The organism is Streptomyces sp. NPDC101393 (assembly GCF_044767385.1).
In the GTDB taxonomy this organism is placed as follows: domain Bacteria; phylum Actinomycetota; class Actinomycetes; order Streptomycetales; family Streptomycetaceae; genus Streptomyces.
This window is the reverse complement of the sequence record NZ_JBIWNU010000006.1, coordinates 288358-346028: the sequence shown is the minus strand read 5'-3', so window position 1 is coordinate 346028 and position 57671 is coordinate 288358. Positions and strand designations below refer to the sequence as shown.

The window sequence follows — 57671 nt, the reverse complement described above, 5'->3', positions numbered from 1 at the left end:
ACGACACACGGCACACCGGTGAAGTCCTGCATGATCACGCGGGCCGGGGTGAACTGGATCTCCTGGCTGGGCTGCGCCTGGGAGTCCCAGCCGCCGAGCGCCCGGATGTGGTCGGCGGTGATGTTCGCGCCGTCCTCCGTGCGGAGCAGGTTCTCCAGCAGCACCTTCAGGCTGTACGGCAGACGGGCGGAGCCCTCGACCTTGTCCAGCTTGAAGATCTCGTACGACTCGTCGCCCACCTGCAGCGTGCTGCGGGCGTCGAAGCTGTTCGCCGACACGACAGTCTCCTTCATGCATGAATTTCGCGCGTACCACCGCGCTGTGGCCCATATACGACTGCCGTCGCATGGCGCCGCCACAGGCCCTTGCCCATCCGCTAAGGTGTACCTAAGTTAGGTATCCCTTACTAGCGCGGCAGCGGTACGCCTCTCGGCAGATATCTCGATGTCGAGATAACTCTAGTACATCGCCGCTCCGGGGTCATGCCCTGGCCGGACGGAACGCCTGGACGTGCTCCTCGCCACTCCCCCGCTCCGCGAGCGGCCCCGCGGCGCAGGACGGGCGGTGCGCGCCGTACGGCTCACCTCCGCAGGACCCGCGGAGCGTGCCACGCGCGGCGGCGACCGCTGTGGCCGGCCCCCGGTCGCCCTGCCGCACGGCGGCCCCAGGGCCGCACGGACCACAGGCCGCCGCCCGGACCTCACGGCTGCCTCCGACGACGAGCCGTACCCGGCGGGCGGGCTCGCGAAGCGGCCCGCCCGCCGGTGACCGGGTGCGAGGCCCCCGCATACGGACGCGGGAGACGACCTACCGCCCGGCCAGCCCCGCCCGGACCACCGTCACGATCTCGTCGTCGGACATGCCCAGCGTGCGGGCCTCGGCGATCAGCCGCTCCGCGGCCAGGCCGAGGCGGGCGCGGCCGGGGGACGCGGCGCCGGTGACCACCGCACCGCGGCCACGGCGGAGTTCGATCAACCCCTCCTCCTTGAGGCGCTGATAGCCGCGGAGCACCGTATGGACGTTCACGCCGAGGGACGCGGCGACCTCGCGCGCGGCGGGCAGCCGTTCCCCGGCATGGACCGAGCCGTCGGCGATGGCACCGCGGACCGAGCCCGCGATCTGGTCGCCGAGCGGGACGGCGGAGCCGGGGTCGACACGGAAGAGCACCTCAGCCTCCTTGCCGGGAACGTGCGCGGTCCAGGTAGGCATTGAACAGCGCGGCCGCGGTCGCCGCGTCGTCGACCGTCACCACGAACTCCCTGCCGCCGGTCAGCCGCAGGACGAGCCCTTCGCCGGAGCGGAGCACCAGGCCGCTGCGGTCGGGGCGCACGCGGTAGCCCCAGCCGCCGAACTCGGCGGCTGTCACGACGTTCCTGCTGGTGGCCTCGACCACCTTGTCGAGCCGGACACGCCGGAACGGGACGGCCGGCAGGGTCGGCGCGAGGGTCAGGCCGCGCCGGTCGACCGTCACCCGAACAGAGGAAAGGGCGGCAACCAGCAGCCCCGTGCACAGCAGGACCCCGCCGGTCGGCCAGGAATCGAGGAATCCGGCGACGAGCCCGCCCACGGTCAGCAGCGCACCCAGCAGCGCCGGCAGCGGCGAACGGACGGCCCGGGACCAGCCGGCGCTCTCACTCCCCGTGAGGGTGAGCCGGGGCGCCGCGCCGGGCGCGACCGGCTCCGGGCGCGCGTCCGGGCCGGCGAGCAGCCAGCCCAGCGCACCGGCGAGGACGGCCGCGCCGAGCGCCACGGCCAGGTGCCAGAAGGGCAGCCGGGTGGCGGCGGCGTCCGCGGCGCGGGCGTTGCCGAGCAAGGTCGTACAGGCGGGCCAGGCGAGCATGGCCGCGAGTCCCCAGCCCGCGGTGATCACCCAGCGTGTCGGTGCCGCGGTGCGTCGCAGCACGGCCCACCCCACGCAGCCGGCGCCGAGGACGACGAGCCCCAGGAGGCACCCCGTCAGGAATCCCTGGACGGTGGAGTAGCCGTCCGCCCGGCCGTCGACGCCGAAGTGGGTGGCGAGCGGATCGGGCAGCCGGCCGGCGACGGACCGGTGGACGGCGGCGACGGAGAGGATCGCCGCGGCGAACGGGAACACGGCAATCCAGGGGCGCAGCGGGCTGGTTGACGACGGCGCGGAGCGCGGAGCGGTTTCCATGGCAACCTCCAGTTGTTCGTATAGTAGTAGAACAAGTGTCGATTGCGCGTTCATCTCATATCTGAGATACCTTCAACTCATGGCAGACGACTACCTCGTACGCATCGGCCGACTCATTCGTGACGCTCGACAGCACAGGGGCTGGACACAGACGCAGCTCGCCGAGGCGCTCGGCACCAGCCAGAGCGCGGTGAACCGCATCGAACGCGGGAACCAGAACATCAGCCTTGAGATGATCGCCCGCATCGGCGAGGCCCTCGACAGTGAAATCGTCTCGCTCGGCTACGCCGGCCCGATGCACCTGCGGGTGGTCGGGGGGCGCCGGCTGTCCGGCAGCATCGCGGTGAAGACGAGCAAGAACGCCTGCGTCGCGCTGCTTTGCGCCACCCTCCTGAACGCGGGCCGCACCACCCTGCGCCGGGTGGCCCGCATCGAAGAGGTCTACCGGATCCTCGAGGTCCTCAACAGCATCGGCGTCCGCACCCGGTGGATCAACGACGGCAACGACCTGGAGATCATCCCGGCCGCCACGCTGGACCTCACCGCGATGGACACCGACGCGGCCCGCCGCACCCGCAGCGTCATCATGTTCCTCGGCCCGCTGCTGCACCGGGTGGACCGGTTCAAGCTGCCGTACGCGGGCGGTTGCGACCTCGGCACCCGCACCGTGACACCGCACATGACGGCGCTGCGCCACTTCGGCCTGGAGGTCACCGCGACCGACGGCACCTACCTCGCCGAGGTCGACCGCAGCGTCGCCCCCACCCGCCCGATCGTGCTGACCGAGCGCGGCGACACCGTCACCGAGAACGCCCTGCTGGCCGCCGCGCGGTACGCCGGCGTCACCGTCATCCGCAACGCCTCCTCCAACTACATGGTCCAGGACCTGTGCTTCTTCCTGGAGGAACTGGGCGTCAAGGTGGAGGGCGTCGGCACGACGACGCTCACCGTGCACGGCGTCTCGCACATCGACCGCGATGTGGACTACGCGCCGTCCGAGGACCCGGTCGAGGCAATGAGCCTGCTGGCGGCGGCAGTTGTCACCGAGTCGGAGCTGACCATCCGCCGGGTCCCGGTGGAGTTCCTGGAGATCGAGCTGGCCGTTCTGGAGGAAATGGGACTCGACCACGAGCGCAGCTCGGAGTACGCCGCCGACAACGGCCGCACCCGCCTGATCGACCTGACGGTCCGCCCCTCCAAGCTCCAGGCGCCGCTGGACAAGATCCACCCGATGCCGTTCCCGGGCCTGAACATCGACAACGTCCCCTTCTTCGCGGCCATCGCGGCCAGCGCCCAGGGCCAGACCCTCATCCACGACTGGGTCTACGACAACCGCGCCATCTACCTCACCGACCTCAACCGCCTCGGTGCACAGGTCAAACTCCTCGACCCGCACCGCGTCCTGATCGACGGCACGACCCGCTGGCGCTCGGCGGAAATGATGTGCCCGCCGGCACTCCGCCCGGCCGTCGTCGTCCTCCTCGCCATGATGGCGGCCGAGGGCACGTCCGTCCTGCGCAACGTCTACGTCATCAACCGGGGTTACGAGGACCTCGCGGAGCGCCTCAACTCGATCGGCGCGCAGATCGAGACGTTCCGGGACATCTGAGGGGGACCCGCCACCGGATCCCGGCCGGGCGGCCCCGCTGATCGGTCAGTTGAGGCCGCCGGGGCGACCCCTCGCACAAGGTCTGCCGAGAATCCGGATCGCGTCGCTCCGCACCGGCGCCCGTCACCTGGTGCTCAGCGGGCCTCGGCCGGGGTCAGGACGACGAAGTCGGCGCCCGCGGGGTCGGTGCACACGGCCAGGCGGCCGACGCCCTCGGCGTCCTCCGGGCCCATGGTCAGACCCCCGCCGTTGCTCGTCACCAGGGCGACGGTGGCGTCGCAGTCAGCCGTGCCGAACACCGGGTGCCAATACGGCTTGGCGCCCGGAGGGCCGCCCGGTCCGAACATGTCCGGGACCCCCATGATGCCGCCGAACATCCGCTCCTCGCCGTAGCCCTGGGGTGTGACCAGGGTGTAGGTGCCGCCTCCACCGGGGAGCGCCATGTCCTGGGTCGTCCAGCCGAAGAGGGCGCCGTAGAAGCGCTGCGCGGCGGCGGAATCGCTGGTCATGAGCTCGATCCAGCCGAGCGCGCCCGGTCCGTCCGCCGTCTCGACGCCTGGGTACTCCCCGGGCTGCCAGACCGCGAACTCGGCACCCTGCGGGTCGGTGAGCTGGGCGAACCGGCCCTCGTTGGTGCCGGCTTGGGCGGGGGCGACGCGCACCGCGCCACCGGCCTCCTGGGCGGCCTTGGCCGCGGCAGCGGCGTCGGGGGTGTGGAAGTAGACCGTCCAGGCGGAGCGGGCGCCGTCCTCGCTGAGCGGGCCCACCGCGCCGACGGCCTTGCCCTGGAGGCGGAAGATCGTGTAGCCGCTCGCGTGCCGGCCCTCGTTCGCGGCGTCGCCGCCGAACGCTTCGGGCTGCCAGTCGAACACGGCTCGGTAGAAGGCGACCGCGGCATCGACATCGGGGGCACCCAGGTCGAGCCAGCACGGCGAGCCGGGGACGAAGTCAGTGGTGATCATGGCGATTCCCTTCGCGGATCCTCGTGATTTCAGCGTGACACCCACCACTGACAACCGCCCGTCCAGCCGCCGCCCCCTCCCCCACCGTCTCGATTCGGCGCCGGCCCGTGCACTTGCTAGCCTGACGCGCGCTCGTCAAGCACACTGTGAGCGCATCACCCATACCTCTGCGTATGGCCACACGCATTCACCGGCGGCAGTGGGCCGCCGGTCATCTCGGGGGAGACATCGACGTGAATCGTCGTCAAGTTCGTGCTGTTGCCGTTTTCGGTCTGGTCGTTGTCGCCCTGACGGGCGCGCGCCACTCGCACGGCGGGGGCTGCGGGCACAGCAGCAGCGATTCCAGCAGCAGTAGTAGCAGCAGCGGTGGTTACAGCAGCTCGGGCAGCACCACCAGCAGTGGCACCACCGGCAGCACACCGACCGACGGATCGACCACGCAGCCCGAGACCGACATCCGGATCACCGACTGCACGGTCGACAACACGGCCGGCAAGCTGACCGCGAAGCTGAGCGTCACCAACGGCAACTCGCAGCGCGCGGCCACCTACAACGGCAGCGTGATGTTCAACGACGGGTCCGGCGCCGCACTCGGCTCCGGGAGCTTCTCGACGCGTGACGTGCCCGCGGGCTCGACCGAGCCCGTGACGGTCACCGACACGTTCGTCAAGATCGGCGATCAGCAGACCGGCGGCGGCGAGTGCAAGCTGGGGTCCTCCTTCAAGATCAACCGCTGACGGCAGCCGCCGGGCCCGGTGTCCGGGCCACGGCGGCGGCCCGGCGCGTCAGGCCCGCACCCGGTACAGCTCCTTCGCGATGATCGATCGCTGTACCTCGGTGGCGCCCTCGTAGATCCGCGGGGCGCGCACCTCCCGGTAGAGGTGTTCCAGGAGGTGGCCGCGGCGCAGCGCGCGGGCGCCATGGATCTGGACGGCCGCGTCGACGACGTACTGGGCGGTCTCGGTCGCCAGCAGCTTGGCCATGGCCGAGCGGCGGGCGATGTCCGGGGCCGCGGCGTCGTACGCCGAAGCGGCCGCGTACACCAGCAGCCGCGCCGACTCGACGCGGGTGGCCATCTCCGCCAGCTGATGGCCCACGGACTGCAGGTCCTTGAGGGGACCGCCGAACGCCGTGCGCCCGCCCGCGTGCGCCACCGCGGCGTCCAGCGCCGCCTGGGCCATGCCGACGGCGAAGGCGCCCACGCTGGGCCGGAAGAGGTTCAGGGTGCGCATCGCGACGCCGAAGCCGCCGTCGACCTCGCCGAGCACATCGGCGCGGGTCACCGGCACGCCGTCGCACATCAGGGTGCCGATGGGGTGCGGGCTGAGCATGTCGAGCGGTTCGCCGGTCAGCCCCGGCCGGTCGGCGGGGACCAGGAAGGCCGTGACGCCCCGGGCGCCGGCCGCGCCCCCGGTGCGGGCGAAAACCGTCGCGAAGTCGGCCTCGGGGGCGTTGGAGATCCAGCACTTCTCACCGGTCAGCCGCCAGCCGTCGCCACCGTCGGGCTCGGCGGCCAGGGACAGCGCGGCGGCGTCCGAACCGGCGCCCGGCTCGCTCAGGGCGAAGGCCGCGACGGCGCGCCCGGCGGTCACCTCCGGCATCCAGCGGGCGCGCTGGGCCGGGGTGCCGGACTGCACGATCGGGTAGGCGCCCAGGCCCTGGAGCGCCAGCGCGGTCTCGGCCTCGGTGGATTCCTGCGCGAGGGACTCCCGCAGCAGGCACAGGTCCAGGGCGCGCAGTGGCCGGTCGGCGGGGAACAGGCGGCGTAGCAGGCCCAGTTCTCCCAGGGCGGCCACCAGCGGGCGGTTGATCCGGCCGGGCTCGCCCTTGTGGGCCAGCGGGACCAGCCGCTCGGCTGTCAGGGTGCGCAGTTCGGCGCACCAGTTCTGCTCGTCCGGGCCCAGCGCGAATGCGGTCACGTGGCGACTCCCCTGGTGCCGCCGCAGCGGCCCTCTATCGCGGTCTGTTGACTGCCGTCACGAACACGTTACGCTGACGACGGATCCGTACGGCAGTACCCGACCACTCCCCGGCCGGTCCCGTACCGGCCTGACCGGACCAGATACCGGCCCGCCCGGTTCCCGCACCGGCCTCCATGGTCCTCGTCGTCGCCTCGCCCGCTCCGCGGCCCGCAGGCACGGCGCCGGACCCAGCCTTCCAGGGGGCGCCTCCATGGAGCTACGGTCCTCGGCCCACACCGACACCTTCGCGCGCGACCGGCTGCCGCCGCCCGACCAGTGGCCCCACCTCACCGACCTGGGCTATCCCGACCGGCTGAACTGCGGCGCGGAGCTGCTGGACGCCACCGTCGAGCGGCTGGGCCCGGACCGCGTGGCGGTGCGCGACGCGAGCGGTGTGGTGTGGACGTACGGGCAACTGCGCGCGCAGGTCGACGCGATCGCGTACGCCCTCACCGACCGGCTGGGCGTGCAGCCGGGCAACCGCGTCCTGCTGCGCGGACCGACCACGCCCTGGCTGGCCGCCTGCTGGCTCGCGGTGATGAAGGCGGGCGCGGTGGCGGTGACCGTATTGGCGGCGCAGCGCCCGAAGGAGCTGGCGACGATCTGCCGGATCGCGCAGGTGCGGTACGCGCTGTGCGATGCCCGCTGCGTGGCGGACCTGACCGCGGCCGGGGTCGCGGGACTGCGGGTGACGGAGTACGGCGGGGAGGGGCCGGAGGATCTGACGCGGCTGGCGGTGCCCGGCACCGCGCGCTATCCGGCCGTCGCGACCGCCGCCGACGATGTCGCGCTGATCGCCTTCACGTCCGGCACCACCGGCCAACCCAAGGGCTGTATGCACTTCCACCGTGATGTGCTGGCGATCGCCGACACGTTCTCGGCGCGGGTGCTGCGGCCGTCCCCCGACGACGTGTTCGCGGGCAGCCCGCCACTCGGCTTCACCTTCGGGCTGGGCGGTCTGGTCATCTTCCCGCTGCGGGCCGGGGCTTCGGCGTACCTCGCCGACTGGGGCGGCCCGGATCAACTGCTCGGCGATATCGCGGCGCACGGCATCTCGGTGCTGTTCACCGCGCCGACCGCCTACCGCGCGATGCTTCCGAAGCTCGGTGGCCACGACGTGTCGTCGCTGCGCCGGTGCGTGTCGGCCGGCGAGAACCTGCCCGCGGCGACCTGGCAGGCGTGGCAGGACGCGACGGGGCTGCGGATCATCAACGGCATCGGCGCCACGGAGCTGCTGCACATCTTCATCTCCGCCGCCGACGACGCCATCCGGCCGGGCACCACCGGACTGCCGGTACCCGGGTACGAGGCCCGGGTGGTGTCCGCCGAGGACGGGACACCGCTGCCCGACGGTGAACCGGGGCTGCTCGCCGTCCGCGGGCCGACGGGCTGCCGGTATCTGGGGGACGCACGGCAGACGCAGTACGTACGGGACGGCTGGAATCTCACCGGCGACACCTATGTCCGGGATCCCGACGGCTACTTCCGCTATGTGGCCCGCGCCGACGACATGATCATCTCGGCGGGCTACAACATCGCGGGCCCCGAGGTGGAGGAAGCGCTGTTGCGGCACCCCGACGTGACCGAGGCGGCGGTGGTCGGCCGGGCCGACGAGGAACGCGGCCAGGTGGTCGTGGCGCATGTGGTGCTGCGGGCGGGGGTCCCCGGCGACAAGGGCACCGTCGACGCGCTGCGCGCGCACACCAAGACCCGGATCGCGCCGTACAAATGCCCGCGCGAGATCGTCTTCCATACGGCGCTGCCCCGCACCCCGACCGGCAAACTCCAGCGCTTCCGGCTGCGCGCGGCCGGCCCGGACGACGCCCGGCAACCGGCTCAGTGACCGGCGAGGGACCGCCGGGTGCGGGTACGCCCGCGCCCGGACCGCGCTCCGGTCGCTCCGCCGGAACCCGGCCGTCCCACCGCCAACACCCCCGCGCGGCCCCCGGACTGCCCTCTCCCCTCCTGCTGGAGGGCCGTCCGGGAGCCGCGCGGGCGGCAGCGGGCCGCGGGCTACGCGCGTAACCCCTGCGGGTCCCGCCCGGCGCGGCCGCCGGCGCTCAGCGCCGGCGGCGCTGCGGGGCCATGGCCGCCGCGGCACGCGGGCGGGCAGCGGCGATCACCGACACCACGTCCTTGAACGAACCGCACATCCGGGTACCCGCCACGGCAGCCAACTCACCGAACGTGCCGACGCCGTAGGTGACCGCTACCGGCTCCATGCGCGCGGTCACCGCCATCCGCATGTCCCCCACCGTGTCCCCGACATAGGCGGCCTCCCAGGCGGCGACGCCCAGCCGGCCGGCGGCCCGCAGCACCATCTCGGGGTGCGGCTTCCCACGCCGGACCATGTCCTGTCCGATGACCGGGCCGACGAGGTCGCGGATGCCCATGACGTCGAGCAGCGCCTCGGCACTGCGGGTGGTCTTGGACGTGGCGACAGCCAGCTCGACGCCATGGGCGCGCAGCGCGGACAGTCCCGCCGTGACGCCCGGGAAGAGCAACTGAGGCCCCTGACAGAGGACTTCGTAGGAGAACAGTTCGCGGTAGCGGGAGATGGCGGCCTGCACCCGGCCGTCGTCCTCGGGCTTGCCGAGCAGTCGGCCGAAGGCCGGGCCGGGCGGTTTGCCGATGGCGGCGGCCGCCTGTCGCGCGGTCACCGACGCTCCCTGCTCCGAGGCCACCTTGACGAGCAGTTTGCTGATCGCGGGCAAGGTGTTGGCGAGCGTGCCGTCGAGATCGAAGACGGCGGCCTTGATCGTCTCACCGCCGGCGCACCGGGCGCCTCTGACGGGACGTGCGCCGACTTCCGCGGTTACGCGCATGGCTGGAGACCTTTCGGGATTCCGGGGGATGCAGTGGGCTGAGGTGACGTGGCCCGCCCGGCTGGTCCGGGCGGCTGCGGTCGGCGGCGAGGTGCGGGCGGGCGGTCTCGTCATGGCGCAGCGCTGTCCAGGGGCGGTGCGCGACCGTCGGGGCGGTCACAACGGGAGCGGAGGGTCCCGTTTACCGCCTTCGGAGATTTAAAAACCGCCTGCGCTGTTTGTCAATGTGTCAGGGTCGCACCCTGATGGGTCGACACCGCTCCCCCTCCGGGCCAGACTGGAAAGGACGCTGTCCACATTGACCGTTGAATCGCGAACGGACGGGCAGTGGATCACTTCACGTCAGGACCGCGAAGTTCCGGCCATTCGCATGAAGCATATAGAACCGCATGGTTGGTTTTCTATGTAAACTGCACGGAGCTTGCAGCCGTACTAGAGACGGGACGGACACCGTGCCCACGCAGCATCGCGCCATCCAGAGCCGCCAGGCGCTCATCCGCTCGGCCGCAGAGACCTTCCTGGAGAAGGGAGTACCCGCCGCCGGCATGGTCGAAATCAGCCGACGGGCCCGGCTCAGTAAAGGAGCCCTCTACTTCCACTTCACTTCCAAGGACGACCTCACCCTCGCGGTGCGCGACACCGCGCTCAGCGGACTGCAGGAGATCGAGGGCGCCTTCACCCGCTCGCCCGAGCCGCTCGCCGTCGCCGTACGCGACTTCGCCGTCGAACTGTTCCGGCAGGTGGAGTCCGATGCCGTGCTGCGCGCCGGACTGCGGCTGCGCCCGGAGACCGCTCCGGGGCTCGACATCCTCGCCCTGGAGCGGCGCTGGTACGCGCTCTTCCTCGACAAGGCGATGACCTGTGGCAGCGGTGGGCCCGCGGGGCGGATCGGTCCGGCCGGCACGGCGGACCCGACCGGACCGCAGGCGACGGACGCCGAACCACGGCGCACCGCCCAGCTGTTGACGTCCGTCGTGGTCGGGCTGCTGCACCTCGGCGGCGAGGACCGGACGTGGTGGGAGCAGGAGGCCGTGGTCGGGGTGTGGTCCCTGCTGTCGGACGCGGCGACGGCCGGCGCACCGGCCCCCGACCGCCTCGCGGCGGGCTGAACCACCCCGCCGCGTCCCACCCCGCGCGGGCGTCACATCTCGACGACGACGGCCCCGATGTGACGTCCCTGCACCAGCTCGCACAGGGCCTGCGGCGCCCGCTCGATCCCCCGCAGCAGGGCGTGCGGGAAGGTGAGGGAGCCGTCCCGCAGCCCCTGACCGAACTCCTTCGTCCACTCCTCCGGAAGATCCGGGTGGGCATGCAGGCCGAAGCCGCGCAGCGCCACCCGGCGGGTGATGACCAGACCGGCGTCCAGCTCGACCGGGGCCGAGATCCCGCCGTCGCCGCCCAGTTGCGTGGAGAGCGCGCCGACCAGCGCGAATCGGGCGTCCGTACGGGCCAGCGTCAGCGCCGCGGTGAGCTGCTCGCCGCCCACGGTGTCGAGCAGGACGTCGATGCCGTCGGGCGCCGCCCGGCGCAGCTGCCGCTCGATCGTCCCGGCGCCGCGCACGATGGTGTCGTCGTACCCCAACTCCGCCCGCAGCCGCGCCGCTTTGCGTTCCGAGCCGGTGCTGCCGACGACCCGTCCGGCCCCCAGCCGCCGGGCGAGCTGGCCGGCCATGCTGCCGACGCCGCCCGCCGCGCCCGTGACGAACACCGTGTCCCCGGCCCGGATCCCGGCCGCCCGGCGCAGGGCGCCCCAGGCGGTGGCGCCCTGCGACAGGTGCGCGGCGAGGGGCAGTGCGTCCGGGGCGAGCCGGCGTATCCGGGACACGTCCACGACGGCGAACTCCCGCCATCCGTACGGGTGTCGGACGAGTTCGCCGGGCTCGAAGTCACCGTCGGGCGCCGCCACCACCTCACCGACCGCGGAGCCCCACAGTGCCTCGCCGGGCACGAACGAGGGCATCGGCAGCCGGACACCCGACATCTGGGTGCGCATCGCCGCGGTCACCACCATCACGCGGTTACGCACCAGCACCTGCCCCGGGCCCGGCCGGGGCACCGCCACCTCGGCGATACGGAAGTGACGCGTGGTCACTTCCCCTTCGGGGTGCGCGACGAGCCGGACCTCCCGGTGCGCGGCGGGTACGGCGGTGAAGGACATCGGACGGCTCCTCGTTCTCCTGTGGCGCCACGCCGGACGGCGTAGCCGGATACCACCCATGGATTCAATACCGCATGGTTGGCTTCTTTATGATGCGGAAATAGACTGCGCGCCCGGACAGCGGGGCGCACTCAGGCACAACAACTCCAAGAGAGCATACGGAGGATGATCGGTGGTCAAGCAGGAGCGCGCAGTGCGCACCCGACGCGCCGTACTCGAAGCGGCGGCCCACGTCATCGGTACCCGCGGGTACCAGGCCGCCACGATGGCCGAGATCATCCAGCGCGCCGGGGTCACCAAGGGGGCCCTGTATTTCCACTTCACCTCCAAGGACGCCCTGGCCCGCGCGGTGATCACCGAGCAGACCGATCCGTTCCTCCCGCAAGTCAGCGACTCGCGACTCCAGGACGCGATCGACTTCACCCACCAGGTGGCGCTGGCGCTGCGCAGTGACCCGTTGCTGCAGGCCGGGACCCGTATCGCGGTCGAGACGACGTTCAGCGAGGACCCCCTGGTGCCCTATCAGGCCTGGACCGACATCATCACCACGATGTTCTCCGAGGCCCGGGGCAACGGTGAACTCCTGCCGTCCATCGCACCGGACCGCGCGGCGGAGTTCTTCGTCGCGGCCTATATGGGCGTGCAGTTGTTCTCCCGGGCGGCGACCAACCGCGCCGACCTGCCGGAGCGGGTGACCGCCCTGTGGAAGCACACCCTCCCGGGCCTGGCCTCGCCGGGCGCCCTGAGCCACCTCGATCCCCACGGACGCTGCGTGAAAATCACCGTCTGACGCCGGTCGGACCCGGCGGCAGGCGCGTCCGCTTGACTCAAAAACAAACCACATGGTTCGTATGTTTACGACCCCGGCGTGGCCACCGAGGGCTCAGCCCCCGGTCCGCCGGGCACCGCACAGAAGGAAGGACCGCTCATGACCAGCGCCACCCTCACCCCCTGCGCACGCGATGCGCACACCGATACCGGAAGCCGGACCGGCGGCGGAAACAGGACGCAGGCACTCACCACGACCGTGCCGCGCGAGTACGTCCACCGCACCGCGGTGTCCGAGGTGTTGCTGACCGGCTGGTGGCGCGGCCGCCGCGACAGCTGGGTGGTGAGCGCCCAATGGCCGCGGGCGCACAGCTTCTACGGTCCGGTGCACGGGCTGCACGACCCGGTGCTGCTGATAGAGACCATGCGGCAGGCCGGGATATTACTCAGCCATGTGGCCAACGGCGTTCCGCTGGACCACCCGATCATCTGGCAGAAGGTCCGCTACGACCTCTCACCGCAGGCCCTGCGCGCCGGTCCCGCACCGGCCGAGGTGTTGTTGCACATCACCGAGCACGACGTGGTCCGGCGAGGGAAGCGGCTGGTGAGCGTCCGGCAGGAATTCCGGATCATCTGTGACGGCGCCGAACTGGCCACGTCCATGCTCGACTTCTCCTGTCACAGCCCGGCCGTCTACCGCCGGCTGCGCGGCGAATACAGCGATCTGGCGCTCGCCAACTCCCGCAGGCTGCCGCTGCCGGAGGCCGTCGCACCGCAGCTGGTGGCCAGGGAGCACGAGCGGGATGTGGTGCTGTCCCCCACCGACCGGCCCGACCGCTGGCAACTGCGGGTGGACACCTCGCACCCGGTGCTCTTCGACCACCCGGTGGATCACGCTCCCGGCATGCTGATGGTCGAGGCCGCGCGGCAGGCCGCGCAGGCCACGACGCCCGGCTTCACCCTGCCCGTCTCGGTGGAGTGCTCCTTCGAGCGGTACGCCGAGATGGACGCGCCGATCCATGTGCAGGCGCGGACCACGGGCGGCGCCGCCACCACCCGGCACACCGCCGACGGCCGCCAGGAGGTCGAGGTCGCCATCGAGCAGCACGACCAGCCGGTACTCACCGCGCGGATCGTCGGCGTACCGATGCCCTGACAGGCGCCCGCCCCCAGTTCGGCCCCGCCCCGCTGTTGCGTCCTCCCCGTCAGCGCAGTGTGAGGCGGGGCTTCGGCGCGTCCGTACGCCCGGTGGGCGGGGTGCGGCTGCCTGCGCGGTAGGGCGGCGGCCAGGGGGCGCCGGGGCCGGAGTAGCCCTGTTCCGCGGCGGCGTGCAGCGTCCAGTGCGGGTCGTACAGATGCGGCCGGGCCAGCGCGCAGAGGTCCGCGCGCCCGGCCAGCACCAGGGAGTTGACGTCGTCCCAGGAGGAGATGGCGCCGACCGTGATGACGGGCACGCCCAGGGTGTTGCGGATGCGGTCGGCGAACGGCGTCTGGTACGAGCGGCCGTAGTCGGGGCGCTCCTCGGCGACGACCTGACCGGTGGACACGTCGATGGCGTCGGCGCCGTGACCGGCGAAGGCGCGCGCGATGGCGACCGCGTCCTCGGCGGTGGTGCCGCCCTCGGCCCAGTCCGTCGCCGAGATCCGGACCGTCATCGGGCGCCCGGCCGGCCAGACGGCCCGCACCGCGTCGAAGACCTCCAGTGGGAAGCGCAGCCGGGCGGTGAGCGAACCGCCGTAGGCGTCGGTGCGTTGGTTGGTGAGCGGGGAGAGGAACCCGGACAGCAGATAGCCGTGTGCGCAGTGCAGTTCGAGCAGGTCGAATCCGGCCCGTGCGGCGGACTGCGCCGAGCGGACGAACTGCTCGCGCACGGCGGTGAGTTCAGCGTCGGTCAGGGCGTGCGGGACCTGGTTGACGCCCGCGCGGTACGGCAGCGCGGAGGGCGCCACCACGGGCCAGTTGCCGTCCGGGAGCGGCTGGTCGATGCCGTCCCACATCAGCCGGGTGGAGCCCTTGCGGCCGGAGTGGCCCAGTTGCACGCCGATGGCGGTGCCGGGCGCGGAGGTGTGCACGAAGTCGGTGACCCGGCGCCAGGCCGTCTCGTGCTCCGGCGCGTACAGCCCCGTACAGCCCGGGGTGATCCGCCCCTCGCGGCTGACGCACACCATCTCCGTCATCACCAGCCCGGCGCCGCCCAGCGCGCGGGCGCCGAGGTGGACGAGGTGGAAGTCGCCGGGGGTGCCGTCGTCGTCCACGGCGGAGTACATGTCCATCGGGGACACCACGACGCGGTTGCGCAGGGTCAGCCCGCCCAGCCGGAGGGGCGTGAACATCGGCGGGGTACCGGCCGGCACCCCTGCCTCCTTCGCCACCGACGCGACGAACTCCTCGTCGCGCAGCCGCAGGTTGTCATGGGTGACCCGGCGGCTGCGGGTGAGGAGGTTGAAGGCGAACTGATGGGGTGGCTGCGCGGCGTAGGTCGCCAGGTCCTCGAACCAGGCGAGGCTGGCGCGGGCGGCGCGCTGGGTGGAGGCGACGACCGGGCGGCGTTCGGCTTCGTACGCCGCGAGGGCCTCGGGGATCGCGGGGTGTTCCTGGAGGCAGGCGGCGAGGGCGAGGGCGTCCTCGACGGCGAGTTTGGTGCCGGAGCCGATGGAGAAGTGCGCGGTGTGCGCGGCATCGCCGAGCAGCACGATCCGGCCGTGCGACCAGCGTTCGTTGACGACCGTGCGGAACGCGGTCCAGGCGGACTTGTTGGAGCGCAGCGGCCGGTTGTCCAGGGCATCGGCGAACAGCCGGGCGCACCAGGCGGCGGAGGCGCGCTCGTCACAGCGGTCCAGTCCGGCCGCCCGCCAGACCTCCTCGCGCATCTCGACGATGACGGTGCTGGCTCCGGCATCCGTGCCGTCGGGTGCGGGGCGGGCGTAGGGGTAGCCGTGCAGCTGCGCGATGCCGTGTCCGGTCTCGGCGGTCTCGAAGCGGAAGGCGTCGAGGGCGAAGTCGGCGGACAGCCAGATGTAGCGGCAGCGGTGGGTGGTCAGCTGCGGGCGGAAGACGTCGGCGTGGGCGGTGCGGGTGGTGCTGTGCACCCCGTCGGCGGCGATCACCAGGTCGTGGCTGCGGGCGAGTTCGGCGGCCGGCGGCGCCTCGGTACGGAAGAGCAGCCGTACGCCGAGCGAGCGGCAGCGTGCGTGCAGCACGGCCAGCAGCCGGCGGCGGCCGAGGGCGGCGAAGCCGTGGCCGGTGGAGGTCAGGGTGCGGCCCCGGTGCACGATGTCGATGTCGTCCCAGCGGACGAACTCCTCCTGGAGCGCGCGGTGGACGACCGGGTCGGCGTCCTCGATGCCGCCGAGCGTCTCGTCGGAGAGGACGACGCCGAAGCCGAAGGTGTCGTCGGGGGCGTTGCGCTCCCAGAGGGTGACCTCGCGCGCCGGGTCGAGGCGTTTGAGCAGTGCCGCGGCGTAGAGCCCGCCGGGTCCGCCGCCGAGGACCGCGACCTTCAGCGGGGCCGCGGCGCCCTCCCCCGCCGCGGACACGGCTATTTCCCCTGCCACTTGGGCGCGCGCTTCTCGGTGAAGGCGGCGTGGAATTCGGCGTAGTCGTCGCTGTTCATGAGCAGCGCCTGGGTGGCGGCGTCCATTTCGACGGCGGCGGCGAGCGGCATGTCCAGCTCGGCGGTGAGCAGCGCCTTGGTCTGGGCGTGGGCGAGCGCCGGACCGTCGGCGAGCCGGCGGGCGAGGGCGGCCGCGGCGGTGTCGGCGCGGCCCTCCTCGGCGAGTTCGCTGACGAGTCCGAGCCGTTCGGCTTCCGGGGCGCGGACCGCGTCGCCGAGCATCAGGAGGCGGGTGGCGTGACCGAGGCCGATGACGCGGGGCAGCAGGTAGGCCGCTCCCATGTCGCCCCCGGACAGGCCGACCTTGGTGAAGAGGAAGGCGAAGCGGGCCGAGGGGTCGGCGACGCGGAAGTCGGCGGCCAGCGCGAGGACCGCGCCGGCACCGGCGGCGACGCCGTGCACCGCCGCGATGACGGGGAAGGGGCACTCCCGGAGCGCGCGGACGACCTGGCCGGTCATCCGGTTGAAGTCGAGCAGCTGCCCGGTGTCCATGCCCAGGGTGGCGCCGATGATCTCGTCGACATCGCCGCCGGAGCAGAATCCGCGGCCCTCCCCGGCGAGGACGAGAGCGCGTGCGGAGCGTTCCCTGGACAGTTCCGCGAGCAGGTCGCGGAGGTCGGCGTAGGCCTCAAAGGTGAGCGCGTTGAGTTTCGCGGGACGTGCGAGGGTGACGGTGACGACGCCGTTGTCCCTGGTCACGTGGATGTGCTGCCATGCGTCGGTGCTGCGGGCTGATCCTGCGAACGGGCTCATCGTGCTGCCTGCCCCCTTCAGCCGGACGGCTGGTGCCTGCGGGTGGGTGCGCTTGCCTGCTCCTTGACGCTATCACCGTCCTGTGACTGTCGTCACGGGGGCGCGATACGCAGAGTCGGCCGGTTCCTCCCGCGGGGCCGCGGCCAGGCGCGAGCGGCGACGCCCGTAGAGCGCGTGGACGAGGGCGCCGACGAGCAGGAAGGCGCCGAGCTGCAGCCAGCCGGCGGGCCCGGTGCCGTGGTTCTCTTCTCCGGTGGTGCGGTGCGCGCGGCGGGGGTGGTGCCGCGCAAGCGGAACGGGGCCCGGACCGGTGGGTCCGAACCCCGTGAGCGGCTCGATGGCAGTCGCTTGACCTGCATGATCGCCCGTTCGGCCGTAGGGCTGTGCGGGCGCGTGCCGGACGTCGGGTGCCGTTGCCGCCGCCCCCGCGTCTCAGCGCGCCGTGCCCGCGATCTCCTCCGGGCGCAGCAGGTCCGCGAGCCGGTCGGCCGGCAGCAGGCCCTGCTCCAGCACCAGTTCCGCGACGCCGCGCCCGGTCGCGAGGGCTTCCTTGGCGATGGCGGTCGCGGCGGTGTAGCCGATGTGCGGGTTGAGGGCGGTGACCAGCCCGATGGAGTTCTGCACGCTCGCGCGGAGGGTCTCGGTGTTGGCGGTGATGCCCGCCACACAGCGTTCGGCGAGGGTGCGGCAGGCGGCCCCGAGGTGGGTGATGCTCTCCGAGAGCGAGTGCAGGATGACCGGCTCGAAGGCGTTGAGCTGGAGCTGGCCCGCCTCGGCGGCCATGGTGATGGTGACGTCGTTGCCGATCACCTCGAAGGCCACCTGGTTGACGACCTCGGGGATGACGGGATTGACCTTGCCCGGCATGATGCTCGAACCCGCCTGGACGGGCGGCAGGTTGATCTCCGCCAGTCCCGCGCGCGGTCCGGAGGAGAGCAGCCGCAGATCGTTGCAGCTCTTGGAGAGCTTGACGGCGATGCGCTTGAGGACGCCGGACAGATGGACGAACGCCCCGCAGTCCTGGGTGGCCTCGACGAGGTTGGCCGCGGTGACCAGCGGCAGCCCGGTGATCGCGGCGAGGTGGCCGCGGGCCGCCTCGGCGTAGCCCCCGGGGGCGTTGAGACCGGTGCCGATCGCGGTGGCGCCGAGGTTGATCTCATGGATGAGCAGGACGGCCTCCGCCAGCCGGCTCTGGTCCTCCTCCAGCATCACCGCGTACGCGGAGAACTCCTGGCCCAGCGTCATGGGCACCGCGTCCTGGAGCTGGGTGCGGCCCATCTTGAGGACGTCGCGGAACTCCGCCGCCTTGGCGGCGAACGCCTCCCGCAGGACCGTCATCGCGTCGAGCAGCTCCCGGACGGCGAAGATCGTTCCGACCTTGACGGCGGTCGGGTAGACATCGTTCGTCGACTGGCTGAGGTTGACGTCCTCGTTGGGGTGCAGGTGGGTGTGGTCGCCCTTGCCGTGGCCGAGTATTTCCAGCGCGCGGTTGGCGATCACCTCGTTGGCGTTCATGTTCGTCGAGGTCCCGGCTCCGCCCTGGATGACGTCGACGACGAACTGGTCGTGCAGCCGGCCGTCCTGCCGGATCTCACGGCAGGCCGCGGTGATGGCGGCGGCCTTCTCCGGGGCGAGCAGCCCGAGGTCCGCGTTGGCCTGGGCGGCGGCCTCCTTGACGGCGGCGAGCGCGTTGATCAGATGCGGGTAGGCGGAGATCGCCGTACCGGTGATGGGGAAGTTCTCCGACGCGCGGAGGGTGTGGACGCCCCAGTACGCGTCGGCGGGTATGTCGCGGTCGCCGAGCAGGTCGTGCTCGCGGCGGTGGCCGGCAGTCATGTCGCAGGTGTTCCTTTGTGAGGTGAAGTGAGGCGAGGTGTGGGTGGGGAGTGCGGTGGTGTCACACGAGGGGGGTGTCCGGCGGGGCGAGCGCGCCCGCCGCGTGCAGCGCGCCGACCTCCATGCCGCCCCCGATGACCGGTCTGGTGGCGAATGCGGCGAGGACCTGCGGATCGACTCCGCACCGGGCGAGCGCCGCCGCCGTCACCGGCATCCGGGCCCGGTCGGCGCCGTCGGCGATCTTCACGCCGACGGCCCGCCCGTCCGGCAGCGCGGCGATCTGTACGCCCTCGAAACCGTCCTTGGCGAGCAGACCGGGCAGCACGCGGACGAGGCGGGCGACGTCCCGCCCGCTGCCGGAGACCATCTCCGGGTGTGCGCGCATGGCCTGGGCGACCCGGCCCTCGTCGGTGCCGGGGGCCGCCGTCGCCAGCCGGGCGGCGGCCCGGGTCAGGCCGTGCAGCGATACGGAGAACAGCGGCGCGCCGCAGCCGTCGACACTCACCCGGGCGATGCCCTGGCCCGTGAGGTCCTCCACGGTCGCGGCGATCTCCCGCTGGAGCGGATGCCCGGGGTCGAGGTAGTCCTCCAGGCGCCAGCCACGGGCCTGTGCCGTCATCAGCATGGCGGCGTGCTTGCCCGAGCAGTTCTGGGCGAGCCGGGTGGGCCCGAGGCCGCTCCGGAGCCAGGCCTCCCGCTCCGCGGCGCCGTACGGCAGATCGGGGACATTGCGCAGATCACCCTCGGTCAGCCCGGCGGTGTCCAGCATCCGGCGGGCCGTCGCGCGGTGCCGTGCGTCGCCGGAATGGCTGGCGGCGACCAGCGCCAGCGACGGGTCGTCCAGCGGCGGCAGCCCCGCGCGCAGCAGTCCGACCGCCTGGACCGGCTTGAGCGCCGAGCGCGGAGAGAACGCGGCCTCGATGTCGCCCGCCCGGAACTCCACGCTGCCGTCCGCCGCCAGCACGACGACCGAGCCGTGATGGACGCCCTCGATGACGCCTGCGCGTACGACGTGGGCGACGGGTACATGGGCGGGTTCACGGATGACGGGCGGATCGCCCGCGACGCGGCGCGGCAGAGTGGTGTGACTCATCATCACCTTCCGGTGCTGTTCGCTTACTTGGTGTTTCCGGGGAGGTCCGGTGCGGCCGCGTCCCGCATCGTGGTGACGCGGCGCCGTACCAGGAACCAGCCGCCGACCAGCGCGGCCGCGATCACCGGCAGGCAGGTGACGGTCGTCCGGCCTGCCCCGCCGTCCGCCCACATCAGGACCAGCACCGAAGCAAGGAAGGCCAGCGTCACGATCTCGGTCCACGGGGAGCCGGGGAGCCGGTAGCCGGGGCGGACGAGCCGGCCGGCGCGGGCCTTTCGCCAGAAGAGCAGATGACAGACCATGATCATGGCCCAGGTGCTCAGGATGCCGATCGCGGCGAAGTTCAGCACGATCTCGAACGCCTCGCTCGGCACGACGTAGTTGAGCCCCACGCCCAGCACGCAGACGCCGGAGGTGAGCAGGATGCCGCCGTACGGGACCTGGCTGCGGCTCATCACGCCGGTGAAGCGCGGCGCGGATCCGGACATCGCCATGGAGCGGAGGATCCGGCCGGTCGAGTAGAGGCCGGAGTTGAGGCTGGACATCGCGGCGGTGAGGACCACGAGGTTCATCACGCCGCCGGCCGCGGGCACCCCGACGTTGGACAGCACCGTCACGAAGGGCGACTCGTCGGCCGAGTAGGCGTTCCAGGGCAGCAGCATCGTCAGCAGGACGACCGAGCCGACGTAGAAGACGGCCACCCGCCACATGATGGAGTTGATCGCCTTGGGCATGATCTTCTCCGGCTCCGCGGTCTCGCCCGCCGTGACGCCGACCAGTTCGACCGAGGCATAGGCGAAGACGACGCCCTGGATGACCAGCAGCATCGCGAGCGTCCCGGTCGGGAAGAGGCCGCCGTTGTCGGAGATCAGCGACGGGCCGGGGGTGTGGCCGTCGACCGGGTGCTGGGTGACGAGCAGGAAGATGCCGATCAGCATGAAGACGACCAGCGCGCCGACCTTGACGATCGCGAACCAGAACTCCAGCTCACCGAAGATCTTCACCGATATGAGGTTCACGGTCAGCACGACCGCCAGCGCGATCAGCGCGATCACCCACTGCGGGATGTCGGAGAACATGCCCCAGTAGTGCGTATAGGTCGCCACCGCCGTGATGTCGGCGATTCCGGTGGTCGCCCAGTTCAAGAAGTACATCCAGCCCGCGACGAACGCCCCCTTCTCGCCGAGGAATTCCCGCGCGTACGAGACGAACGCCCCGGAGGACGGCCGGTACAGGACCAGCTCGCCCAGCGCCCGCACCACGAGGAAGGCGAAGACCCCGCAGACCGCGTACGCCACCGCCAGCGAGGGCCCGGCGCCGGCGAGCCGGCCGCCCGCGCCCAGGAACAGCCCGGTGCCGATGGCCCCGCCGACCGCGATCATGTTGACGTGCCGGGGCTTCAGGGACTTGCTGTACCCGGCATCACCCGCGTCGGTGTGCCCGCCGGCCCGCTGCCCTTCCCGCTGTTCCTGACGGTCCGCCTTCTGGAGGGATTGCTCGCTCACGCGTGGTGCTCGCCTTCTTCGGAGGGGCCTGTGCGCCGGGCCGGCTGCACGATGGTGGTCAGCGTCGACTCGACGCGTGCGAGGTGATGCGTCATGGCGTCGACGGCGTCCTGCTCGGACCGGTCGACCATCGCCTCGACGATCGCCCGGTGCTCCCGGTTCGACTGCTCACGCCGGCCGCCCAGCTCGTTGAGGAACGCCGACTGGCGGGCCAGCGCGTCGCGGATCTCCTCGATGACCCGGCGGAAGACCGGGTTCCGGGCTGCCTGGGCGACGGACAGGTGGAACAGGGTGTCCATCGCCACCCATCCGGTGGTGTCGGTCTCCCGCTCCATCCGCTCCAGCAGGTGCTGGAGGTGGTCGAGGTCCTCGGCGGTACGGCGCGACGCCGCGTACCCGGCCACCGGGATCTCCACATGCCGGCGCACCTCCAGGAGGTCGCTGGCCGCGTAGTCGCCGAAGGTCGGGTCCTCCGACGCGCCCTGGGACACGACGAAGGTGCCCTTGCCGGTACGGGAGACGGTGAGCCCCATCGTCTGCAGGGCGCGCAGCGCCTCCCGGAGCACGGGCCGGCTCACTTCAAGGCGCCGGCAGAGCTCCGCCTCCGAGGGCAGCTTGTCCCCCACCGCGTACTCGCCCCGCTCGATGGCACCGCGCAAGTGGGTCAGCACCGCTTCCATCGCGCTGATCCGCCGGGGAACGTCACCGGCTGTCTGGCTGTCTGACAGGTTCACCCCGGGATCGTCAGCCGTGCGAGAGAGCCCTGTCAAGGGGTGCGCCCCGCGGAATCGCGTCGCCGGGGCCCCGCCCGGTGGCCCGGCGAGCGGGCGAGGCCGGGGCTACCGGGATCCGGGGCGGGCCGGCGATTTTTCCGCGCATGCTCACCAGGCCGGCGCCCCGGGTCCACCTCGGCGCAGGGAGGCAGGGAGAGGGGAGGCAGGGAGGGGGGAGGCAGGGAGGCACGGAGGCAGGAACGCGGTCGGGTCGGCGGCCGACGCCCCCCTCACACACGCGTCCGCCGGCCCGCCGCCGGTGCCCTTTTCGCGGGCACCGGTGTGCGGACCGGCGGACCGGCGGACCGGCGGACCGGCGGACCGGCGGACCGGCGGACCGGCGGACGATCGATCGGCCTCACGCAAGGGCGCCAACCGGGGCGGTATCGCCCCGGCTACGGCACCACCGCCACCGCCTAGCGGCCCAGCGTCGCGACCAGTACGGCCTTGATCGTGTGCATGCGGTTCTCCGCCTCGTCGAAGACGACCGAGTGCGCGGACTCGAAGACCTCGTCGGTGACCTCCAGCGACGACAGTCCGTGCCGCTCGTGGATCTCCCGGCCGACCGCCGTGCCCAGGTCGTGGTAGGCGGGCAGGCAGTGCAGGAACTTCACGTCCGGCTTGCCGGTGGCCTCCAGCACCTCCCGCGTGACCGCGTACGGGACGAGCAGCGCGATCCGCTCGTCCCACACCTCCTTGGGCTCCCCCATCGAGACCCAGACGTCGGTGGTGACGAAGTCCGCGCCGCGCACGCCCTCGGCGACGTCCTCGGTGAGCGTGATGCGCGCACCACTCCGCGCGGCGAGCGCACGGGCCTGCGCCACGACGCCCTCCTCGGGCCACAGCTGCTGCGGCGCCACGATCCGTACGTCCATACCGAGCAGCGCGCCGGTGACGAGGTAGGAGTTGCCCATGTTGTTGCGGGCGTCACCGAGGTAGGCGAACGCGGTCTCCTCCAGGGGGCGCCCCCCGCCGTGCTCGACCATGGTCAGCACGTCGGCGAGCATCTGGGTCGGGTGCCACTCGTCGGTCAGCCCGTTGAAGACCGGCACCCCGGCGTACGCCGCCAGCTCCTCGACGTCCGCCTGGCTGCTGCCGCGGAACTCGATGCCGTCGAACATCCGGCCCAGCACCCGGGCGGTGTCCTTGACCGACTCCTTGTGCCCGATCTGCGAGCCGGACGGGTCGAGGTACGTGGTCGACGCGCCCTGGTCGGCGGCCGCGACCTCGAAGGAACAGCGGGTCCGGGTGGAGGTCTTCTCGAAGATCAGGGCGATGTTCCGGCCCTGCAGGCGGGGGACCTCGGTTCCGGCGCGCTTGGCGGCCTTCAGCTCGGCCGCCAGGTCGATCAGTCGGCGGAATTCCTCGGCGCTGAAGTCCAGCTCCTTGAGGAAGTGGCGGCCCGTGAGGTCTATCGCCATGGTGGGCTCCTGGTTCGCGGCAGTCGGGGACGGGTGCGGGGTGACGTACTGGATGACAGCTGGAAGTATATACGAGACCCCGCATCCCTATACGATCATGCGCTCCCCGCGCTCACGCGGTGCCCGGAACCGCGTCCCGCTCCACGGGGCAGCTCATACAGCGCGGCCCGCCCCGGCCACGCCCCAGTTCACTCCCCGGAATCGTGATCACCTCGATGCCGCGCTTGCGCAGAAACGTGTTCGTCGTGACGTTCCGCTCGTAGGCCACCACCACGCCCGGCTCCACCGCCAGCACATTGCACCCGTCGTCCCACTGCTCGCGCTCGGCGGAGTGCACGTCCTGCGTGGCGGTCAGCACCCGGATGTCGGACAGGCCCAGAGCGGCCGCCATGGCGCGGTGCATGTGCTCCGGCGGATGGTCGGTGACCTTGAGGTCCTGCGCGCCCGAGCCCGCCTCGATGGTGTACGAACGGAGCATCCCCAGGCCCTCGTACTGCGTGAAGGTATCCCCGTCGATCATGGTCATGACGGTGTCCAGGTGCATGAAGGCCCGCCGCTTGGGCAGGTCGAGCGCCACGATCGTGCGCGCCGAACCCGCCGCGAACAGCCCGCGCGCCAGCAGCTCCACGGCCTGCGGCGTGGTCCGCTCGCTCATCCCGATCAGCACCGCGCCGCTGCCCAGCACCAGGACGTCGCCGCCCTCGATCGTCGACGGGAAGTCCGCCTGCCCCTCCGACCAGACATGGAATCCCTGGTCGCGGAAGAGCGGATGGTGCCGGTAGATCGCCTCGTAGTGCACCGTCTCGCGCTGCCGGGCCGGCCAGCGCATCGAGTTGATCGAGACCCCGTCGTAGACCCAGGCGGAGGTGTCGCGGGTGAAGAGGTGGTTGGGCAGCGGGCCGAGCAGGAAATCGTCCAGATCCATCACATGGAAACGCACCGAGATCGGCTCCGGGTGCCGCTCCAGGAACTCGCGCTTGGTCATGCCGCCGACCAGCGCCTCGACGAGTTCGGGCACCGGCAGCTCATCGAAGGCGGCCCGCAGGTGGTCGGTGGCCAGCGGCCCGTACTCCTTCTCGTCGAAGACGCGGTCCAGGACCAGCGCCCGCGCCTCGGGGATCTGCAGGCTCTCGGCCAGCAGATCACCGAAGAGGTGCACCTCCACCCCCCGGTCCCGGAGCACATCGGCGAACCCGTCGTGTTCGGCGCGCGCCTGGCGGACCCACAGCACGTCGTCGAAGAGCAACGCGTCCTTGTTGGTGGGCGTGAGCCGCTTCAGCTCCAGATCGGGACGGTGCAGGATGACCCGGCGCAGCCGCCCGGCCTCGGAGTCGACTTGGAATCCCATCTCCCCATCTTGGCCGCTTCCCCCGCATTGCGAACGTCGTCGGCCGGATCTCCGGGGATGTCGGCGCGAAGTGGGGTGGAGTGGGGTGGGGTGGGGGTGGTCACGGGGTGAGTGGGGGTGGGATGAGGGTGAGATGGGGCGGGTTCGCGGCCATATGGGAGCCGGGGGTGTGCCCGGTGGGTTCCGGGGCGCCTCGCAGCGGCCTGCGCACCCTCGTGCGTCGGGGCCCCCTCGCCGCGCGCACCCTCGCGCGTCGCGTTCACGTCTCGGTCGGCACCACACCGATGCGGCGGGCGCACACTCAACGCCCAGCCCGCGCCCGGGAGTTGGCGAGAGCGGCGATCTTCGGTGGGGTGGATCGCGCGGGCCTGCCGACTCGGCACGCTCGCCGGCCTGCGCCGGCACGTCACCCGCGCCGTCGGCGTCCCGCCGGTCGATGACCGGCGGTCCTACCGGGCGGCTCGGGTGACGCGGGAGGCCCGCGCGGCGCGGGTGACGCGGGCAGCGCGGGTGACGCGGGCGGCGCGGGCGGCGCGGGTGACGTGAGGCGATGGCCCGCAGTGGTCGGTGGGGCGGCGCCGTGCCCCTCCCCGGCCGCTACAGCCGGGGGTCCACCGGCTCGGACTCCAGCGCGAGGACCGCGAAGACGGCCTCGTGGACCCGCCACAGCGGTTCCCCCTCCGCCAGCCGGTCGAGCGCCTCCAGGCCGAGGGCGTACTCGCGCAGCGCCAGGGAGCGTTTGTGTCCCAGGTGCCGGATCCGGAGCCGCCGCAGATTCTCCGGGCTGGTGTAGTCCGGCCCGTAGATGATCCGCAGGTACTCGCGGCCCCGGCACTTCACGCCGGGCTGCACGAGGCGGCCGTCCGACCCGCGCACCAACGCCTGCACCGGCTTGACCACCATGCCCTCGCCGCCGGCCGCGGTGAGATCCAGCCACCAGGCGACGCCCGCCGCGACGGACGCCTCGTCCTCGGTGTCGACGAGGAGCCGGCGGGTCGGGGCAAGGAGTCCCGGCCGGGCGCTCCCAGCCACCGGCGAGGTCGCACCCTCCGCTCCGGACTCCGCTCCGGACTCGGACCCGGCACCAGGCTCGGCTCCGGACTCGGACCCGGCACCGCCCTCTCCACTGCGCTCTCCACCTGTCGCACCGCCGGCCTCTGCCGCGATGAGCCGGTCGATCAGCGTGAGCTGTTCGGTGTGCGGCAGCGCGGCGAGGCTGCGACCCTGCACGGCGAGGATCTGGAACGGCGCGAGCCGGATCCCGTCCAGGGGGTCCGGGCCGGTCGGCGCGTCCGGAGCGGCGGGCGTCGTCTCCGAGGGGCCGGTCCGGCCGGTCGGGCCGACCGGGGCATCCGAGGCGTCCGGGGCGTCCGGGCCATCCGGGGCGTCCGCCGGGGCCGTGCCCACGCGCCAGCAGTAGCGCCGGTATGCGTCCGTGAACGCCGCGGCGTCCGCGGCCCGGCCGCGCTGCCGGGCGAGCAGCTCGGAGACCTCGACGCCCCGCCCGGCGGCCGCCTCCAGGGCACCCAGCGCACCCGGGAACACGGCCGCGGAAGCGGCGCCGACCGCCGCGTACTGCTTGCGCAGCAGACCCGTCGCCTTCAGCGACCACGGCATCAGCTCGGCGTCCAGCAGCAGCCAGTCGGTGTCCAGCTCCGCCCAGAGCCCGGCCCGCTCCGCGCAGTCGCGGACCCGCCGCAGCAGGCCGGCGGTCGTCGCGGCATCGTCGAAGAACGGCCGCCCGGTGCGGGTGTACAGCGCGCCAGGCGCCCCCTCCGGCACCCCGAACCGCTCGCGGGCCACCGCCTCGTCGCGGCAGACCAGCACCACCGCGCGCGAGCCCATGTGCTTCTCCTCGCACACCACCTCGCGCACCCCGTCCGCGCGGTAGGCGGCGAACGCCTCGGCCGGGTGCTCCAGATACCCCTCCTCCTTCGACGTCGCGCAGGGCGCCATCGTCGGCGGGAGGTACGGCAGCAGGCGCGGGTCGATCGCGAAGCGGCTCATCACCTCCAGCGCGGCCGCGGAGTTCTCCTCCCTGACCGCGAGCCGTCCCATGTGGCGGGTCTCCACGATGCGTTTGCCCGCCACGTCGTCCAGGTCCAGCGGGCGCCCGTCGGCGCCGCCCGGCGCCTCGGTGGCGAGCGGCTTGGCGGGTTCGTACCAGACCTGCTCGGCAGGCACGTCCACGAGCTCCCGCTCCGGCCAGCGGAGCGCGGTCATCGTGCCGCCGAAGACGCAGCCGGTGTCCAGACAGATGGTGTTGTTGAGCCAGTTGGCGCGCGGGGTCGGGGTGTGGCCGTAGACGACGGCGGCCCGGCCGCGGTACTCCTCCGCCCACGGGTAGCGCACCGGCAGCCCGAACTCGTCGGTCTCGCCGGTCGTGTCGCCGTACAGCGCGAAGGACCGCACCCGGCCCGACGTGCGGCCGTGGTACTTCTCCGGCAGCCCGGCATGGCACACCACCAGCCCGCCGCCGTCCAGGACGTAGTGGCTGACCAGCCCCTGGATGAACGCCGCCACCTCGGCGCGGAACGCGTCGTCCTCCCGCTCCAGCTGCTCGATGGTCTCGGCGAGGCCGTGGGTGTGCTGGACCTTGCGGCCCTTGAGGTAGCGGCCCAACTTGTTCTCGTGGTTGCCCGGCACACACAGCGCGTGGCCCGCCCCGACCATGCCCATGACGAGGCGCAGCACCCCGGGACTGTCCGGCCCCCGGTCCACCAGGTCACCGACGAAGACGGCGGTACGGCCCTGCGGGTGCACGGCGTCCACCGGGCGCCCGAGCCCGTCGCGGACCGTCTCGTAGCCCAGCCGGCCGAGCAGCGACTCCAGCTCCGAGCGGCAGCCGTGGATGTCGCCGACGATGTCGAACGGGCCGGTGAGATGGCGCAGGTCGTTGAACCGCCGCTCGCGGACGACCCGCGCGGCCTCGACCTCCTCCTGGCCGCGCAGGATGTGCACCTTGCGGAAGCCCTCACGCTCCAAGTGGCGCAGCGAGCGGCGTAGTTCACGCTGGTGACGCTGGATGACCCGGCGCGGCAGCCCGGCCCGGTCGGCACGCGCGGCATTGCGCTCGGCACAGACCTGCTCGGGTACGTCGAGCACGATCGCCACCGGCAGGACGTCGTGCTCCCGCGCCAGCCGTACCAGCTGGGCGCGGGATTCCGACTGCACATTGGTGGCGTCCACGACGGTCAGCCGGCCTGCCGCCAACCGCTTGCCGGCGATGAAGTGCAGCACCTCGAACGCGTCCCGGCTGGCGCCCTGGTCGTTCTCGTCATCGCTGACGAGCCCCCGGCAGACGTCGGAGGAGAGCACCTCGGTCGGCTTGAACTGCCGGGCGGCGAAGGTCGATTTGCCGGAGCCGGTGGCGCCGATCAGCACCACCAGCGACAGGTCGGGCACCGGCAGCGAGCGCGCCGCGCCCGGCCGGTCCACTTCGCCCTGCGCCCGGTCCTGCTCCGTCCGGTCGCCCTGCGTCCGGTCGTGCTCCATCCGGTCGCCCTGCGTCCGGTCGTGCTCCGTACGGTCGTTCTCCGTCATGCCGCTGCCTCCTTCGTACGTGTCGTGTCACCGGTGCCGGCGTCGGCGCCGGCGCCAGTGCCGGTGCCGGTGCCGGTGTTCCGGGGAACGCCCGCCGTGCGGTGGGGTTCCTTGCCGTCCCCCTCGCGCCGGAAATGCGCGAGCTGGGTGGGCGGCCCGACCTCGGGGTCGTCGGGTCCGACGGGGGCGAAGGCCACGGTGTAGCCGTGCCGGCCGGCGACCTGCCGGGCCCAGGCCCGGAACTCTTCCCGGGTCCATTCGAAACGGTGGTCCGCATGACGCACCCGCCCGGCGGGCAGCGCCTCCCAGCGCACGTTGTACTCGACGTTCGGTGTCGTCACCACGACCGTTGACGGCCGGGCCGACCCGAACACCGCGTACTCCAGCGCCGGCAGCCGCGGCGGGTCGACATGCTCGATGACCTCGCTCAGCACCGCCGCGTCATACCCCTTGAGCCGGGTGTCGGTGTACGCCAGCGACCCCTGCACCAGGCGCACCCGCTCCGACTGCCGCTCGGACATCCGCTCCAGCCGCAGCCGGCGCCGCGCCTCATGGAGCGCCCGCATCGATACGTCGACCCCCACGACCTCGGTGAACTGCGCCTCCTTGAGCAGCGCACCGATCAACTGACCCTGCCCGCAGCCCAGGTCGAGCACCCGGGCGGCCCGGTCGGCACGCAGTACCGCCATGATCGCCTCGCGGCGCCGCACGGCGAGCGGCACCGGCTTCTCCTCGGTGTCCGTTCCCTCGTCCACGGCGTTGTCGAGCTCCGCGGCATCGGTGTCGTCCGCCTCCGCCAGCCGTTCCAGCTCCAGCCGCTCCATCGCGGCACGGGTCAGCGCCCCCCGTCGCGCCAGATAGCGGCCGACGATCACCCGCTGCTCGGGGTGGCCCTCCAGCCAGCCCTCGCCGGCCCGCAGCAGCTTGTCCACCTCGTCGGGCGCGACCCAGTAGTGCTTGGCGTCGTCCAGCACCGGCAGCAGGACATACAGGTGCCGCAGCGCCTGGTCGAGCCGCACCTCCCCTTCCAGGACGAGCCGTACGTAGCGCGAATCGCCCCACTCCGGGAACGTCGCGTCCAGCGGCAACGGCTCGGCCGTCACCGTCCACCCCAGCGGCCCGAACAGCCTGGCCACCAGCTCGGCGCCACCGCGCGCGGGCAGCACCGGCACCTCGATACGCAACGGCATCGTCCGCCCGGGGAGCTCCGGCCGCGCGGCGCACTGCCCCTTCATCGCACTCGCGAAGACGCTCCGCAGCGCCACCGCGAGCAGCGAGGAGGCCGCGTAAGGGCGGTCGTTCACGTACTGCCCGAGCGCCGAGTCGGGGGCGCCGCCGCGGCCCTTGCCCCGCCCCCGGCGGACCAGCGCGACGGGATCGACCTCCAGCAGCAGCGCGGCCGTGCACCGATGCTCGTCCGCCTCGGGGTAGAGCACGTGCGCGATGCCGTACGACGTCGAGAACTGCTGCGACTTGTCGGGGTGCTTGTGCAGCAGGAACCCGAGGTCGGTCGCGGGACGGTCGGCGCTGCCTGTGGTCGTTATCGTCAGGAACACGCGTCCGAGTATTCCCTGATCCGCCGCCATTTCCCCAGCGCTTTTCCCCACCCCCCGGCCACCGCCCGCCACTGCGCGCCGCGCTGTGGACAGCTCGTGTCGGCGGCGATCACCAGGGCAATATGAGCCGTATGGAACTTCGCATCTTCACCGAGCCTCAGCAGGGAGCCACCTACGAGACGCTGCTCCGCGTCGCGCGGGCGGCGGAAGAACTCAACTACGGAGCGTTCTTCCGCTCTGATCATTACCTCCACATGGGCAACGTCGACGGCTTGCCCGGCCCCACGGATGCCTGGATCACACTGGCCGGCCTGGCCCGTGAGACCCGACGGATCCGGCTGGGCACCCTCATGACGGCGGGCACCTTCCGCCTGCCGGGGGTTCTCGCCATCCAGGTCGCGCAGGTCGACCAGATGTCCGGCGGGCGCGTCGATCTGGGCCTCGGCTCCGGTTGGTACGGCGAGGAGCACGCCGCCTACGGAATCCCGTTCCCGAAGGAGAAGTTCGGCCGGCTGGAGGAGCAGCTGGCGATCATCACCGGCCTGTGGGAAACCCCCGTCGGCGAGCGGTTCCAGTTCGACGGCACCTACTACCAACTGACCGACTCGCCCGCCCTGCCGAAGCCCGCGCAGCCGCATGTCCCCATCCTCATCGGCGGCCACGGAGCCAAGCGCACCCCCGCGCTCGCCGCCCAGTACGCCGACGAGTTCAACATCCCGTTCGCCTCACTGGAGGACACGGAGCGTCAGTTCAAGCGGGTGGGGGCGGCTGCCGAGGAGCGCGGCCGCCCGGCCGGCGACCTCATTTACTCCAACGCGCTCGTCGCCTGTGTGGGCAAGAACGACGTGGACATCAAGCGCCGGGCCGACGCCATCGGCCGGGAGGTCGACGAGCTGAAGGCCAACGGGCTCGCGGGGAGCCCCGGCGAGGTCGTGGAGCGGCTGCAGCAGTTCGCGGCCGTCGGTTCGCAGCGCGTCTACCTCCAGATGCTGGACCTCGACGACCTCGACCACATGGAACTGATCGCCTCCGAGGTCATGCCCCAGCTCTCCTGACGGCCACCCCGCCGACCACTCCCCCGCCCTGTCCGGCCCGTCCCCTGTCCGGCCCGCTCTGCCTCTCCGCCTGCGCCCGGACGGGCCGGGGGACGGACGGGCCGGGGGGAGGGCGGTGGCGGGCCGGGGAGGCTGACGGACAGAGGTGGACGGGGCACGGACAGGCAGGGCGCGGCTGGGCAATCCCCCTCCGCCTCAGGGGGTTTGCCCCATGGTTGTGCCGTCCCGCCGTGTCATAGCCTCTTCGCACGACGCCCCCGTTCGGGGGCCGTGACCAGCGAGTTCAGTTCCGCAGAACCGGGGGAGATCCGTGCGTAAGTTCCTTGGCCTTTTCGGGGCCGCCGCGATGGCCGGGATCGGTGCGATCGGCCTGACCGCGTGCAGTCTGACCCCCGGATCGACTTTCGAGGACGACTCCTCGGTGCCGAAGGCGAAGAAGATCACATCGGTCCGCCTGGACAGCAGATCCGGCTCGGTCACCCTGAACGGCGGCAAAGACGTGTCCAAGGTCTCGGTCCACCGTGAGGTCGAATACCACGGGGACCGCCCGAAGGGTGCCACGCACCGGGTCGAGGACGGTGTCCTGGTGCTCGGCGGCTGCGGCAAGGACTGCTCGGTGAGCTACACCGTCGACTTGCCGGCGGGGCTCCCGGTGAACGGCGAGACCTCCAACGGCGCGATCCACCTGACCGGGGTCGGCGCGGTGAAGGTGACCACCAGTAATGGGGCCATCGACCTCAAGGGCGTCCGCGGACCGGTGGATGTGGAGACCGCCGACGGCCGGATCCACGGGACCGGGCTGTCCGGCAAGGGCATCAAGGCGAAGACTTCCAACGGCGCGATCGAACTCACGCCGACCACGGCACAGAACGTCCGGGCGGATACGTCCAACGGCGCCGTCACCGTCACCGTGCCGGACGGCACATACCGGGTGCGCACGGAGACCAGCAACGGCCACAAGGACATCGGCGTCACCGATGACCCGGCCGGCGCCCACCGGCTCGACCTGACCACCAGCAATGGAGCCATCACCCTCAAGCGCGGCTGACCCAGCGGCGCTCACCAGGCCCGGCCCATCGGACCCAGGCTCCCGTTGCGGATTCACGGCATCGGGGGACCTGCGTCCCTGGCTTGTGTGCGGCACCCCGAACCCGCGAAGTTCCCTACCTCGCGTCCCGGGCGTCTGCGCGCCCCGCCGGGTCAGGCGGGGTGCCGCTCGCGTGCTTCCAGCTTTTCGAGTATTCCGGCGACGTGGTCTCTCGATTCGTCGGCGGTGTCCATCGCCTCGACGCAGGTCCAGTACATCCCGTCCTCGTCGGTCGAGCACACCACGTTCACCAGTGCCTCGCACACCTCTCGCAGCAATCGGCACAGGGCGGTTAAAGCGCCCTTGGCATCCTGCACATCGGACAGCTGAGCCGCCCGCAGCCCACCGGTCGTCGGCGCCTGGCACAGCAGTCCCCCGCTGAACCGCCCGCCCGCGTCGCCCAACCTCCGCGCTCTGGACCGCACTTCATACGGCCCGAATATCGCGAGATGGCTGCCGATCGCCTCCGCCAAAGCCTGTGCTTGCCATGCCTCGACGATCACGTCCTGAACCGTGCTCGCCTGTGCCAGACCGCGCCGATTGGCCGCGATGATCCGCACCGCGTCCATCCGCGCCCCCTCCCTCCGTCATCACCCGCCGTGCCCTACACCCTGTCCACTACCCAGAGTGAAGGGGAACACCCAAAAACGCCAGAGGAATTCGCAAATCTCTGGACAAGAGAGGCGCCACACCATGATCGATAACTCCATAGAGTGACGAAGCGTCATCCGGGAACCACTGGCCCCCCTCCCGGCACTTCACCCCCAACCATCACCACCCACCCACGGGTCACTCGGCGCCCCACCGCCACTTGCATGACAGAAAATCAACCGCCTCCCGCCCGGCACACGACCACCGGACGGAGGGCGGCTTCCGGGCCCCCGCACCCTCACATGGGGCAGATCCGGCACCCCCACTCCGACCGCCCCGCCAACCGCCCCCTCACACCCCTTCGTTCGCCTCGCCCCCTTTCTCCGTCTCGCCACCCTCGCGCCCCCGCGGCCGGTCCGGGCGCGCCGAGCGGACCGCGGGGAAGCGGGACTCATTCCGCTCGATCTTTGCGGCGAGCGCCGTCAGGGCGTCGATCCCCAGGGCCTCGCAGAACTGCAGCAGATACGCCAGAACGTCCGCGACCTCGTCCTCGACCCGGCCGGCCTGCCCCGGGTCGGCCATCACCTCTGCCGATTCCTCGGGCGTCAGCCACTGGAAGATCTCGACCAGTTCGGCGGCCTCGACGCTGAGCGCCGCGGCCAGGTTCTTGGGGGTGTGGTATTGCTGCCAGTCCCGGGCGGCCGCGAAAGCGACGAGCCGGCGCTGCAGGGTAGGAAGATCCTCGCTCATGCCCCCAGGTGTAGCACCTGCACACCGGGCAGCCCCTCGACCACCGACGGGTCCCGCACCGTCCCCAGCAGCCGGACGTGCCCACGCGCCGCCATCCGTACGGCCAGCGACACCAGCTCGCGCGCCTGCCGGTCGTCCATGCAGCGGTCCATGCCGTCCGCCATGACCGTCAACTGCTGCTGAGCGGACGGAATCTCCCCTGCCGGATCCATGGCCAGGACGCCCGGCCCGGTGAGCAGCACCAGCGCCAGCCCGAGGAAGCGCAGCTCGCCGTCGCCGAGCTGCTCGACGGGCATCGCCCACGCACCCCGGTCGATCACCGCCCGCACACCCGGGACCGGTCCGCCCGCAGCCGCGCTCCGCCCGGCGGACGCCACCCCAGCACCCCCAGCGCCTCCGGCGGCAACAGCAGCAACCTCAGCCACCGTCACTCCCTGACCGCCACCCGCGCCGTTCGGCTGCCGCGGCACCGCGCGCAGTCCCTCCACGGGGCCGGCGCACGCCTCGCGTACCGCCGCGACCAGCACCGCATGCCGCCGCGCGCACTCACGACTCGTACGCTCCAGCACCGCGGGGAGGTTGTCGCAGGAGGACCGCAGCCGGCCCTCGTCCGGCTCCTCGTCCCCGTGGTGCCCCCAGCCGCCGGCCGCGCCACCGTCCCGCCCGCGGGCTCCCGCGCCGCCCCGCCCGGCGGGCTTCGTCGCCTTCGCGCCACGGCCGCTCGCCCGTCGCCCGGCCGTGACCGCGCCGGCTCCCGGGCCCGCACCGGTGGCGGCTCCCGTCCTGTCCCCCCGCATGACCTCCGGCAGCGGATCGCACGCAAAGGCCGAGCGCAGGGCGACCACGACCTGTTCCGCCGCGTCGAGCACCAGCCGCTGCCCCGCCGTCTTGCCGGCGACGCGCAGCGGCAGCAGCGAGGTGCCCAGCCGGTCGTCGGGCAGCGGTGCGCGGGTGACCGGGGTCGCGCCGGCCGTGTGCCAGGCGGCCTGCACAGCGGGGCGGTCGGGGTCGGTGAGCGCCGTGGTCAGCAGCGTCTCGCCGCCGCCGGTCAACCGCTCACCGACGATGCGCAGTTCGGGCTCCGCCTGGACGGCGAGATCGAGGTGGACGAGGCCCACCGGGCCGTCAACCGTGCAGCCGAGGCGGAACCCGCGCCGCCCCTGCCTGTCGGGGCGGGCCGCCGCCGGTACGCACGCGGCGGCGCCGCCCGCCACCGCCTCGACCGCCTTGGGCAGCGGCTCGCCGCTGCCCAACCGGGCCAGGAACTCGTAGGCCTGCAGCGCGCTGGATTTGCCGCTGCCGCTCTCGCCGCTCAGCAGCGTCAGCGGGCCGAGCGGCAGGGTGACGCCGCGATGGGTCTTGAAGGCGGACAGACGTAACTCGGTGACCGCTGGTCGTGCACTGTCGGTATCCATGTGCGGGACGCTATGCAGCGGCCCGCCCGGAGAACCGTTTTGCCCGCCGTCGCTTCCTACGAACGGGGGACGGAGCCGGCGGTGGGCTCGGCGACTTCGGTCCCGATCGGCGCCAGCAGGAACACATTGGTGTCCACCCGGTGCATCCCGCTGCCGAGGCCGAAGACGACACCGCTGGAGAAGTCCAGGATGCGCTTGGCGACATCGGCGTCGGCGCTGCTGAGGTCCAGCAGGACCGGGAGCTGCGCCATGAGGTACTCCGCCACCTCCCGCGCGTCGGCGAAGGTCTGCACGCGGATCACGATGAACCGCCGCATCTCCTCCGCCGGTTCCTCCTCGGGGAGGGCACGGTGGTCGGGCCAGGACGGCCATTCGCTGCTGCTGCGCAGCGGGACGACCTCGGCGAGTCCTTCCCACTGCTCGTCGGTGGCATCGGGACGACCGTTCACCGAATCACCTCACCCAGAGGAGCTCTGCCTGTCTGCGGTATCTGCATGACACAATTGTAAGGATAAACATACAAACGGTGCCGGGCATGACACACGCGGCGTCACATCCCTGGCCCATCCTGCACCATGGCCCCTGACCAGTGCCGACAGCCTTGGCAGATATCCTGCGTCGAGCTTGTGTGTGCCTGTTCATCCCCCCTTGTGACGGAGGTCGGTTCTGTCGTGACCCCGGAACCTCCGGCCCGACGGCCGCGCGGTCTGCGCGCCCTGCGTGGCCTGCGCAAACCCGCGAAGAAGCGGCCCGCCCCGCCTCCCGCCGACGCCACCTCGGACCGGCCCCCCGCGCCGGCGCCGGCGGCCGACACCGCCGGCAGCGTCATCAATGCCGCCCTGTACCGCGACGGACGGCGTGTCAGCACCCACGACACCCTCGCCGACACCTTCCAGCAGCTGCGCGCCACCCCGGACACCCTGGCGTGGATCGGACTGCACCGCCCCACCCCCGCCGAACTCATCACCCTGGCATCGGAGTTCGACCTCCACCAGCTCGCCGTCGAGGACGCGCTGGAAGCCCATCAGCGGCCCAAACTGGAGCGCTACGGCGGCACGCTCTTCGTCGTACTGCGCGCCGCCCGCTATCTGGACGACGCCGAGGAGGTCGACTTCGGCGAACTCCACGTCTTCGTCGGCCGCGACTTCGTCATCACCGTCCGGCACGGCGGCGCCCCCGACCTCTCGGCCGTACGCCGCCGCATGGAGGACGCCCCCGAACTCCTCAAACGCGGCCCCGAAGCGGTGCTCTACGCCATCCTCGACGCCGTCGTCGACGACTACGCACCGGTCGTCTCCGGCGTCCAGAACGACATCGACGAGATCGAGACCGAGGTCTTCGGCGGTGACCCGCGCGTCTCCCGCCGCATCTACGAACTCTCCCGCGAGGTCGTGGAGTTCCAGCGCGCCACCCGCCCGCTGAACGGCATGCTGGAGAACCTCACCGCCGGCTTCGAGAAGTACGCGATCGACGAGGAACTGCGCCGCTACCTGCGCGACGTCGCCGACCACGCCCTGCACACCACCGAACGCGTCGACGGCTTCCGGCAGGCCCTCCAGGACATCCTCACCGTCAACGCCACCCTGGTGAACCAGCAGCAGAACGCCGAGATGCGCGCCCTGGCCGAAGCAGGCTTCGAGCAGAACGAGGAAATCAAGAAGATCTCGTCCTGGGCGGCAATCCTCTTCGCGCCCACGTTGGTCGGGACGATCTACGGCATGAACTTCGACCACATGCCGGAGTTGCACTGGGGACTCGGATACCCCTTCGCCATCATCTTGATGGCGGTTGTGTGTACCAGCCTCTATGTCATCTTCAAGCGGCGGGACTGGCTCTGAGCAGTCGGGGCGAGAAGGCTCTCGCTGTGACCCCTGGAGCACGGGCGTGACCCTCGGAGGCCCGTCCGGAACCGGTGAGGGGAATCTGTCGACAGTGGAGTCGCAACCGAGTCCGGCCGCCGTGCGTATGCGCGGACACTGAGCGCCTGTAGCCCGTGGCAGCAACTCCCGCGCATGGACGCCCCGCGTAACGCAGCGTAGTTCCCCGCCGGACGGCAGGCCGAAGCGGGCGGGCGCATCGAAAGCTGCGCCCGCCCGCTTCGCCAGGGCTCTTGGGGAGGCTTCTCTTCACGGTCGCGGTCTCCGCTGGAACGCGATGGAATGGTGTGTCGCTGGCCATACGCCCCTTGCCAAGAGCCTCGAACTCGTCGAGAACTGCGCGCAACTGACAGCCGCGACTCCGCCCGCCGGAGCGGCGTCGACCACCACACCGTCATCCGGCCCGGCGATGAGATCCCCATCGCGGGTTGCGCCACACCGAGCGGGACCTGTACATCTCCGATGAGACTGCTCGTGTCCTGGACAAAGCGGGCGCAACGAGTCCGCACCGCGGGGACCAGTCATGCGCTGCGCGCCCCGACGGCCGGCAAAACGGTGCAGCGGTCGTCTGCCCGTCGGCGCCTTGATACGAATCAACGAGGCTGCCGTGGCGTGAGTTAGGTTGAACGTCACCGACCGAACCAAGTGCCAGGGAGACCGCACAATGACCGGATCCGACCACACGGGCAGCACTCCCGGCCTGCCTCCGACGCCTCCTCCGCTCCCGCCGGAGCCGGTCGAGGCCGGACCGCGCCCAGTGCCGGCGAGCGAGGTCGAGGCACTGGATATCGGCCGTCAGCACTTCCCCGAGGTCGGCTCACCGGGCGGGCCGTCCGCACTGTACGTCCACGAATTCGACATCGGCTACCTGATCCATGCGGGCTGGCCGGCCCCCAAGGAGCTCACCGCGGCGCCCCCTGCACCCGGGGGAAGCAATGTCGTCATCAACAAGGACAACGGCGATGTGACGTTCCTGCCCAACTTCCCTCCGGAGGCGGCCGTGGAGCTCTACCACAGCTCCTACCGCCCGAGCGGCTACTGAGCGCGCCTGGTTGCTTGCCTGGCAGGTCCTGGCGAGCTGTCAGTGCGGTTGGTTAAACTTTGACTTGACCAACTCATTGGGTAACCATTATGAACACGGGGGACGTTGTGGCCGGCGCCGGTGGATTCCAGACCAATGTGGAAGGCCTCAAGGCCGAGGGTACGAATTTCGTCAATCTCGGTGAGGACTTCTACTCCTCGGTGGCGCGGCTGATAGACGGGCTGCATGCGCTGGGCGCTGGGCCGCCCAGCAACGGGGACGAAGGACCGCCGGAGGAGAAGAAGTCCTTCGGCGAACAGTTCGTGAGCGGTCTGACGAGTTTCGCCAGCAAGGCCGACGCCCCTCCGTGGGGAGACGACGAGATCGGCGAGAAGTTCGGCGTCGCCTACGAGGGCGTCCGTGACGGCATGTACGAGTCAATGGGGCACCTCTCCTCGAAGCTACAGGAAATCGGCAAGGCGCTGACCTCGATGTCCAAGCACCACGCGGAGAACGAGGACTTCAACGACTCGCTGATGAAGCAGCATGTCGCCAACCAGCAGGCATGGCAGGACCCGACAAAGGACCCCGGGAAGGTCAGCTACACCCTCACCGGCCCGTCCTGACCCACCGGGCTACCCGGCCCTGGACCGCCGGCCGGTCCCCATCTTTGACGCGGGCGTCTTTCCGCACAGCCCGTTCTGCAGCACGCCACAACGCATTTCATTTCATGGGGGAGCTTCACCTTGTCTCTGATGCTGCCGGATCCTCTTGAGTGGGTCCTGGACATGCTCGGTTTCAACTGGCCGCATGCTGACGAAGACAAGCTGATCGAGTGCGCCCAGGTCTGGCGCACCTTCGCAGCGGAGGTCCAGGGCCATCAGGCCCGGGGCAACACGTACGCGAGCAACGTGCTCGGCGAGAACTCCGGCGACTCCATCGAGGGCTTCAGCAAAGCCTGGGAGAAGTTCTCCGGCGGCTCCGGCTACCTCAACGACGCCGCCGAGGCAGCCGAGGTCATCGCCTTCACGCTGGAAGCCGCGGCGATGCTGGTCATCGGCATGAAGACCGCCGTGATCGTCCAGCTGGCCATCCTGGCCGCCGAGATCATCGCCGCCCAGGCCGCCGCTCCCTTCACCCTGGGCCTGTCCGAAATCGGCGCCGCGGCAGCGACGTTGGCCACGCGTGAAGTGGTGCGCCGCGTGCTGAAGGAAGTGGCTCAGCAACTCCTCCAAGCGATCGTGGAGGCCGCCAAGGAGCCGGTGATCTCCGCGCTCGAGGCCATGGTCTCCGACCTCATAGCCCAGACCGTCAACCAGAACTTCGGTGCCCAGAACGGCTACGACCTCGGCCGCACCGCCAAGGAGGGCCAGAAGGCCGCCACGGATGCCGTCGAGAACATGGGCGAGAGCCTGGGTGAGGGCCTTCGTGACGGCGCGGGCGGCCGCGCGGGGCATCGAGCCCGCCAGGGCCTCGACAGCGCCGCCGGCCACGACAGCGGCGGAGGGTCCGACGGGACGGGCGACTCCGGCAGCGGGTCAGGCTCGCGGAGCGGGTCGCGTTCCGGCAGCGGGTCCGACGGCGGCGGGTCCGGTACTGGTTCCGGCTCGGGCAGTAGCTCCGACGGCGGCTCCGGATCCGGCAACAGCTCCACCGACTCCAGCGGGAGCCGTCCGGGCGGCGGCAACCGCAGCGGCTCGGAAGGCGGTTCCACGAGTCACACGCCCCGGGCTTCGGACAACGCGGGCGCGTCGGGCGGCCCCGGCACCGGTGGTACGAACTCCGGCGGCACGGACAGCACCCCGCCCTCCTCCAGCACCCCCACCACCAGTTCCCCGGACAATACGTCCAATGGCTCCGACCCTGCCCGCAGCGTCCCCAACGCCCAGCCCCTGCCTCCCCCGGACCAGCGCTCCCCCTTCGACGAGGGATTTCGAGGTGACAGCGACAGCCCCGACGGGACCTACCCGACCCCCGATGCGGGCACCACGCCTGACGCCTCTCGCCCGGACGCGGACTCGGTCAGCACCCGGCCCACGCCGGATGCCACCTCGGACGCCACCCGACCCAACGCCGACGCCATCAGCACCCAACCCATACCGGACAACACCCCTGACTTGGCCCACCCTGTCCGTCCGGACACGGACGCGGTCACCACCCAGCCCGCCCCCGACAACACCCCCGACGCCGCCCGTCCCGCCCCCGCGCAGGACCCCGTCAGCACCCAGCCCACGCCGGACTCCACACCCCACGAGGGTGATGCTTCGCGCCCCGACGCGCCCCAGCCGGCACCCGCGCCAACTCCGGAATCGAGCCCGGGCCCCATAGCCGGCAACCCGCCCTCGTACGGCGACAGTTCCCACGACGGCAGCAGCGGCGACGCCACCAACAACGGCGACAACTCCGCCAGCGGCAGCGGGCGCACCTCGATGCCACACCTCGGCACACCGTCGCAGGGTGCCCCCGTCCAGCACCCGCCCTCGTCCGGCCCGCCCATCCAGCCGCGTGACCCGGCCCCCGGCGACCCCATGCCCACGGTGGGCACCCCTGACGACGACACCGTCACCACTCAGTCCGCGGGTGCCGCAACCCTGCCCCCGCCGCCCCAGCACACCACCGACCCCAGCACGAGCGCGCCCTCCAACCCCACCCCCCATCAGGCGCAGCAGCCCAACACCCCCCAGGCCCCCGGCCCGATGATGGGCGGCATCCCGCCCCAGGGAGGCACCGGCACCAGCGCCCCCCGCGGCAGGACCCCCGCCAGCGGCAACGGAAACGCTTCTGCGGGCACCAACCGTCGCCCGGACGGCTCCCAGGCAATCCACGACGCCACCCAGCAACGCCGTCCTGAGGCTCCCCCCTACAACCGCCGCCTCGACGGCCCCCGCCAGGAAGAAACGTCCCGCCCATACAACCCGCGCCTGGACGGCCCACGCCGCGACGCCCCCGCCGCACCCCCCGGCAACAACCGCCGCCCTGAGGGCTCCCAGGACCACACCCAGCAGCCGAGCCCCGAACACCCCCCGCACAACCCGCTTCTCGCTCACCCCGTCCGCGACACCGACTCCCACCCCGACAACACCCGTCCGGACGCCGCCGGCCCGGACAATCAGCAACAGCCCCGTCAGGATGCCCCGTCCCCGCGCCCCGACAACTCAGGGCTCGACAACACACGTCCGGATACGGATCGCCCAGATGCGGACCGCCCTGACGCCGCTCGCCCGGACGGGACACTCCCCGAGCCGACGCATCCCGACGGAACGCGTCCCTTCGCTCAGCCGTCCCCCGCCCACCCGGACCGGACACAGGCCGACGTCGCTGCTGACCAGGCCCCGTCGCAGCCCGGCGCCCAGGCTCCCGTTCGCCCGGGCGCCCAAACCCCCAGCGCACCGAACCCGAACATCCCGCACCAGAACCAGCAGCCGCAGTATCAGCAACCGACGCCGCAACAGCCGCAGCCGCATAACCAGCCGCAGCCCACCCTCCAGAGCCAACCCCTCACCCAGCAGCAGACTCCTCAGCATCAGCCGCAACAGCAGCCTGCACCCCACCAGCAGCCTGCCCCGCACCACCAGGACCCCAACCAAACCCAGCCCGTCCAGCACCAGCAGCAACAGTCGCAGCACCAGGCACCGGTCCCGCAGCCCTCGGACCTCCGCAGCCACACCGCCGTACGGATCGGCCTCAACGTTCAGCCGGGTGGCCTGTACTCGCCGTTCCCGCACGACCAGCAGGCACTGCTGAACAACTTCCCGCGGAACCCGGACGGCACCCCGCGGGCGTTCAACGACCCCTTCCAGCCCTGGGCCCAGTTCCAGAACGACGGGGGCCACACGGTCGTCGGCCGTTCCAACAACTGCGCAGACTGCACCCGCTCCTTCATCGAGTCCTGGTACGGCAACCCACAGGTGTCCTCGCCACGCACCTACGACCCGGACGGCAAGGGCGGCATCGACCGCGCATCCGGCGAACAGAACGGCACCGCCAACATCGAGCAGTGGGCGGGCACCACGTTCCGTAACTCCGGGCCGAACTCCAAGGACGGCTACGACCGCATCGCCGACGACCTCCGCAAGGCCGGCCCCGGCTCCGCGGCCGCAGTGCTGGTCACCTGGCCCGACAAGCCCGACGGAAGTTCCGGCGGCGCCCATGTCTTCAACGCCGTCAACCACAACGGCAAGGTCGTCTGGGTCGACAGCCAAACCGGCAAGGTCAGCGACCAGCCCATCAACACCAGTGCCAAGAACGTCTGGCACCTCGTCCTGGACGCCAACCGCCAACCGTTCGACCCGGCCGCAGCCCAGAACCACAACCCACAGCAGGCCCAGAAGCTGCAGAACCAGCAGCATGCCCAAGCACAGCAGCAAGCGCAGGCCCAGCAACACACCCAAGCGCAGCAGCAAGCCCAACAAGCTCAGGCCCAGACACAGCAAGCTCAAGCACAGAACCCTCAGCAGCAGAACCCGTACACCCAGCAGCAGTCACAGCAGCCCGGGCCGTACAACCAGCAGCCGGGTCCGTATGCCCAGCCGCATCAGCAACAGAACCCGTACACCCAGCAGCCGTACCAGCAACCCGGGCCATACCAACAGCAGCTCAACTCACAGCAGCACCAGCAGAACCCGTATACCCAGCAGCCCTACCAGCAGCAGCCGAGCCCCTATGCGCAACCGCAACAGCAGAGCCCGTACGCCCAGCCGCAACAGCCTGGGCCGTACCAGCAGCAGCCGGCTCCGCATGTCCAGCCTCAGCAGCAGCCCAACCCGTACGCCCAGCAGCAGCCGACGCAGCAGCCAGGGCCCCAACAGCACCTTCACCAACACCAGCCGGGCGTCCAGGACCAGCCCCACCAGCAGCACCCGGGACAGGGGCAGCGGCCCCCCGGCGAGGCGAACACACAAGGCTCGCAACAGGAGCAGTCGCCCCCCAACGACGCCACCACCCATCAGGCGGGCACCAAGTCCGACGACTCACCGGTCGACCACGGCACAGCGAAGGCCGAATACTCGCCCACCAAGCAGCAGAAGCCCCCCTTCATCCCGGGCGAACGAGAAAGCACACGCCACCGCAGCGCGGACATCTCACAGCACATCGCCGACGCACTCCGCAACGACGGCAACCACTTCATCTACGGCAAGCCGACCCCCGAAAACGCCAACGCCGAGACGGCCACGCAGGAACCTCGCGGGCAGAGCACCGCCGCGGACAGCGACCATCCGACCAGCCTCGAGGCGCCGGCCTCCCCTGCCGGCACCAACCACGACGCGGAGAGCCACCCAGAGGAAAGCCAACCTCCTGCCGTCCCCTCTCAGGGCGAACCGGAACACATGCCCGAAGACGTCGACGACGCAAACGACAGTGACAGCGGCAAGCACGGCGAAAGCCAAGAACCTGCCGAACGATTCAAGGCGCCATCGGCTAGCAATGTGCCCGTGGACAACCCGCCTGATCCGCCGGACCCGGTTGACCCCGGCGAGACGCCCAGCACACAAGATCTGGATTCTGAGGTGGACGACAAGAGCCGTGGTGGACTTGTCGAGCAGATAGACCTGAGCGACACAGACCGGGTGCAAGTTGACGAGAGTTCCGGTCTGATCAAAAACATCGACGGTAAACCCGTAAAGGAATACCTGCAGGAACTGTCCGAGGAACGCGCAATCAGGCACACCGAAACGAAGGGGGCAGATGATGGCCCCTGTTCGGCGTTGGCGATTGACCTCCGGACAGGGATGATTACCGAGGGCCTCAACGGAGAGATTGATGACATCATCGACCTCGATAATCTCCACCCGCTACTGAGAGACAACTACATGGGTCTCGCCAACTGGATGCACCCCATCAAGGCGTCGGAAGAAAGCATCCTGATTGGCAACCGGCTTGCGCCAGACGGCACGGCCGAGCGTGACGCAAATGGCAAAGTCATACCCAATTCAGAGATGATTTATACTGGGCGGGCTTACTTTGACGACCCCTTGCGGCACGCCGAGGTGAAGGCTGTGAACGAGCTGCTTTGGGCGCGCCAACGACAACAACAAGAAGAACTGGGTCGTGACGCACTGAAGGAAATGCGATTCGACCCACGATGGATTGAAGACGCCAGGGTGAAGAAGGGTAAGAACAAGGGAAACATCATTCACCTCCCGGGCGAGTCGGCTCCGGCATGCCCGAACTGCAACAACATGCTCAGAGATGTGCCGAGCTACGGCGGTCGCCATCAGTACTCAATTGGTGACTATCGGCGCAGAATTGAGTCCAATCAGATACCTCCCGTAATGGAATGACCATGCGAATCGAATACCAAGACACCTACCGGGACGACGACAGTCGCGTCCACTACGAAGACGATCCATTCACGGGAGAAGTCGCATCCCGGGACGGTGACGGTCGGATCATCTCCCTCGTCTCCTACATCGACGGCGTTCCGTCCGGACCGCAGACCCAGTGGTACTCCGACGGGACGAAGAAGAAGGAAGGCCAAGCCAGGTGGGGGCTGGCCGTTGGGGACTGGCGCAAATGGCACCCCAATGGCCAGCTGGCCGAGCACTCGGTGTTCAGCCTTGAGGGCAGGCGAGTGCGCCGTCAACGATGGGACAGGGACGGAAGCCTTACAGAAGACAAGTCATACACGTCATGAACTCCGTTCATGCATGGAAGCCCAGCAGCACCACCCCGTCCATACCCGCGCCCTCGTAGGCAACGGCGTTCGCCGCGTCTCCAAATTCCTGCGCGCCTCCGGCCGGCGTGACAAATTCGAGGCGGTCGGGTCTCTCTTCATGGAGAGCCCCGACCACACGGACCGCATCGCCTACGCCCCTACGTCCCGCCCGGGGGCTGGACGATCCACGGCGCCGCCAATGGGCACCGGGCCGAGTGGTGGGCAGCCCTCGGCCGGCACGAGCCCGGTGAAGATGCCCCCATCCCGCTGCATGCGCCTTCCCTGGGGAGAATCTGGGTAGTTCAGGCGGGGCTGAGCGATCGGTGCCGGGGGGAGGCACTGTGCGACTTCCTGCCTTTTCCCCATTCCTTGCGCGGCAGCGCCCCCGCCAGCGGGGATGTCCGCATTCCGCCGTCCGGTGGCCCGGTGACGACGTCTCAGGGGTTCCCAGAGTTGGTCGATCCGGCGAAGCAATCGCCGGCCCGGTGAATAGGGGGCACAGAGGCCCCCATCGTGCGTGACACCGGCTGCGAGTGGAGCCGAGGCTCCGCTCACAGCGTGACACGGGTCATCCGGTGGTGCGGATCAACGGCCGGCAGCCACGTCCGCCGGAGTGCGGGCTGCGAGGAGGAGGTCCTCGTAGGTGTGGTGGTGGCGGGTGGTGGTGCGGTGGTGCAGGAGTTCGGCCGCGCGTGCGGGCTCGCCCGTATCGATGAGGGCGCGGGTGAGGGTGTCCTGGATGATCTCGCGTTCGACCCGCACGCCACCGATCCGTTCCGCCTTCTCGCCCAGGCCGCTCAGCAGGGCCGCCGCGGTGCGGGGGCGGCCCGCGGTGGCCTCCGCCAGCGCCTGCACCACCGGGGCCAGGACAACGCGGAAGTCGGGGCGGGCGTCGGTGGCGGCGCGGCGGGCCAGGAGGTGCAGGTCGTCGGTGGCGGCCTCCACGGCCAGGGCCAATGCCAGGTTGAAGGTGTGGAAGATCTCCGCCATCCCGCCCGGCGCGGCGAGCAGTTCCCGTACCTGGCCCGGGTCGCTCCGGCCGGCCGGGGTCTGCCCTGCCAGCAGCAGGCGCCAGTTCATTGCGGCCCGCATGCCGACATCCGTACGCGCCAGTGCCGTGTCCGCCCGTCGGCGCGCGTCCGGGAAGTCGCCGCAGGCGATGGAGTGCAGGGCCGCATGCCAGTTCAGGTGCCGTGCCTGTACCGCCTGCGGGTCCGCCAGGAGCCACTCGTCCAGGAAGCCGCCGCCGGCGCGTCCGGCGCCCAGCTCGTGGTCGGCGTGCGCGAGGGCGTGCGCTGCGACACCCGAGCGGGGGTAGAGGCCCAGGGCGTGCTCGGCGAGTTCGTACGCTTCGCGTACCCGGCCCTGCTCCGCCCTGGTCGAGGCCGGCCAGCTGGTCCACGGCCAGCTGTCCGGACCGGCCACCGCCGCTTGCTGCTCGATCAGTACTTCGCCGTGGCCGCGGTAGGCGGCGTCCTCGCAGGAGGAGAAGGCGCCCAGCATGAGCCCGGCCTGCTCGTCGGCGGGCCAGCGGGAGAAGTGCTCCATGAGGTGATCGGCGGTCAGCCGGTAGTGGCGGTGCGTATGGAGGAACACCCCGTACACCAGGCTCGCCTCGCGTTCGCCGGCGGTCCGCGCGTCGCGGTGCGCGATCACCTTTGCTCCTTCAGCACGGCGTCGTCCCAGTGGTCACCGGTCGCCGGCGACAGCAGGGCCCGCGCCACACCGCAGTCCGGTTCCGAGCCGACCCACTGGCGCAGCAGCGGCAGAGTCCGCCCGCTCAGGGACAGCAGCGCCTCCACCGCCCGTTCCTTTACCGGCGTATCCGCCGCCGCCCCGCTCACGGCTGCCCGGCCGGTCGCCCGGCGCCCACCGGCCCGTTCACACGCTGGAGCCGAACAGGGCGGTGCAGACGATGCCGCTGTTGCCGCAGTGGTTGCGCGGCAGGCTCAACGGCAGGCCGGTCTGGTTGCCGCTCGCCACCCCGCTCCCGGCCACCGTGGAGCCCGCGGCGCGAGCACCGCCGTGGTGGGCACAGGTGTTGCCGAACACCGCGTTCCCGATGCCGATGACGCTCGCGTGAGCGGCAGCGGCCGGGAGCAATGCCGCCCCGGCCACCGCGCCCAGCACCGCGGCCCGCACACCCGCACGTCCCGCAGTACCGCCAGTACTCCGCGTCTCCACGCCCATCGCACTCCTCCTTCATCCGGCACCGCATCCCGGTGCGCGCACAAAACACGCAGACCGGACACCCGGCCGCACTTCCACCAACAACAGAACCCGGACCCCGACACGTGGACGCCATCCGGGCCGCCCGGACAGGTACCGAGGCGATCCGTGCTGACCGTGGAGCCACGGGCCCCAGAAGCGGGCAGTGGCGATGCCCGCTCAACGCTGCCCCGCACCTGGCTCCACTCCGCAGGGACTGCGCTGCCCCCGCCCGCGGATGGCGCTCCACCAAAACCATGCATTCCTCACGGGATCTTCATGACAGTCACCACTGTTTTACGAGTGGTGACCGTGACAGCGTCAAGGCATCAACGAGGCCGAGGGAGTGCGATGAACAAGGGCTACGCCGTCTTCTGCGACGCCGACCGGCAGTTCTACGACGCTCCGCACCGGCTGCCGGTGGCGGGCGCGGGCCGGGGGGCTCAGTGGGAAGCGCTGCGGCGTCCGCTGCCGGAAGGCTGGCAGCGGCACCGTGCCGGTGACTGGCTGGCGTTCCGCCCCGTCGACCACCAACTCCCGCGGCAGGGCTGGAAGATCCATGTGTCCGCCTGCCTGGACAACGCCGAGCGGATACTCGCCGCGGTCTGGGACTACTGCGTGCCGCGGTCGATCGCCTTCAAGTGCGTACCGAGCCGGTATCTGCTGCACACCCGCAACGCCAAGTACGCGGACCGCGGCGCCAGCGGCAAGTTCCTCACGGTCTATCCCGCCGATGAGGCACAGTGCCGCACCCTCGCCGAGGACCTGGACGCGCTGATCGGCGGTGAGCCCGGACCGTACATCCTCACCGATCTGCGCTGGGGCGCCGGGCCGGTCCACCTGCGCTACGGCAGCTTCACCGAGCGGCACTGCTACGACGAGCACGGCGAGCTGCGGCCGGCGGTCGAGGACGCGAGCGGGCAGCTGGTGCCCGACCGGCGGGACCCCGCCTTCCATGTGCCCGACTGGGTCACCCTCCCGCCGTTCCTCGCACCGCACCTCGCGGCCCGCTCCGCGACGACGGTCGCCGACCTTCCCTACCGCATCGAGCGCGCACTGCACTTCTCCAACGGCGGGGGCGTCTATGTCGCCCGGGACCTGCGGACGGATCAGCAGGTCGTGCTCAAGGAAGCGCGGCCGCACGCCGGTCTCGCCGCCGACGGTGCGGACGCCGTGGCGCGGCTGGAGCGCGAACGGGATGCCCTGCGGCGCCTGTCGGGTCTGGCGTGCACCCCGGAGGTGCACGACTGGTTCACGCTGGGGGAACACTCCTTCCTGGCCCTGGAGTTCATCGAGGGGCGGCCGCTGAACAGCTTCTTCGCCCTCCGCCACCCGCTGATCGAGGCGGACCCGGGGCCCGGGCAGCTGGCGGAGTACACCGAGTGGGCCATGCGGGTGCACCGCCTGGTGACGGAGGCCGTCGAGGAGGTCCATGCCCGGGGGGTGGTCTTCCACGACCTGCACCTGTTCAACATCATGCTGTCCGAGGACGAGTCGTCCGTGGTGCTGCTGGACTTCGAAGCCGCCTCCGTCGACGACCCGAACGCCCGTCAGGTGGTCGCCAATCCAGGGTTCGTCGCCCCGGCCGACCGGCGCGGCGCCGACGTCGACCGCTACGCCCTGGCCTGTCTGCGACTGGCCCTCTTCATGCCGCTGACCAGCCTGTTCGCGGTGGACCGGAACAAGGCCGTCCATCTGGCGCAGATCGCGGCGGCGCAGTTCCCGGTCCCCCGCGCCTACCTCGACGAGGCCGTCGAGGAGATCCTGCGCGGGCACCGTACCCCCGACCTGACGGAACCGTCCTTCCCCGGCACCGTGGACGGCTACCTTCCCGTGGCGCTTCCGCACTGGCCGCACAGCCGGGACTCCATGGTCCGGGCGCTGCGCGCCTCGGCCACCCCCGAGCGGGAAGACCGCTTCTTCCCGGGCGACATCGCCCAGTTCGCTTCGGCGGCCGGGGGGATCTGTCTGGCCAACGGCGCGGCCGGGGTGCTGTACGCCATGGCGGAGACCGGCGCCGCGCGGTATCCGGAGGCGGAGGAGTGGCTGCTGCTGCGTACCAAGGCTCCGGCCTCGGGCAGTCCGCTCGGCCTCTACGACGGCCTCTCCGGTGTCGCCTGGGTCCTGGACCGGCTCGGGCACCGGGAGCGGGCACTCGACCTCGCCGAGCGGATCACCGCACAGCCCTGGGCCGGGTCCGGCTCCGATCTCCACGGCGGGCTCGCCGGGCTCGGGCTGGCGCTGGACGCGCTCGGCGCCGCCACCGGCGAACAGGCCCTGGGGGACGTCGCGTTGAGGTGCGCCGGCATCATCGGCGACCGGGCCGGGGGCGCGGCGCCTGCCCGCGCGGGGCTGCTGCACGGGGACAGCGGCACCGCGCTGCTGTTCCTGCGGCTGTACGAACGCACCGGGGACGGCGCCCTGCTGGACCTGGCCGCCGACGCGCTGCGGCGTGACCTGTCCCGCTGCGTCCGGGCCGTCGGCGGCGCCCTCCAGGTCGACGAGGGCCGGCGGACCATGCCCTACCTCGGGGCCGGCAGCGTCGGCATCGGCATGGTGCTCGACGACTATCTGGCCCACCGCCCGGACGAGGAGTTCGAGCGGGCCCGGCTCGACATCGTGCGGGCCGCGCAGGCCAAGTTCTACGCCCAGCCGGGCCTGTTCCGCGGCGCGGCAGGCATGGTGCTGCACCTGAGCCGCACCACCGCGGGCGGTCCCGGCACGCACGCCACCGACCTCCGCCGTCAGATCGATTCGCTCTCCTGGGGCGCCCTTCCCTACCGAGGCCATCTGGCCTTCGCCGGGGAACAGATGATGCGCCTCTCCATGGACCTGAGTACCGGCACCGCCGGCTGTCTCCTCGCGCTGGGCAGCGCACTGCACGACATGCCGGTGGAGCTGCCCTTTCTCCCGCCGCCTAGGCGGCCCTGAAGCCGGCCTCCTCCGGGAGGCCGTATGAGAAGAACCCGTCCCCACCCGTTTTGAACGAGAGGAACAATCATGACCCTGCTCGACCTGCAGACGATGGAGACCCCCAAGGACGAGGCCAACGGCGAGCTTGCCACCGGCAGCCGCGCCAGCCTGCTGCTCTGCGGTGACAGCAGCCTCAGCGTCACCACGTGTCACTGACACACCGTCATAGCTGAGGTTCCGGCCTCACCGTGACCGGTTGCGGCGGTCTTCGGGTGCACCTCGCCCGGAGGCCGCCGCTCCAACGCATCGTCCAGGGAGCCGAGGTCCGCATCCGTATGGCCCGCACACCCCAGCCCTCCTCCCCGTGGCGCCGCCTCCTCCCCGGCGCGTGGGACACCGGCACCCGGCACCTCCTCGACGCATCCCGGCACAGCGGCGGCCGGACAGCCCTTGTCTGCGGGCTGAGCACGGCATCCGCCGCCGTGGCCGTCGCACTTCCCGCGGTGCTGGGAAACGCCCTGGACCGCACCCTGGGGGGCGCCTCCGGCATGGGCCCCGCCCTCATCCTCTGCGCCCTTCTGCTCACCGCCGAAGTGCTGCTGGACGCGCTGATCGCCGCGTTGGGCGGCATCACCACCGCCCGCACCACCGCGTGGCTGCGCCGCCGCGGAGTGGACCACCTGCTGTCGCTGGCTCCGCAGCGCACCGCCGACCGGTTCACCACCGGCGACTTGGTGGCCAGGCTGGCGGGCAACACCGCCGACGCCGGCACCGCGCCCACCACGGCGGCCACCGGCCTGGCCGCGCTGCTCACCCCCGCGGGAGCGCTGGTCGCCCTCGCCTGCACCGACCTCTGGCTGGCCGCCGTCTTCCTGGCCGGAGTGCCGTTGCTGGCGCGCCTGTTGCGCATCTTCGCCCGGGGCTCCTCCGACAGCGTCTCCCGCTACCAGCAACTGCAGGCCGATCTCGCGACCCGCCTGGTCGAGGCGCTGGGCGGCGCCCGCACCATCGCCGCCGCCGGCACCACCTCCCGCGAGCGGGGCCGGGTGCTGGCCCCGCTGCCCGAACTGCACGCCCAGGGAAGGGCGATGTGGCAGGTGTACGGGCGCGCGGTGGCCGGCAGCTCCGTCCTCGTCCCGCTGCTCACCACGGCGGTGCTCGCCGTGGGCGGCGTGCGCCTGGCGAGCGGCAGCCTGTCCGTCGGCGACCTGCTGGCCGCCGCGCGGTACGCGGGCCTGGCCGCGGGCCTGGGCGGGGTGACCGGTCAGCTCAACTCCCTGGTGCGCAGCCGGGCCGCGGCCCGGCGGGCGGCAGGGCTGCTCGCCGAGCCTTCCTTGGCGTCCGGCACCCGGCCGCTGCCCGCGGACGGCCCCGGCCGGCTCGAACTGCGCGCGGTCACCGTCACCCGCGGCGACGCCACCGTGCTGCGCGCCGCTGATCTGGTCGTCCCCGGCGGCGTCACGATGGCGGTGGTCGGGCGCTCGGGCTCGGGAAAGTCGGCCCTCGCCGCCGTCGCCGGGCGGCTGACCGGCCCCGACGCCGGGACCGTCCTCCTCGACGGAGTGCCGCTGGACGGTACCGACCGGGCCGTGCTCCGCCAGGAGGTCGGATACGCCTTCGCGCGGCCCCACCTGTTCGGGGACACGGTCGAGGCGGCCGTCGCCTTCGGCCCCCGGACCCCGCCGCACCCGCACATCGAGGCCGCCGCCCGCGCGGCCGGTGCCACCGACTTCGTCCAGCGGCTGCCCCACGGCTGGTCCACCCCGCTCGGCCGGGCCCCGCTGTCCGGCGGGGAGCTGCAACGCCTGGGCCTGGCCCGCGCGTTCGCCCACGCGGGGCGGCTGCTCGTCCTCGACGACGCCACCTCCAGCCTCGACAGTGTCACCGAACTCCACGTCAGCCGGGCGCTCCTGCGGGACGTCCGGCCCGGCACCCGCCTGCTGGTCACCCACCGGGTCTCCACGGCGGCCCGTGCCGACCTCGTCGCGTGGATGGAGGACGGCCGGATACGAGCCGTCGGGCCGCACGCGCGACTGTGGCAGGACGCCGCCTACCGGGCGGTGTTCGACGCCACCGGCCAGGAATCGGGAGCGGTGTGATGGGGAGGCCACGCGGACGGGTGATGCCGCAGGCCCTGCGGTTCCTGGGCCGTCGTCTCCCGGTCCTCGGCGCCCTCGCGGGCTGGTCACTGCTGGAGTCGGGGCACACCTTCCTGAGCGGCTACGCCGTCGCCCGAGCGCTGGACGACGGTTTCCTCTCCGGCCACACCGCCGTCGGCCTGCTCTGGCTCGGCGTCGCCGGGCTGGCGGTGCTCGTGGGCGGACCGGCCGGGCGCGGAGTCTTCCGCGGGCTGGCCGGCCTGGTCGAGCCGTTCCGGGACGGTCTGGTGCGGGCGGTGGTGCACCGTTCGCTGACGGCGGCGGTGGCCGATCCGGCGCACGCGGCGGGCAGCGCCGCCGTCTCCCGGCTGACCCACCAGACCGAGATGGCCCGGGACAGCTTCGCCGGTCTGGTGCTGGTGGCCCGCTCCTTCGTCTTCACCGCCATCGGAGCGCTGGCCGGCCTCGCCTCACTCGCCCCGCAACTGCTGCTGCTCGTCGTCCCTCCGCTGCTGGCGGGCCTGCTGCTGTTCGCCGCCGCGCTGCGCCCGATGGCCACCCGCCAGCGTGAGTACCTGGCGGCCGACGAGACCCTGTCGGCGCGCCTCGGCGCCGTCGCCGAAGGCCTTCGCGACGTGGTCGCCTGCGGCGCGCAGGAGCCGACGGCGGCATGGGTGCACGCCGCCGTCGAGGCCGAGGCACGGGCCGCCCGGTCGCTCGCCCGGTGGTCGGCCGTCCGTGCGCTGTCTCTCGGCGTGGCGGGCCAGCTGCCGGTGCTGCTGCTGCTTCTCGCCGCCCCCCGGCTGCTGCGTCAGGGCGTCACGGCGGGCGCGCTGCTGGGCGCGCTGACGTATCTGACGCAGTCGCTGCTGCCGGCTCTGCATACGCTGTTGAGCGCCCTGGGGACGGCGGGCACCCGCCTCCTCGTGGTCCTCGACCGGCTCATGGGTCCGACGGGCCCGGAGACGGCCGACGCCGGGCGGGCCGGGCCGGCGCACGGGAGGGCGGCCGCGGAGGCGGAACGCCCGTCCACGCCCCCTTCCGCGGGCCGTCCGTACTCCCCCGCCGCCACCGCGCCCCCGGTCCCCCGCGACGGGCCCCGGGTGGAGCTGCGGTCCGTGACCTTCGCCTACGGCCCCGGGGCGAAACCGGTCCTGCGCGACCTCGACCTGACCGTGGAGCCCGGCGAGCACCTGGTCGTGGTGGGCCCCAGCGGCATCGGCAAATCCACCCTGACCGGACTGATGGCCGGTCTGCTCACGCCCGGCGCCGGCGAGGTGCGGGTGCACGGCCGCCCGGTGCGCGGCCTCCCGGCGCACGACGGGCCTGCCGTCGATCCGGCACTGCTGCGCGTCCTCATCCCGCAGCAGGCATACGTCTTCACCGGAACCCTGCGGGACAACCTCACCTACCTCTGCCCCGACCTTGCGCCGGACACCGCCCTCGCCACAGCCGCCACGGCGGTCGGACTCGACGCGCTGGCAGACCGGCTGGGCGGATTCGGGGCACGGATCGACCCGGCGGCCCTCTCGCTCGGCGAACGGCAGCTGATCGCGCTGGGACGGGCCCATCTCTCGCCCGCCCCCCTGGTGTTGCTGGACGAGGCCACCTGCCATCTCGACCCTGCCGCCGAGGCACGCGCCGAGCAGGCCTTCCTGACCCGGCCGGGCACCGTGATCACGGTGGCCCACCGCATCAGCTCGGCCTTGCGCGCCGACCGGGTGCTCGTCCTCGACGGGAGCCGCGCCACCTGCGGCACGCACGACGAACTGATCGCCCGCTCCGCCGTCTACCGCGATCTGGTCGGCCGCTGGCGAACGCAGCACGTCTGAGGCGGGACGCCGGGCGGGCCGGACCGGGTGCCGCGAAGGTGCCCGGCCACGCCATCGGCGCCGCGCGGGCCCCCGGGCCGCGGGGCAGGCCCCCGGGGCCGCAGGGCAGGCCCCCGAGGCCGCAGGGCAGGCCCCGAGGCCGCAGGGCAGGCCCCGAGGCCGCAGGCCCCTATACCCAGCCCGCGACACGGGAGATACGTATGGCGTCCACTCTGTTGCGGGCGCCCGTCTTGCGGTTTATCGCCGCCATGTAGTTGCGGACCGTGCCGGCGCTCAGACACAGCTCGCGGGCGATCTCGGGGACGGACGCACCGTCGGCGGCGAGAGCCAGGACGCTCAGCTCCCTCGGGGTCAGCGGCATGTCGGCGGCCCGCAGGAAGTCCAGCGCGAGGGAGCTGTCGACATAGCGCTCCCCCGCCGCCACCATCCTGATGGCGCGCAGCAGGCGCCCCGGGGGCGCGTCCTTGTCCACGAATCCCAGTGCCCGTGCCGCGATCGCGCGGCGGAGTGTTCCCGGCCGGCACGCGGTGGCCAGAACGAGCAGGGCGCATCCCGGCCACCCCGGTAACTGGCCGCCGTCGGGGGCGTCGCCGTCGACGATGCAGACCTGAGGGCGGAACGAGCGTGCACGGCCGGCTGCCTTCCCGAAGCATGCGGCGGACACCTCGATGTCCGCCTCGTTCTTCAATAACGCGCTGAGTGCCGACCGCATCAGCCAGGTGTCATGCACCAAGAGAACCCGGATCACTTCTGCCCCTGTTCATGCCTTAAACGTGGACCTTGCGCCGAGCACGTCCATTAGTACCTGGTTCGAACGACATCGCCTGTCCGGTTTTCGGCCAATGGGGGGCACGCCGGAGCGCATGACATCGTCACACGCGCCGTCATCACCTCGGCCGGCATCCTCACGTTTCGCCAACTTCCGGCGGAACGGGCCCGCTCCGTGATCGGGGCGGGAGCGGCGCCCGCTCCCTCCCCGCATTTCGCCCCGCTCCCGGCCGAGTTGCCGCAGCGGATCCTTCGGAGGGCACCGGGCGCCGGACATCGGGCTCCGGTCGGCCGACGGGCGGACCGCCGGCCGGCCGACCCGAGCGGCGTTCATGCCGACACCCGGTCGCACGCCGGGGCACGCCGGTCTTACGCCGGGGGCGCACGGGACCTGCGGGCGGGGACGAGCCGACCGCCGCCGGTGTCAGTGCCAGGTCTGCACCCACGCCGTGAGCAGCGTGACGATGCCGCCGCCGGCCGCGTACGCGGCGCCGCGCAGCAGGTCGTGCCACAACGGGCGGACCTGTTCTGCCCTTTGACGGCGCGTACGCCGGCGGCGGGCGGTTGCCTTGGACAGCCTGTGCAGACGCGGGGTGGCGTCGTTCATGGGTGCCTCCTCCTGGTTGCCGGTCCTGGCGGGCTTGCTCGGGTGGTGCCTCACGAAGGAGCCCTCTCGGCCGGTGGCCTTGAGAAACCGGGCCGGGGACGGGCTCCTTTGTGCGTGCTCCATCGCGCCCGGTGCGTCCGAAGCCGCGTCCGCGATCGCGTCCGCCTGCTCCTGTGCGCGTTGCGTCGTGCTGCACGGATATGCAGGGTCCAAAGGGCCGGAAGGCATCGGGCTTCCGACGACAGGTGCTGGGGTATGGCAGCGCCCCCGCACCGGAGTTCCGGTGCGGGGGCGCTCTTCGCGTCATCTCCGACGTGCGGAGGCTTCACCTTCACCGAGAAGTGGGATTCGGCTCCCCCTGTATGACAGGGGTTAAGAGGACGGTAGGTCGCCCCCGCGCACCGCTAGGTCCGACACGCGGGCACCGGGCGGTCAGTTCACCCTTCAGGGCGCTCCCACGTCCGCACGACACCAGTCCGACCCGGACACGGTGCCGGCCGGAGCGTTCGACAGACTGCGGCCGGACGGCCGGACAGCCTGCCGACCACCGCTGCCGTCCGCCCCGGCCGGCCGCACTCGACGCGTCCGGCGGCCTTGAGGCCGTGCCGGTCCGTGCGTCTAGACTTTGTGCTACGCGGTTGTGTTGTAGGGCAGGCCGAGGCACGAAAGTGGGGGACTCATGGCTGGGGATGGGCTGCAGGCCGATATTCCGTCGCTGAAGGCCGGTGGGAAGGACTTCACCGGCGTAGGGCAGCGGTACCAATCGGCGGTGGACAAGCTTCAGTCGGGGCTGACCGGCCTGGAGGGCCAGGACACCCCGCCGTGGGGCGACGACGAGATCGGCGAGAAGTTCGGCGTCGTCTACGAAGGCCTGCGCGACGGCATGTACGAGTCGATGGGACATCTGGCCGCCAAGCTCCAGGAAATCGGCGGCGCGCTGCAGAACATGGCCCAAAACCACGAGGCCGACGAGGACTTCAACGACTCCCTCATGAAGCAGCACATCGCCAACGCCGAGGCCGAGAGCAAGGCCATCTCCAGCGTCAAGGCCCCCAACACCGCCTCCGCCTGACCACCGGCCCCACCTGTTCCCCGGGCGACCGCCTCAGCCCGGGGTTCCCGAGGCGTCGGATGTTCCCGGAGCTTCGGATGTTCCCGGTGTCCCGGTGGTGGTGTTGTGGATGATGCGGCGTAATACGCGCAGCATGGTGGCGTAGTCGGCGTCCTCGATGCCGTCGTGGATCCGGTCGTGAATGGCCGGAGCCTGCTCCTTGACGCGTGCGTGGGCGCGTCTGCCCGCCTCCGTGAGGGCGAGGCGGCCGTTCGCGTCCCGGGTCACCGCGCCGTCGGCCACGAGCGCTGCGACGTCCGGTTCCGGGTCGTGGCCGTCGTCCAGGTAGGCCCGCATCAGCGCGGCGAGCTCCGCGACGGTGCGGCCGGCGGCGTCGGGGGCGGGGTCCGTGGGGCAGAGATGGCGCAGCACCCAGTATTGGGGCTGTGTCAGGCCGAGGGCCGCCAGCCGGCTCTGGATGTAGCTCATGACCGCGCGATGGGCTATCGGGCCCAGCTCGGCTTCGGCGTGCTGCACGCTGTCGTCCCCTTGCTCCGGGTGGCGGCCCCGGCCGGGCCGCCGGGGCTTCCGGTTTCCCCGCGGAACGCGTACGGGCCAAGGCGGCTCGTCGGTGCGGACGGGCCACCGCACCGCCCGGTCTCAGGCCGCGCAGGCCGGCAGGCCGCCGTGGAAGGTCACCATCTCGGAGAAGAGGCTGCCGATGTCGAGCGGGTGGCCCGGCTCCGCGCCCGCGGCCTCGGCGTACGCCCGGTGGAGGTTGGGCACCAGCCGTTCACTGTCGAGGAGGGCGGCGAACGGGCCGAGTTCGGCCTCGCGCGCGGTCTCCAGCGGTGTCAGGCCTGCGGCGAGTCCGTCCGCCGCCAGGTGCTGGACGTGGCGCAGGTAGGCCGCGGTGTCGTCGAGCAGTACGGGGCCGCCGACGGGGCCGTGCCCGGGGATGACCGTCCGGGGGCCCAGGGCCCGCAGCTTGTCGATGACGGCGAGCGAACCGGAGATCGAGCCGGTGAGGCAGAAGGGGGTGGCGCCGGACATGACGATGTCGCCCGTGAAGAGCACCTGCTGACCGGGCAGCCAGACCACCGTGTCGTTGGTGGTGTGGGCGGTCCCCAGATGCATCAACTCAGCGGTGGTGTCGCCGAGATGGAGGGTGATCGGCTCCCGGAAGGTCAGGCCGGGCAGCTCCACGCCCACCTCGCCCCAGCACACGTCGGGCCACAGGCCGGTCAGGTGGAGACCGGCCAGGTCCATCTCCGCACGGGTGGCCTCATGGGCGACGATCACCGCGTCCTCGGCGAAGAAGCGGTTGCCGAAGGTGTGGTCGCCGTGCGGGTGGGTGTTGATGACGAAACGGGGGGCACCGGAGGCCACCTCGGTGACCGCGTCGCGCAGGGCCTTCGCGCGCGCCTCGGTGGCGGCCGTGTCGATCAGTACCGGCCGGGTCCCGGCGGTGATCAGTCCCGCGTTGTTCAGGCACCAGCCGCCGTCGGGCTGGATGTAGGCGAAGACGTCGTCGGCGACCTCGTGCAGCCGCGCGGGGGAAGGGGAGGGGTGGGTCACGGCGTCTCCGTTCTGTGGGCGGACCGCCCCGGGCGGGGCGGTCACGGGGTGGACGCGAGTGCCGGACTCACGCCGGGCCGGGTGAAGCGGCGGTCGCAATAGACCATCGGCTCGGCCGGGCCCACGGACACGGACAGCACCCGGCCGACGAGGATGCTGTGGTCGCCGCCGTCCGCGACGTCGTGGAGCGCGCAGGCGATCCGGGCGGTGGCGTCGCGCAGGCCGGGGAGCCCGGCCTCGCACGGCTCCATGGCGCTGCCGGTGAACTTGTCGTGCCCGGACCGG

Annotated in this window: 47 protein-coding genes (2 of these 47 only partly in view); 18 read left to right on the top strand and 29 right to left on the bottom strand. The window is 71.7% G+C overall.

Features of this window, described 5'->3' with window-relative positions:
- The 3 genes from acnA to ACIRQ7_RS21245 form a co-directional block, all read right to left on the bottom strand.
- A protein-coding gene (gene acnA / locus ACIRQ7_RS21255) for an aconitate hydratase AcnA (protein ID WP_404264350.1) crosses the window boundary here: on the bottom strand, positions 1 to 278 show its start. 2434 nt of this gene lie to the left of the window's left edge; 278 of the gene's 2712 nt are visible here — the first part of the coding sequence; it begins with the start codon at positions 276 to 278; its stop codon lies beyond the left edge, outside the window.
- Positions 279 to 807: 529 nt separating this feature from the next.
- Entirely contained in the window at positions 808 to 1167 is a 360-nt protein-coding gene (locus tag ACIRQ7_RS21250; protein ID WP_404264349.1) for a GntR family transcriptional regulator, read from the bottom strand.
- Position 1168: 1 nt separating this feature from the next.
- Positions 1169 to 2155 (bottom strand): DUF1648 domain-containing protein, encoded by a 987-nt coding sequence (locus ACIRQ7_RS21245; RefSeq protein ID WP_404264347.1) that lies wholly within the window; start codon positions 2153 to 2155, stop codon positions 1169 to 1171.
- Between the two features lie 79 nt (positions 2156 to 2234).
- Here ACIRQ7_RS21245 and ACIRQ7_RS21240 point away from each other — a divergent pair, with 79 nt between their 5' ends.
- Positions 2235 to 3764: a helix-turn-helix domain-containing protein gene (locus ACIRQ7_RS21240; RefSeq protein WP_401470936.1), complete on the top strand. Its 1530-nt coding sequence runs from the start codon at positions 2235 to 2237 to the stop codon at positions 3762 to 3764.
- Between the two features lie 134 nt (positions 3765 to 3898).
- On the opposite strand, the gene ACIRQ7_RS21235 is transcribed toward ACIRQ7_RS21240, so the two are convergent.
- The gene (locus tag ACIRQ7_RS21235) at positions 3899 to 4726 is read right to left on the bottom strand and encodes a VOC family protein (RefSeq protein WP_404264345.1); all 828 of its coding nucleotides are present in this window, start codon (positions 4724 to 4726) and stop codon (positions 3899 to 3901) included.
- Positions 4727 to 4899: 173 nt separating this feature from the next.
- Here ACIRQ7_RS21235 and ACIRQ7_RS21230 point away from each other — a divergent pair, with 173 nt between their 5' ends.
- Positions 4900 to 5463, top strand: coding sequence for a hypothetical protein (locus ACIRQ7_RS21230; RefSeq protein ID WP_404264343.1), 564 nt, complete (start codon positions 4900 to 4902; stop codon positions 5461 to 5463).
- A gap of 48 nt (positions 5464 to 5511) precedes the next feature.
- Here the strand turns inward: ACIRQ7_RS21230 and ACIRQ7_RS21225 are convergent, their stop codons facing one another.
- Complete coding sequence (locus ACIRQ7_RS21225) at positions 5512 to 6645, bottom strand: acyl-CoA dehydrogenase family protein (protein ID WP_404264341.1); 1134 nt, start codon at positions 6643 to 6645, stop codon at positions 5512 to 5514.
- Positions 6646 to 6898: 253 nt separating this feature from the next.
- Between ACIRQ7_RS21225 and ACIRQ7_RS21220 the strand changes: the two genes are divergently transcribed.
- Positions 6899 to 8530: an AMP-binding protein gene (locus ACIRQ7_RS21220; RefSeq protein WP_404264339.1), complete on the top strand. Its 1632-nt coding sequence runs from the start codon at positions 6899 to 6901 to the stop codon at positions 8528 to 8530.
- 217 nt (positions 8531 to 8747) lie between these two features.
- Here ACIRQ7_RS21220 and ACIRQ7_RS21215 read toward each other — a convergent pair whose 3' ends face one another.
- Complete coding sequence (locus tag ACIRQ7_RS21215) at positions 8748 to 9512, bottom strand: HAD family hydrolase (RefSeq protein ID WP_404264338.1); 765 nt, start codon at positions 9510 to 9512, stop codon at positions 8748 to 8750.
- Positions 9513 to 9964: 452 nt separating this feature from the next.
- Here ACIRQ7_RS21215 and ACIRQ7_RS21210 point away from each other — a divergent pair, with 452 nt between their 5' ends.
- A complete protein-coding gene (locus tag ACIRQ7_RS21210) occupies positions 9965 to 10621 on the top strand; it encodes a TetR family transcriptional regulator (protein ID WP_404264336.1) in 657 nt (218 codons plus the stop codon).
- A gap of 32 nt (positions 10622 to 10653) precedes the next feature.
- Here ACIRQ7_RS21210 and ACIRQ7_RS21205 read toward each other — a convergent pair whose 3' ends face one another.
- Positions 10654 to 11670 (bottom strand): MDR family NADP-dependent oxidoreductase, encoded by a 1017-nt coding sequence (locus ACIRQ7_RS21205; RefSeq protein WP_404264334.1) that lies wholly within the window; start codon positions 11668 to 11670, stop codon positions 10654 to 10656.
- A 193-nt stretch (positions 11671 to 11863) separates the two neighbouring features.
- Here ACIRQ7_RS21205 and ACIRQ7_RS21200 point away from each other — a divergent pair, with 193 nt between their 5' ends.
- Positions 11864 to 12460, top strand: a complete 597-nt coding sequence (locus tag ACIRQ7_RS21200) for a ScbR family autoregulator-binding transcription factor (RefSeq protein ID WP_404264331.1) — start codon at positions 11864 to 11866, stop codon at positions 12458 to 12460.
- Between the two features lie 138 nt (positions 12461 to 12598).
- On the top strand, positions 12599 to 13594 hold the full coding sequence (locus ACIRQ7_RS21195; protein WP_404264330.1) for a ScbA/BarX family gamma-butyrolactone biosynthesis protein: 996 nt from the start codon (positions 12599 to 12601) through the stop codon (positions 13592 to 13594).
- A gap of 49 nt (positions 13595 to 13643) precedes the next feature.
- On the opposite strand, the gene ACIRQ7_RS21190 is transcribed toward ACIRQ7_RS21195, so the two are convergent.
- The 10 genes from ACIRQ7_RS21190 to ACIRQ7_RS21145 form a co-directional block, all read right to left on the bottom strand.
- Entirely contained in the window at positions 13644 to 15992 is a 2349-nt protein-coding gene (locus ACIRQ7_RS21190) for a bifunctional salicylyl-CoA 5-hydroxylase/oxidoreductase (protein WP_404264328.1), read from the bottom strand.
- Positions 15977 to 16804 carry an enoyl-CoA hydratase family protein gene (locus ACIRQ7_RS21185; protein WP_404264326.1) on the bottom strand — a complete coding sequence of 276 codons (828 nt, stop codon included), beginning with the start codon at positions 16802 to 16804 and terminating at the stop codon, positions 15977 to 15979. Before ACIRQ7_RS21185 ends, ACIRQ7_RS21190 begins: the two co-directional genes overlap by 16 nt.
- 432 nt (positions 16805 to 17236) lie before the next feature.
- The gene (aspA, locus tag ACIRQ7_RS21180; protein ID WP_404264324.1) at positions 17237 to 18640 is read right to left on the bottom strand and encodes an aspartate ammonia-lyase; all 1404 of its coding nucleotides are present in this window, start codon (positions 18638 to 18640) and stop codon (positions 17237 to 17239) included.
- Positions 18641 to 18701: 61 nt separating this feature from the next.
- Positions 18702 to 19733 carry an asparaginase gene (locus ACIRQ7_RS21175; protein ID WP_404264323.1) on the bottom strand — a complete coding sequence of 344 codons (1032 nt, stop codon included), beginning with the start codon at positions 19731 to 19733 and terminating at the stop codon, positions 18702 to 18704.
- 23 nt (positions 19734 to 19756) lie between these two features.
- Positions 19757 to 21238: an amino acid permease gene (locus tag ACIRQ7_RS21170; RefSeq protein WP_404264321.1), complete on the bottom strand. Its 1482-nt coding sequence runs from the start codon at positions 21236 to 21238 to the stop codon at positions 19757 to 19759.
- Positions 21235 to 21972 carry a FadR/GntR family transcriptional regulator gene (locus ACIRQ7_RS21165; RefSeq protein WP_404264319.1) on the bottom strand — a complete coding sequence of 246 codons (738 nt, stop codon included), beginning with the start codon at positions 21970 to 21972 and terminating at the stop codon, positions 21235 to 21237. Before ACIRQ7_RS21165 ends, ACIRQ7_RS21170 begins: the two co-directional genes overlap by 4 nt.
- A gap of 455 nt (positions 21973 to 22427) precedes the next feature.
- Entirely contained in the window at positions 22428 to 23432 is a 1005-nt protein-coding gene (gene argF / locus ACIRQ7_RS21160; protein WP_404264317.1) for an ornithine carbamoyltransferase, read from the bottom strand.
- Between the two features lie 112 nt (positions 23433 to 23544).
- Complete coding sequence (locus tag ACIRQ7_RS21155; RefSeq protein WP_401470987.1) at positions 23545 to 24780, bottom strand: arginine deiminase; 1236 nt, start codon at positions 24778 to 24780, stop codon at positions 23545 to 23547.
- 597 nt (positions 24781 to 25377) lie between these two features.
- On the bottom strand, positions 25378 to 28323 hold the full coding sequence (locus tag ACIRQ7_RS21150; protein ID WP_404264315.1) for a polynucleotide kinase-phosphatase: 2946 nt from the start codon (positions 28321 to 28323) through the stop codon (positions 25378 to 25380).
- Entirely contained in the window at positions 28320 to 29879 is a 1560-nt protein-coding gene (locus ACIRQ7_RS21145) for a 3' terminal RNA ribose 2'-O-methyltransferase Hen1 (RefSeq protein WP_404264313.1), read from the bottom strand. Before ACIRQ7_RS21145 ends, ACIRQ7_RS21150 begins: the two co-directional genes overlap by 4 nt.
- Positions 29880 to 30010: 131 nt before the next feature.
- Between ACIRQ7_RS21145 and ACIRQ7_RS21140 the strand changes: the two genes are divergently transcribed.
- Together ACIRQ7_RS21140 and ACIRQ7_RS21135 are read left to right on the top strand one after the other, a co-directional pair.
- On the top strand, positions 30011 to 30934 hold the full coding sequence (locus tag ACIRQ7_RS21140) for an LLM class F420-dependent oxidoreductase (protein WP_404264311.1): 924 nt from the start codon (positions 30011 to 30013) through the stop codon (positions 30932 to 30934).
- 310 nt (positions 30935 to 31244) lie between these two features.
- The gene (locus ACIRQ7_RS21135) at positions 31245 to 31982 is read left to right on the top strand and encodes a DUF4097 family beta strand repeat-containing protein (RefSeq protein ID WP_404264309.1); all 738 of its coding nucleotides are present in this window, start codon (positions 31245 to 31247) and stop codon (positions 31980 to 31982) included.
- A 152-nt stretch (positions 31983 to 32134) separates the two neighbouring features.
- On the opposite strand, the gene ACIRQ7_RS21130 is transcribed toward ACIRQ7_RS21135, so the two are convergent.
- The 4 genes from ACIRQ7_RS21130 to ACIRQ7_RS21115 all read right to left on the bottom strand — a co-directional run bounded on the left by ACIRQ7_RS21130 (position 32135) and on the right by ACIRQ7_RS21115 (position 35226).
- Positions 32135 to 32590 (bottom strand): DUF6099 family protein, encoded by a 456-nt coding sequence (locus ACIRQ7_RS21130; RefSeq protein WP_401471002.1) that lies wholly within the window; start codon positions 32588 to 32590, stop codon positions 32135 to 32137.
- A gap of 373 nt (positions 32591 to 32963) precedes the next feature.
- The gene (locus ACIRQ7_RS21125) at positions 32964 to 33362 is read right to left on the bottom strand and encodes a nucleotide pyrophosphohydrolase (RefSeq protein ID WP_404264307.1); all 399 of its coding nucleotides are present in this window, start codon (positions 33360 to 33362) and stop codon (positions 32964 to 32966) included.
- Positions 33359 to 34777: a biotin transporter BioY gene (locus ACIRQ7_RS21120; protein WP_404264305.1), complete on the bottom strand. Its 1419-nt coding sequence runs from the start codon at positions 34775 to 34777 to the stop codon at positions 33359 to 33361. The genes ACIRQ7_RS21125 and ACIRQ7_RS21120 overlap by 4 nt, the downstream gene beginning before the upstream one ends.
- Positions 34778 to 34833: 56 nt before the next feature.
- Entirely contained in the window at positions 34834 to 35226 is a 393-nt protein-coding gene (locus ACIRQ7_RS21115) for a cell division protein SepF (protein ID WP_404264304.1), read from the bottom strand.
- A 222-nt stretch (positions 35227 to 35448) separates the two neighbouring features.
- Between ACIRQ7_RS21115 and ACIRQ7_RS21110 the strand changes: the two genes are divergently transcribed.
- The 5 genes from ACIRQ7_RS21110 (at position 35449) to ACIRQ7_RS21090 (ending at position 44309) form a co-directional block, all read left to right on the top strand.
- Positions 35449 to 36615: a magnesium and cobalt transport protein CorA gene (locus tag ACIRQ7_RS21110; RefSeq protein ID WP_404264303.1), complete on the top strand. Its 1167-nt coding sequence runs from the start codon at positions 35449 to 35451 to the stop codon at positions 36613 to 36615.
- 703 nt (positions 36616 to 37318) lie between these two features.
- Positions 37319 to 37696, top strand: coding sequence for a hypothetical protein (locus ACIRQ7_RS21105; protein WP_404264301.1), 378 nt, complete (start codon positions 37319 to 37321; stop codon positions 37694 to 37696).
- 89 nt (positions 37697 to 37785) lie between these two features.
- Positions 37786 to 38301: a hypothetical protein gene (locus ACIRQ7_RS21100; RefSeq protein ID WP_404264300.1), complete on the top strand. Its 516-nt coding sequence runs from the start codon at positions 37786 to 37788 to the stop codon at positions 38299 to 38301.
- A gap of 129 nt (positions 38302 to 38430) precedes the next feature.
- Complete coding sequence (locus tag ACIRQ7_RS21095; RefSeq protein WP_404264579.1) at positions 38431 to 43956, top strand: toxin glutamine deamidase domain-containing protein; 5526 nt, start codon at positions 38431 to 38433, stop codon at positions 43954 to 43956.
- A 2-nt stretch (positions 43957 to 43958) separates the two neighbouring features.
- Entirely contained in the window at positions 43959 to 44309 is a 351-nt protein-coding gene (locus ACIRQ7_RS21090; RefSeq protein ID WP_404264298.1) for a toxin-antitoxin system YwqK family antitoxin, read from the top strand.
- A gap of 606 nt (positions 44310 to 44915) precedes the next feature.
- On the opposite strand, the gene ACIRQ7_RS21085 is transcribed toward ACIRQ7_RS21090, so the two are convergent.
- The 3 genes from ACIRQ7_RS21085 to ACIRQ7_RS21075 form a co-directional block, all read right to left on the bottom strand.
- Positions 44916 to 45986, bottom strand: a complete 1071-nt coding sequence (locus ACIRQ7_RS21085; protein WP_404264297.1) for a hypothetical protein — start codon at positions 45984 to 45986, stop codon at positions 44916 to 44918.
- Positions 45983 to 46132, bottom strand: a complete 150-nt coding sequence (locus ACIRQ7_RS21080; RefSeq protein ID WP_404264296.1) for a hypothetical protein — start codon at positions 46130 to 46132, stop codon at positions 45983 to 45985. Before ACIRQ7_RS21080 ends, ACIRQ7_RS21085 begins: the two co-directional genes overlap by 4 nt.
- A gap of 79 nt (positions 46133 to 46211) precedes the next feature.
- A complete protein-coding gene (locus ACIRQ7_RS21075) occupies positions 46212 to 46520 on the bottom strand; it encodes a chaplin family protein (RefSeq protein ID WP_404264295.1) in 309 nt (102 codons plus the stop codon).
- Between the two features lie 369 nt (positions 46521 to 46889).
- Here ACIRQ7_RS21075 and lanKC point away from each other — a divergent pair, with 369 nt between their 5' ends.
- From lanKC to ACIRQ7_RS21055, 4 genes are all read left to right on the top strand, one after another.
- Complete coding sequence (gene lanKC / locus ACIRQ7_RS21070) at positions 46890 to 49469, top strand: class III lanthionine synthetase LanKC (protein WP_404264293.1); 2580 nt, start codon at positions 46890 to 46892, stop codon at positions 49467 to 49469.
- Positions 49470 to 49538: 69 nt separating this feature from the next.
- Complete coding sequence (locus ACIRQ7_RS21065; protein ID WP_401471023.1) at positions 49539 to 49667, top strand: SapB/AmfS family lanthipeptide; 129 nt, start codon at positions 49539 to 49541, stop codon at positions 49665 to 49667.
- Between the two features lie 119 nt (positions 49668 to 49786).
- Positions 49787 to 51550, top strand: a complete 1764-nt coding sequence (locus ACIRQ7_RS21060) for an ABC transporter transmembrane domain-containing protein (protein WP_404264292.1) — start codon at positions 49787 to 49789, stop codon at positions 51548 to 51550.
- Complete coding sequence (locus ACIRQ7_RS21055) at positions 51550 to 53382, top strand: ATP-binding cassette domain-containing protein (RefSeq protein ID WP_404264290.1); 1833 nt, start codon at positions 51550 to 51552, stop codon at positions 53380 to 53382. The genes ACIRQ7_RS21060 and ACIRQ7_RS21055 overlap by 1 nt, the downstream gene beginning before the upstream one ends.
- A gap of 169 nt (positions 53383 to 53551) precedes the next feature.
- Here the strand turns inward: ACIRQ7_RS21055 and ACIRQ7_RS21050 are convergent, their stop codons facing one another.
- Both ACIRQ7_RS21050 and ACIRQ7_RS21045 read right to left on the bottom strand, forming a co-directional pair.
- Positions 53552 to 54130, bottom strand: coding sequence for a LuxR C-terminal-related transcriptional regulator (locus ACIRQ7_RS21050; protein ID WP_401471032.1), 579 nt, complete (start codon positions 54128 to 54130; stop codon positions 53552 to 53554).
- 444 nt (positions 54131 to 54574) lie between these two features.
- Entirely contained in the window at positions 54575 to 54757 is a 183-nt protein-coding gene (locus tag ACIRQ7_RS21045; protein ID WP_404264288.1) for a hypothetical protein, read from the bottom strand.
- A 679-nt stretch (positions 54758 to 55436) separates the two neighbouring features.
- Between ACIRQ7_RS21045 and ACIRQ7_RS21040 the strand changes: the two genes are divergently transcribed.
- Positions 55437 to 55829, top strand: a complete 393-nt coding sequence (locus ACIRQ7_RS21040) for a hypothetical protein (RefSeq protein WP_404264286.1) — start codon at positions 55437 to 55439, stop codon at positions 55827 to 55829.
- Positions 55830 to 55862: 33 nt separating this feature from the next.
- Here the strand turns inward: ACIRQ7_RS21040 and ACIRQ7_RS21035 are convergent, their stop codons facing one another.
- From ACIRQ7_RS21035 to ACIRQ7_RS21025, 3 genes are all read right to left on the bottom strand, one after another.
- A complete protein-coding gene (locus ACIRQ7_RS21035) occupies positions 55863 to 56345 on the bottom strand; it encodes a MarR family winged helix-turn-helix transcriptional regulator (RefSeq protein WP_404264284.1) in 483 nt (160 codons plus the stop codon).
- Positions 56346 to 56468: 123 nt separating this feature from the next.
- Positions 56469 to 57386, bottom strand: coding sequence for an MBL fold metallo-hydrolase (locus ACIRQ7_RS21030; RefSeq protein ID WP_404264283.1), 918 nt, complete (start codon positions 57384 to 57386; stop codon positions 56469 to 56471).
- Between the two features lie 41 nt (positions 57387 to 57427).
- Positions 57428 to 57671, bottom strand: partial view of a flavin reductase family protein gene (locus ACIRQ7_RS21025; RefSeq protein WP_404264281.1) — the end only. 260 nt of this gene lie beyond the right edge of the window; the window shows 244 of its 504 coding nt (coding positions 261-504); its start codon lies off the right edge, out of view — the gene reads right to left on this strand; the stop codon is at positions 57428 to 57430.

Bases quoted from the DNA above. Each gene is read 5' to 3' on its own strand.
- aspA (WP_404264324.1), bottom strand. From the start codon at position 18,640: ATGACTGCCGGCCACCGCCGCGAGCACGACCTGCTCGGCGACCGCGAC.
- ACIRQ7_RS21195 (WP_404264330.1), top strand. From the start codon at position 12,599: ATGACCAGCGCCACCCTCACCCCCTGCGCACGCGATGCGCACACCGAT.
- argF (WP_404264317.1), bottom strand. From the start codon at position 23,432: ATGGCGATAGACCTCACGGGCCGCCACTTCCTCAAGGAGCTGGACTTC.
- ACIRQ7_RS21095 (WP_404264579.1), top strand. From the start codon at position 38,431: ATGCTGCCGGATCCTCTTGAGTGGGTCCTGGACATGCTCGGTTTCAAC.
- ACIRQ7_RS21100 (WP_404264300.1), top strand. From the start codon at position 37,786: ATGAACACGGGGGACGTTGTGGCCGGCGCCGGTGGATTCCAGACCAAT.
- ACIRQ7_RS21060 (WP_404264292.1), top strand. From the start codon at position 49,787: ATGGCCCGCACACCCCAGCCCTCCTCCCCGTGGCGCCGCCTCCTCCCC.
- ACIRQ7_RS21205 (WP_404264334.1), bottom strand. From the start codon at position 11,670: ATGTCCTTCACCGCCGTACCCGCCGCGCACCGGGAGGTCCGGCTCGTC.
- ACIRQ7_RS21215 (WP_404264338.1), bottom strand. From the start codon at position 9,512: ATGCGCGTAACCGCGGAAGTCGGCGCACGTCCCGTCAGAGGCGCCCGG.
- ACIRQ7_RS21155 (WP_401470987.1), bottom strand. From the start codon at position 24,780: ATGGGATTCCAAGTCGACTCCGAGGCCGGGCGGCTGCGCCGGGTCATC.
- ACIRQ7_RS21065 (WP_401471023.1), top strand. From the start codon at position 49,539: ATGACCCTGCTCGACCTGCAGACGATGGAGACCCCCAAGGACGAGGCC.
- ACIRQ7_RS21130 (WP_401471002.1), bottom strand. From the start codon at position 32,590: ATGGACGCGGTGCGGATCATCGCGGCCAATCGGCGCGGTCTGGCACAG.
- ACIRQ7_RS21235 (WP_404264345.1), bottom strand. From the start codon at position 4,726: ATGATCACCACTGACTTCGTCCCCGGCTCGCCGTGCTGGCTCGACCTG.
- ACIRQ7_RS21055 (WP_404264290.1), top strand. From the start codon at position 51,550: ATGGGGAGGCCACGCGGACGGGTGATGCCGCAGGCCCTGCGGTTCCTG.
- ACIRQ7_RS21245 (WP_404264347.1), bottom strand. From the start codon at position 2,155: ATGGAAACCGCTCCGCGCTCCGCGCCGTCGTCAACCAGCCCGCTGCGC.
- ACIRQ7_RS21045 (WP_404264288.1), bottom strand. From the start codon at position 54,757: ATGAACGACGCCACCCCGCGTCTGCACAGGCTGTCCAAGGCAACCGCC.
- ACIRQ7_RS21150 (WP_404264315.1), bottom strand. From the start codon at position 28,323: ATGACGGAGAACGACCGTACGGAGCACGACCGGACGCAGGGCGACCGG.
- ACIRQ7_RS21140 (WP_404264311.1), top strand. From the start codon at position 30,011: ATGGAACTTCGCATCTTCACCGAGCCTCAGCAGGGAGCCACCTACGAG.
- ACIRQ7_RS21240 (WP_401470936.1), top strand. From the start codon at position 2,235: ATGGCAGACGACTACCTCGTACGCATCGGCCGACTCATTCGTGACGCT.
- ACIRQ7_RS21185 (WP_404264326.1), bottom strand. From the start codon at position 16,804: ATGAGCCCGTTCGCAGGATCAGCCCGCAGCACCGACGCATGGCAGCAC.
- lanKC (WP_404264293.1), top strand. From the start codon at position 46,890: ATGAACAAGGGCTACGCCGTCTTCTGCGACGCCGACCGGCAGTTCTAC.
- ACIRQ7_RS21075 (WP_404264295.1), bottom strand. From the start codon at position 46,520: ATGGGCGTGGAGACGCGGAGTACTGGCGGTACTGCGGGACGTGCGGGT.
- ACIRQ7_RS21125 (WP_404264307.1), bottom strand. From the start codon at position 33,362: ATGAGCGAGGATCTTCCTACCCTGCAGCGCCGGCTCGTCGCTTTCGCG.
- ACIRQ7_RS21220 (WP_404264339.1), top strand. From the start codon at position 6,899: ATGGAGCTACGGTCCTCGGCCCACACCGACACCTTCGCGCGCGACCGG.
- ACIRQ7_RS21040 (WP_404264286.1), top strand. From the start codon at position 55,437: ATGGCTGGGGATGGGCTGCAGGCCGATATTCCGTCGCTGAAGGCCGGT.
- ACIRQ7_RS21120 (WP_404264305.1), bottom strand. From the start codon at position 34,777: ATGGATACCGACAGTGCACGACCAGCGGTCACCGAGTTACGTCTGTCC.
- ACIRQ7_RS21090 (WP_404264298.1), top strand. From the start codon at position 43,959: ATGCGAATCGAATACCAAGACACCTACCGGGACGACGACAGTCGCGTC.
- ACIRQ7_RS21105 (WP_404264301.1), top strand. From the start codon at position 37,319: ATGACCGGATCCGACCACACGGGCAGCACTCCCGGCCTGCCTCCGACG.
- ACIRQ7_RS21175 (WP_404264323.1), bottom strand. From the start codon at position 19,733: ATGAGTCACACCACTCTGCCGCGCCGCGTCGCGGGCGATCCGCCCGTC.
- ACIRQ7_RS21230 (WP_404264343.1), top strand. From the start codon at position 4,900: ATGGCCACACGCATTCACCGGCGGCAGTGGGCCGCCGGTCATCTCGGG.